The organism is Devosia sp., from assembly GCF_035944845.1.
Lineage (GTDB): Bacteria > Pseudomonadota > Alphaproteobacteria > Rhizobiales > Devosiaceae > Devosia_A.
Genome location: NZ_DASZAW010000083.1, coordinates 1 through 48,449, shown reverse-complemented (window position 1 = coordinate 48,449; position 48,449 = coordinate 1). Strand labels below are relative to the sequence as shown.

The 48,449-nt window shown below is 64.6% G+C and carries 53 protein-coding genes, 1 tRNA gene and 1 riboswitch; of the genes, 18 read left to right on the top strand and 36 right to left on the bottom strand.

Annotated features, from left to right (window positions below; translation table 11 throughout):
* Both VGV07_RS16645 and VGV07_RS16640 read right to left on the bottom strand, forming a co-directional pair.
* A partial coding sequence (locus VGV07_RS16645; protein ID WP_326869843.1) for an uL13 family ribosomal protein occupies positions 1 to 141 on the bottom strand: 141 nt, incomplete at its 3' end.
* Between the two features lie 309 nt (positions 142 to 450).
* Complete coding sequence (locus VGV07_RS16640; RefSeq protein ID WP_326869842.1) at positions 451 to 1,506, bottom strand: COX15/CtaA family protein; 1,056 nt, start codon at positions 1,504 to 1,506, stop codon at positions 451 to 453.
* Between the two features lie 140 nt (positions 1,507 to 1,646).
* Here VGV07_RS16640 and VGV07_RS16635 point away from each other — a divergent pair, with 140 nt between their 5' ends.
* Positions 1,647 to 1,856: a DUF2842 domain-containing protein gene (locus VGV07_RS16635; protein ID WP_326869841.1), complete on the top strand. Its 210-nt coding sequence runs from the start codon at positions 1,647 to 1,649 to the stop codon at positions 1,854 to 1,856.
* Positions 1,857 to 1,988: 132 nt separating this feature from the next.
* On the opposite strand, the gene VGV07_RS16630 is transcribed toward VGV07_RS16635, so the two are convergent.
* From VGV07_RS16630 to VGV07_RS16620, 3 genes are read right to left on the bottom strand one after another with little or no spacing between them, the layout of a single operon-like run.
* The gene (locus VGV07_RS16630; protein WP_326869840.1) at positions 1,989 to 3,275 is read right to left on the bottom strand and encodes a UDP-N-acetylglucosamine 1-carboxyvinyltransferase; all 1,287 of its coding nucleotides are present in this window, start codon (positions 3,273 to 3,275) and stop codon (positions 1,989 to 1,991) included.
* Positions 3,276 to 3,323: 48 nt separating this feature from the next.
* A complete protein-coding gene (locus VGV07_RS16625) occupies positions 3,324 to 4,358 on the bottom strand; it encodes a polysaccharide deacetylase family protein (RefSeq protein ID WP_326869839.1) in 1,035 nt (344 codons plus the stop codon).
* Between the two features lie 3 nt (positions 4,359 to 4,361).
* Entirely contained in the window at positions 4,362 to 6,452 is a 2,091-nt protein-coding gene (locus tag VGV07_RS16620) for an exopolysaccharide transport family protein (RefSeq protein WP_326869838.1), read from the bottom strand.
* A gap of 159 nt (positions 6,453 to 6,611) precedes the next feature.
* Between VGV07_RS16620 and VGV07_RS16615 the strand changes: the two genes are divergently transcribed.
* The 5 genes from VGV07_RS16615 (at position 6,612) to VGV07_RS16595 (ending at position 11,907) form a co-directional block, all read left to right on the top strand.
* A complete protein-coding gene (locus VGV07_RS16615) occupies positions 6,612 to 7,166 on the top strand; it encodes a polysaccharide biosynthesis/export family protein (RefSeq protein ID WP_326869837.1) in 555 nt (184 codons plus the stop codon).
* Positions 7,167 to 7,202: 36 nt separating this feature from the next.
* A complete protein-coding gene (locus tag VGV07_RS16610) occupies positions 7,203 to 8,378 on the top strand; it encodes a glycosyltransferase family 4 protein (RefSeq protein ID WP_326869836.1) in 1,176 nt (391 codons plus the stop codon).
* Between the two features lie 37 nt (positions 8,379 to 8,415).
* Complete coding sequence (locus VGV07_RS16605; protein ID WP_326869835.1) at positions 8,416 to 9,933, top strand: undecaprenyl-phosphate glucose phosphotransferase; 1,518 nt, start codon at positions 8,416 to 8,418, stop codon at positions 9,931 to 9,933.
* Between the two features lie 166 nt (positions 9,934 to 10,099).
* Positions 10,100 to 11,353, top strand: coding sequence for an O-antigen ligase family protein (locus VGV07_RS16600; RefSeq protein WP_326869834.1), 1,254 nt, complete (start codon positions 10,100 to 10,102; stop codon positions 11,351 to 11,353).
* A gap of 38 nt (positions 11,354 to 11,391) precedes the next feature.
* A complete protein-coding gene (locus VGV07_RS16595) occupies positions 11,392 to 11,907 on the top strand; it encodes a cyclic nucleotide-binding domain-containing protein (protein ID WP_326869833.1) in 516 nt (171 codons plus the stop codon).
* Here VGV07_RS16595 and VGV07_RS16590 read toward each other — a convergent pair.
* From VGV07_RS16590 to VGV07_RS16570, 5 genes are all read right to left on the bottom strand, one after another.
* Positions 11,904 to 12,689 (bottom strand): metallophosphoesterase family protein, encoded by a 786-nt coding sequence (locus VGV07_RS16590; RefSeq protein WP_326869832.1) that lies wholly within the window; start codon positions 12,687 to 12,689, stop codon positions 11,904 to 11,906. The two genes, VGV07_RS16595 and VGV07_RS16590, sit on opposite strands and share 4 nt — an antisense overlap.
* Positions 12,690 to 12,708: 19 nt before the next feature.
* A complete protein-coding gene (locus VGV07_RS16585; protein WP_326869831.1) occupies positions 12,709 to 13,683 on the bottom strand; it encodes a phosphotransferase enzyme family protein in 975 nt (324 codons plus the stop codon).
* A gap of 28 nt (positions 13,684 to 13,711) precedes the next feature.
* Positions 13,712 to 13,788, bottom strand: a tRNA-Pro gene (locus VGV07_RS16580).
* A gap of 87 nt (positions 13,789 to 13,875) precedes the next feature.
* Positions 13,876 to 15,630, bottom strand: coding sequence for a penicillin-binding protein 2 (locus tag VGV07_RS16575; RefSeq protein ID WP_326869830.1), 1,755 nt, complete (start codon positions 15,628 to 15,630; stop codon positions 13,876 to 13,878).
* 137 nt (positions 15,631 to 15,767) lie between these two features.
* The gene (locus tag VGV07_RS16570) at positions 15,768 to 16,406 is read right to left on the bottom strand and encodes an isochorismatase family cysteine hydrolase (RefSeq protein WP_326869829.1); all 639 of its coding nucleotides are present in this window, start codon (positions 16,404 to 16,406) and stop codon (positions 15,768 to 15,770) included.
* Positions 16,407 to 16,548: 142 nt separating this feature from the next.
* On the opposite strand from VGV07_RS16570, the gene VGV07_RS16565 reads away from it, so the two are divergent.
* Positions 16,549 to 16,710, top strand: coding sequence for a Thivi_2564 family membrane protein (locus VGV07_RS16565; protein ID WP_141728495.1), 162 nt, complete (start codon positions 16,549 to 16,551; stop codon positions 16,708 to 16,710).
* 12 nt (positions 16,711 to 16,722) lie between these two features.
* On the opposite strand, the gene ybaK is transcribed toward VGV07_RS16565, so the two are convergent.
* Both ybaK and VGV07_RS16555 read right to left on the bottom strand, forming a co-directional pair.
* Entirely contained in the window at positions 16,723 to 17,196 is a 474-nt protein-coding gene (gene ybaK / locus VGV07_RS16560; protein WP_326869828.1) for a Cys-tRNA(Pro) deacylase, read from the bottom strand.
* A gap of 39 nt (positions 17,197 to 17,235) precedes the next feature.
* Positions 17,236 to 17,892, bottom strand: a complete 657-nt coding sequence (locus VGV07_RS16555; RefSeq protein WP_326869827.1) for a MarR family winged helix-turn-helix transcriptional regulator — start codon at positions 17,890 to 17,892, stop codon at positions 17,236 to 17,238.
* A 116-nt stretch (positions 17,893 to 18,008) separates the two neighbouring features.
* On the opposite strand from VGV07_RS16555, the gene VGV07_RS16550 reads away from it, so the two are divergent.
* Positions 18,009 to 19,544: an MDR family MFS transporter gene (locus VGV07_RS16550; protein WP_326869826.1), complete on the top strand. Its 1,536-nt coding sequence runs from the start codon at positions 18,009 to 18,011 to the stop codon at positions 19,542 to 19,544.
* A gap of 80 nt (positions 19,545 to 19,624) precedes the next feature.
* On the opposite strand, the gene VGV07_RS16545 is transcribed toward VGV07_RS16550, so the two are convergent.
* Complete coding sequence (locus VGV07_RS16545) at positions 19,625 to 19,978, bottom strand: response regulator (protein ID WP_326869825.1); 354 nt, start codon at positions 19,976 to 19,978, stop codon at positions 19,625 to 19,627.
* Positions 19,979 to 20,162: 184 nt separating this feature from the next.
* On the opposite strand from VGV07_RS16545, the gene VGV07_RS16540 reads away from it, so the two are divergent.
* Positions 20,163 to 20,444 (top strand): hypothetical protein, encoded by a 282-nt coding sequence (locus VGV07_RS16540; protein ID WP_326869824.1) that lies wholly within the window; start codon positions 20,163 to 20,165, stop codon positions 20,442 to 20,444.
* 84 nt (positions 20,445 to 20,528) lie between these two features.
* Here VGV07_RS16540 and VGV07_RS16535 read toward each other — a convergent pair whose 3' ends face one another.
* The 6 genes from VGV07_RS16535 to VGV07_RS16510 all read right to left on the bottom strand — a co-directional run bounded on the left by VGV07_RS16535 (position 20,529) and on the right by VGV07_RS16510 (position 24,810).
* On the bottom strand, positions 20,529 to 21,044 hold the full coding sequence (locus tag VGV07_RS16535) for a MerR family transcriptional regulator (RefSeq protein ID WP_326869823.1): 516 nt from the start codon (positions 21,042 to 21,044) through the stop codon (positions 20,529 to 20,531).
* 26 nt (positions 21,045 to 21,070) lie between these two features.
* On the bottom strand, positions 21,071 to 21,382 hold the full coding sequence (locus tag VGV07_RS16530; RefSeq protein ID WP_055048678.1) for an integration host factor subunit alpha: 312 nt from the start codon (positions 21,380 to 21,382) through the stop codon (positions 21,071 to 21,073).
* 215 nt (positions 21,383 to 21,597) lie between these two features.
* Positions 21,598 to 22,566 (bottom strand): beta-ketoacyl-ACP synthase III, encoded by a 969-nt coding sequence (locus VGV07_RS16525; protein ID WP_326869822.1) that lies wholly within the window; start codon positions 22,564 to 22,566, stop codon positions 21,598 to 21,600.
* Positions 22,563 to 23,645 (bottom strand): phosphate acyltransferase PlsX, encoded by a 1,083-nt coding sequence (gene plsX, locus VGV07_RS16520; protein ID WP_326869821.1) that lies wholly within the window; start codon positions 23,643 to 23,645, stop codon positions 22,563 to 22,565. The genes VGV07_RS16525 and plsX overlap by 4 nt, the downstream gene beginning before the upstream one ends.
* A gap of 92 nt (positions 23,646 to 23,737) precedes the next feature.
* Positions 23,738 to 24,286, bottom strand: coding sequence for a DUF177 domain-containing protein (locus VGV07_RS16515; protein ID WP_326869820.1), 549 nt, complete (start codon positions 24,284 to 24,286; stop codon positions 23,738 to 23,740).
* Positions 24,283 to 24,810: a ubiquinol-cytochrome C chaperone family protein gene (locus VGV07_RS16510; protein WP_326869819.1), complete on the bottom strand. Its 528-nt coding sequence runs from the start codon at positions 24,808 to 24,810 to the stop codon at positions 24,283 to 24,285. Before VGV07_RS16510 ends, VGV07_RS16515 begins: the two co-directional genes overlap by 4 nt.
* Before the next feature lie 160 nt (positions 24,811 to 24,970).
* Between VGV07_RS16510 and VGV07_RS16505 the strand changes: the two genes are divergently transcribed.
* Positions 24,971 to 25,420, top strand: coding sequence for an outer membrane protein assembly factor BamE (locus VGV07_RS16505; RefSeq protein ID WP_326869818.1), 450 nt, complete (start codon positions 24,971 to 24,973; stop codon positions 25,418 to 25,420).
* 181 nt (positions 25,421 to 25,601) lie between these two features.
* On the opposite strand, the gene VGV07_RS16500 is transcribed toward VGV07_RS16505, so the two are convergent.
* The 4 genes from VGV07_RS16500 to glyA all read right to left on the bottom strand — a co-directional run bounded on the left by VGV07_RS16500 (position 25,602) and on the right by glyA (position 29,231).
* Positions 25,602 to 26,816: an MFS transporter gene (locus VGV07_RS16500; protein WP_326869817.1), complete on the bottom strand. Its 1,215-nt coding sequence runs from the start codon at positions 26,814 to 26,816 to the stop codon at positions 25,602 to 25,604.
* Between the two features lie 5 nt (positions 26,817 to 26,821).
* Positions 26,822 to 27,322, bottom strand: a complete 501-nt coding sequence (gene nusB, locus VGV07_RS16495) for a transcription antitermination factor NusB (RefSeq protein ID WP_326869816.1) — start codon at positions 27,320 to 27,322, stop codon at positions 26,822 to 26,824.
* A gap of 84 nt (positions 27,323 to 27,406) precedes the next feature.
* Positions 27,407 to 27,886 (bottom strand): transcriptional regulator NrdR, encoded by a 480-nt coding sequence (nrdR, locus tag VGV07_RS16490; protein ID WP_326869815.1) that lies wholly within the window; start codon positions 27,884 to 27,886, stop codon positions 27,407 to 27,409.
* Between the two features lie 40 nt (positions 27,887 to 27,926).
* Complete coding sequence (gene glyA, locus VGV07_RS16485; RefSeq protein WP_326869814.1) at positions 27,927 to 29,231, bottom strand: serine hydroxymethyltransferase; 1,305 nt, start codon at positions 29,229 to 29,231, stop codon at positions 27,927 to 27,929.
* Between the two features lie 136 nt (positions 29,232 to 29,367).
* Positions 29,368 to 29,450, bottom strand: a riboswitch (ZMP/ZTP riboswitch).
* 119 nt (positions 29,451 to 29,569) lie between these two features.
* Between glyA and VGV07_RS16480 the strand changes: the two genes are divergently transcribed.
* Positions 29,570 to 29,995, top strand: coding sequence for a BA14K family protein (locus VGV07_RS16480; RefSeq protein ID WP_326869813.1), 426 nt, complete (start codon positions 29,570 to 29,572; stop codon positions 29,993 to 29,995).
* Positions 29,996 to 30,031: 36 nt separating this feature from the next.
* On the opposite strand, the gene VGV07_RS16475 is transcribed toward VGV07_RS16480, so the two are convergent.
* A complete protein-coding gene (locus tag VGV07_RS16475) occupies positions 30,032 to 30,535 on the bottom strand; it encodes a histidine phosphatase family protein (RefSeq protein WP_326869812.1) in 504 nt (167 codons plus the stop codon).
* A gap of 149 nt (positions 30,536 to 30,684) precedes the next feature.
* Here VGV07_RS16475 and parC point away from each other — a divergent pair, with 149 nt between their 5' ends.
* Positions 30,685 to 32,961, top strand: coding sequence for a DNA topoisomerase IV subunit A (parC, locus tag VGV07_RS16470; protein WP_326869811.1), 2,277 nt, complete (start codon positions 30,685 to 30,687; stop codon positions 32,959 to 32,961).
* 50 nt (positions 32,962 to 33,011) lie between these two features.
* Complete coding sequence (locus tag VGV07_RS16465; protein ID WP_326869810.1) at positions 33,012 to 33,932, top strand: hypothetical protein; 921 nt, start codon at positions 33,012 to 33,014, stop codon at positions 33,930 to 33,932.
* Between the two features lie 4 nt (positions 33,933 to 33,936).
* On the opposite strand, the gene VGV07_RS16460 is transcribed toward VGV07_RS16465, so the two are convergent.
* Together VGV07_RS16460 and VGV07_RS16455 are read right to left on the bottom strand one after the other, a co-directional pair.
* A complete protein-coding gene (locus VGV07_RS16460; RefSeq protein WP_326869809.1) occupies positions 33,937 to 34,665 on the bottom strand; it encodes an arginyltransferase in 729 nt (242 codons plus the stop codon).
* Between the two features lie 110 nt (positions 34,666 to 34,775).
* The gene (locus tag VGV07_RS16455) at positions 34,776 to 35,267 is read right to left on the bottom strand and encodes an RDD family protein (protein ID WP_326869808.1); all 492 of its coding nucleotides are present in this window, start codon (positions 35,265 to 35,267) and stop codon (positions 34,776 to 34,778) included.
* A gap of 147 nt (positions 35,268 to 35,414) precedes the next feature.
* Here VGV07_RS16455 and VGV07_RS16450 point away from each other — a divergent pair, with 147 nt between their 5' ends.
* Positions 35,415 to 35,855, top strand: coding sequence for a hypothetical protein (locus VGV07_RS16450; protein ID WP_326869807.1), 441 nt, complete (start codon positions 35,415 to 35,417; stop codon positions 35,853 to 35,855).
* Here VGV07_RS16450 and hemB read toward each other — a convergent pair.
* On the bottom strand, positions 35,852 to 36,865 hold the full coding sequence (gene hemB, locus VGV07_RS16445; RefSeq protein WP_326869806.1) for a porphobilinogen synthase: 1,014 nt from the start codon (positions 36,863 to 36,865) through the stop codon (positions 35,852 to 35,854). The genes VGV07_RS16450 and hemB overlap by 4 nt on opposite strands.
* Positions 36,866 to 36,963: 98 nt before the next feature.
* Between hemB and VGV07_RS16440 the strand changes: the two genes are divergently transcribed.
* The 4 genes from VGV07_RS16440 to VGV07_RS16425 all read left to right on the top strand — a co-directional run bounded on the left by VGV07_RS16440 (position 36,964) and on the right by VGV07_RS16425 (position 39,928).
* Positions 36,964 to 37,347: a hypothetical protein gene (locus VGV07_RS16440; RefSeq protein WP_326869805.1), complete on the top strand. Its 384-nt coding sequence runs from the start codon at positions 36,964 to 36,966 to the stop codon at positions 37,345 to 37,347.
* A gap of 293 nt (positions 37,348 to 37,640) precedes the next feature.
* A complete protein-coding gene (gene ldtR / locus VGV07_RS16435; RefSeq protein WP_055048659.1) occupies positions 37,641 to 38,150 on the top strand; it encodes a transcriptional regulator LdtR in 510 nt (169 codons plus the stop codon).
* A gap of 268 nt (positions 38,151 to 38,418) precedes the next feature.
* Positions 38,419 to 39,684, top strand: coding sequence for a L,D-transpeptidase family protein (locus VGV07_RS16430; protein ID WP_326869804.1), 1,266 nt, complete (start codon positions 38,419 to 38,421; stop codon positions 39,682 to 39,684).
* A gap of 4 nt (positions 39,685 to 39,688) precedes the next feature.
* Complete coding sequence (locus VGV07_RS16425; protein WP_326869803.1) at positions 39,689 to 39,928, top strand: DUF6898 family protein; 240 nt, start codon at positions 39,689 to 39,691, stop codon at positions 39,926 to 39,928.
* A gap of 310 nt (positions 39,929 to 40,238) precedes the next feature.
* On the opposite strand, the gene VGV07_RS16420 is transcribed toward VGV07_RS16425, so the two are convergent.
* The 9 genes from VGV07_RS16420 to rpoZ form a co-directional block, all read right to left on the bottom strand.
* Positions 40,239 to 40,706, bottom strand: a complete 468-nt coding sequence (locus VGV07_RS16420; protein ID WP_326869802.1) for an SRPBCC family protein — start codon at positions 40,704 to 40,706, stop codon at positions 40,239 to 40,241.
* Positions 40,707 to 40,749: 43 nt separating this feature from the next.
* Positions 40,750 to 41,472: a DNA repair protein RecO gene (recO, locus tag VGV07_RS16415; protein ID WP_326869801.1), complete on the bottom strand. Its 723-nt coding sequence runs from the start codon at positions 41,470 to 41,472 to the stop codon at positions 40,750 to 40,752.
* Positions 41,473 to 41,631: 159 nt separating this feature from the next.
* Complete coding sequence (gene era, locus VGV07_RS16410; protein ID WP_326869800.1) at positions 41,632 to 42,582, bottom strand: GTPase Era; 951 nt, start codon at positions 42,580 to 42,582, stop codon at positions 41,632 to 41,634.
* A complete protein-coding gene (gene rnc, locus VGV07_RS16405; protein ID WP_414649969.1) occupies positions 42,579 to 43,331 on the bottom strand; it encodes a ribonuclease III in 753 nt (250 codons plus the stop codon). Before rnc ends, era begins: the two co-directional genes overlap by 4 nt.
* Entirely contained in the window at positions 43,283 to 44,047 is a 765-nt protein-coding gene (gene lepB, locus VGV07_RS16400) for a signal peptidase I (RefSeq protein ID WP_326869798.1), read from the bottom strand. Before lepB ends, rnc begins: the two co-directional genes overlap by 49 nt.
* A gap of 30 nt (positions 44,048 to 44,077) precedes the next feature.
* Positions 44,078 to 44,497, bottom strand: a complete 420-nt coding sequence (gene acpS / locus VGV07_RS16395; protein ID WP_326869797.1) for a holo-ACP synthase — start codon at positions 44,495 to 44,497, stop codon at positions 44,078 to 44,080.
* Between the two features lie 190 nt (positions 44,498 to 44,687).
* Positions 44,688 to 45,272, bottom strand: a complete 585-nt coding sequence (gene pyrE, locus VGV07_RS16390) for an orotate phosphoribosyltransferase (RefSeq protein ID WP_326869796.1) — start codon at positions 45,270 to 45,272, stop codon at positions 44,688 to 44,690.
* A complete protein-coding gene (locus tag VGV07_RS16385; protein ID WP_326869795.1) occupies positions 45,269 to 47,542 on the bottom strand; it encodes a bifunctional (p)ppGpp synthetase/guanosine-3',5'-bis(diphosphate) 3'-pyrophosphohydrolase in 2,274 nt (757 codons plus the stop codon). Before VGV07_RS16385 ends, pyrE begins: the two co-directional genes overlap by 4 nt.
* Positions 47,543 to 47,749: 207 nt before the next feature.
* Positions 47,750 to 48,118 (bottom strand): DNA-directed RNA polymerase subunit omega, encoded by a 369-nt coding sequence (gene rpoZ / locus VGV07_RS16380; RefSeq protein WP_055878973.1) that lies wholly within the window; start codon positions 48,116 to 48,118, stop codon positions 47,750 to 47,752.
* Between the last annotated feature and the right edge of the window lie 331 nt (positions 48,119 to 48,449).

Genomic DNA, 48,449 nt, shown 5'->3' with positions numbered 1-48,449 from the left:
GTGCGGGGTGTAGGTCGGCAGGTGCTTGCCGCGCAGACGCATGGCGATGATGGAGGCGACACGGCCAACCACCAGATCCTTGGCGTCGATCAGGATCCACTTCTTCTGGATCTCGTCCGGCTTCGCCGTGTAGGTGCTCATTTGGTTTTCCTTGAAAGCAGGCAGAGTGTCCCCTGCCCCGTATTCGTGGCGCGGATATACGGATGGCGCGCACGAGCGTCAAGCGGAAAGATTTTCGCTTGTTATTTCAATGGCTTGCGTTGTTGGTATTATGATACCACATATTAAGTCATTGAAATCACACGACATCGCCACCTGCCAAAACGCACCCGTAACCACAGGGTCATTCCCGCGAAAGCGGGAACCTCTGTTTTCTCGCGTGAGGCACCATCGCGAACGGAGCTCCCCGCTTTCGCGGGGATGACAACGAGTGTGCGGCAGCGCCGGTGCTCAGGCCGACTTCCGCCGCGTGGTATCCGCGAGATATGCCGTCACCAGCCCGGCGAGCATGAACGCCAGGGCCTGGTGGCCCAACGCCAGCGAGATCGGCACCATGCTGAGGAGCGTGGCAATGCCGAGCCCGACCTGCAGCAGGATGAGCAGTGAGATGCGCGGCAGCCAGCCGTGCACGCCGCCGAAGCCGCCGCGCTTCGACTGCCGCCATACCAGCCAGCCGACATAGAGCACCACGGCATAGGCGATCATCCGGTGGATGAACTGCACGGTAAGGGTGTTCTCGAACAGGTTCTTCCAGAACGGCTCGATGGCGTCGAGCCCGTGCGGGATCAGCGCTCCATCCATCAGCGGCCAGGTGTTGTAGCCCATGCCGGCATCGAGCCCGGCAACGAAGGCGCCGGCGACGATCTGGATGAGGATCAGCGCCAAGAGGCCCCAGACCGGCCAGCCGGCCGGGCTTACGGACTTGGCCGGTTCAAGCCGTCGGGCCACCCAGATCAAGGCAATGAACAATAGCGACGCGGCGCCCAGATGTGCGGCCAGCCGGTATTGCGACACCGAGGTCAGCTCGGAGAGGCCGGACGAGACCATCCACCAGCCGAGAAAGCCCTGGAATCCGCCAAGCACGAATAGCCCGGCGAGCGGCGCGGCGAGGCTCCAGTTGAAGCGACGCTGGACCAGGAACACCACGAACGGGATGGCGAAGGCGAAGCCGATGACGCGGCCGAGGAAGCGGTGTGCCCATTCCCACCAGAAGATCGACTTGAAGTCCTCGATCCCCATCCAGGCGTTCTGCACGCCCTGCGGGATCTGCCTGTAGGCCTCGAACTCGGCCTGCCAGTCGGCATCGCTGAGCGGCGGGACGGCGCCGGAGATCGGCTTCCACGAGGTGATCGACAAGCCGGATTCGGTCAGTCGGGTCGCGCCCCCCACCACCACCATGATCAGCACCAGGAGCGCCATGCCGTAGAGCCAGATACGGACGGGCCGCAGCCGATCAGTAGCGGGCGTTGTCGATGTGGCGGATTGTGCTGTTGCGCTGAGGGCCAAGATGGGTTCCTTTCGGCCCCGACCTACTCCCGGCAGCGTCCCCTTACAATGGGCGCGATGCCGCATCGGAAGAGTCTTATTGTCACGCGGTCGAACCGGAAAAGTCTGCAACTTTTCCTGACCACGCTCCGGAACCAAGCATGACCCAATCCACCCGCAAGCTCCTCGGTACCGTGCTGATCCTCCTGTCCCTGGTGGTCTGGTCGGTGCTGGGGATGTGGATCTACATGAGCTTCCTCGGAGCAGCCGCCTGGTGGCTGCTCATCGGCTTCTTCGCGGTGATGGGGATGAGCTGGTTCTACCCGGCCACCTGGATCATCCGCTGGATGGCAAAGCCGGACGCGGAATAAGACTTCCCCGGTCGGCTTGCCGCCGCCTTGAGGGGAGGGATTGAGGGAGGCGGTGGTGCAGTCAGCACCGAGCGTCCCTCACCACCCCCACCCCCAACCCCTCCCCTCAAGGGGGAGGGGAGCAGAACGTCCCTACTCCCAGCGCACCTTGGCGCCGAGCTTGGTCAGCTTCTCGACGAAATGCGGATAGGCGCGGCGGATCGGGTCGGCATTCTTGATGCGCGACTCGCCGGGGATCTGGATGGCGGCCAGCAGCAGCGCCACCACGACGCGGATGATGTAGGGCGCCTCGACCGTTGCCGGGCGCAGCGGGTTGCCGCCGAACACCACGAGGCGATGCGGATCGGAGAGGTGTACGCGGGCGCCGAACTTCAGCAGTTCCGCGCTCCATCCGAGCGCCCCTTCATAGACCTTGTTCCAGAACAGGATGTCGCCGGTGCAGCCGACGGAAATGCCGATAGCGTGCGGCAACAGGTCCGCCGGGAAATACGGCCAGGGCGCCGCCTCGATCTTGGGCAGCATTTCGGCGGTGTAGGGCTCGGTGACCTTGCGGGTCCAGCCGGTGGCGGTGACCTTGCCGTCCTCGATCTCGAACTCCAGCCCGAGCTTGCCGAACTGGCGGAGGATCAGCGTCAGCTGCGGGCCCATGTCGGTCTCGACGGTCAGCCGGCCACCGGTGACCGCGCCGATGGCGAGGAAGGTCGCGACCTCATGGTGATCGTCCGGGACGCGGGCGGTGGTGCCTGCGAGCTTGCCCACGCCACGCACCGTCAGCCGCGAGGTGCCGATGCCGTCGATATCGGCGCCCATCGCCGCCAGCATGTCGCAAAGCGCCTGCACATGCGGCTCGGAGGCGGCGTTGTTCATGGTCGAGGTGCCGCTGGCCAGCGCCGCGATCATCACGAAGGTCTCGGTGGCGGTGACCGAGGCGTAGTCGGGCCACAGGTCGACGCCCTTGATCTGGTTGCGCCGCTCGATGCGATAGGGGTGCGTGCCGGCAATGCTGCCGCCGAAGCGCTCGAGGATTTCGAGGTGCGGGTCGATCTCGCGCACCCCGAGCGCGCAGCCCTTCGCCTCGGTGTCGAAGATCAGATAGTCGCTGCGCAGCAGCACCGGGGCGAGCAGCAGCACGGCAGCGCGGATGCCCACCGGCAACTCGGCATCGGAGGTGGCAAAGGCCTTGAAGTCGTGCTGGATGGTCAGCGTCTGCGCCTCGAGGCTGCGCTGCACGCGCGAGCCCTTGGAGCGGAAATACTCGACCAGCTTGTCGATGTCGCTGATCTCGGGGACGTTGGTGAGCGTCACCTGCTCGTCGGTCAGCAAGGTGGCGCAGAGCATGGGCAGCACCGCGTTCTTGTTGCCCGAGGGGCGGATGGTGCCGGACACCGGGTTAGCGCCATCGACGATGAGGTCAGCCATGAATGCTCCGGGAGAATCTGTAAACGAAGGACATGAGGTAAGAGCCGATCAACCGGGCAGCATTGAGAACACCGCCGGGGTGGCGAAAACGTCGACATAGCGTTTGGACTGGAACAGCCCGTTGAGCGAAACCCGCGGCAGCGAATGCAGACTGTGCCGGTGGCCGGCATAGAGCCCGCCGGGCCTCGTGGTCACCGCCGTACGCAACCCGAGTTCACGCGCCAAGCTATACTCCCGCGGGCCGGCGGACGCATTGCCGCCGATCGGATAGCTGAGATGCAACGGCGTCTTGCCGAACTGCGCCTTGAGGATGCGGACCGACTGCTCCATCTCGTTGCGCGCATCCGCCGGAGAGAGCTTGGCCAGCTCGTAGTGGTGCACCGTATGGGCGCCGATGGTGCAGAGCGGATCAGCCGCAAAGTGCCGGAGTTCGCTCCAATCCATGATCAGTTCGCGGCAATGCTGCTTGAGGTCGAAGCCGTATTGCCTGGCAAGGTCGCGGATCAGCTTGACGCGATCAGCCTCAGGCATGGTGCGCATCCGGCGGTATAGCGCGTCGTAGGCCTTCTGCTTTTCTTCAAGGCCGGCGGTCACGAAATACTCGGTTTCACCGGCGTAAGTGACCGCCAGCGCGTTCTGGCCGGCGATGATGTCCTCGAGTGCCTGCCACCACACCTCCCCCACCCCATCGACCAATGCGGTCGGCACGTAGAGCGTGAAAGGGCATTGCTGCCGGCGCAGTATCGGCAGGGCGTAGCGCAGGTTGTCGCGATAGGCGTCGTCGAAGGTGAAGACGACGAAGGGCTTGCCCGGCTGTTCGGCCTCGATGCGCCGGGCAGCCTCGTCCATATCGACGATATCGAAGCCGAGCTCGCGCATGCGGGTGATGGCGAAGGCAAGAAAGTCGGGCTTCACCTGGAGGATCGCGTTGGGCGCAAAGTCGGCCGGATCGTCCGGCAGCACCCGGTGCAGCGTGAAGATCAGGCCGCGCGCCTTGGAGCGCTTGCGGATCAGGTGCGTCACGCCGCTCGCCCATAACAGTTCGAAGGCGGCGCCGATCAGCCTGTACCTGAGCGTTGCCAAGGCCTAGGCCACGTCCGCCCTGACGGCGGGAAGACTGACGACGCGGCCGAGCTCGAAACCGAGCGCCGCGATATCGCGGCGCGCCATGCCGATCGCCACCGGGCTCGCATCCTCACTGGTCACCAGCACCACGGTGGCGCGAGCCCCCGAGAACAGCGGCAGGCTGGAGGCGACGCCGACGCGGCCGGTGTCGACGATCACCACATGATAGATGTCGGCCAGCGCCTCGATCAGCGTCGAGGGGCGTGGCGACCGGCGATCCAGCGACGGGAGGCGACCCCACGGCACTTCGGCAAGGTTGTCACCGGCGCGCTGCATGACGTCACCATAATCGGCCGCCTCGGCGGCAAGATCGGTGAGGCCGAGCAGCGGGCTGGTCTCGCCGCTACCCGCGTCCACCACGACGGCGCTGAGGTCATTCATCAGGGCATCTTCAAGCAACCGATCCATCACCATCAGCGTCTCCTGGCCGCCGTCGAGGCTGGCCAGCAGCACGGTGCGCAGTTGGTGCGCGGTAACGGCGGCGGAGAGCTGCGCCAGATCATCGTCCACCGGGCGGGCTGCAGTCGGCGGCGCAGCGATGCCGGCCTCGACAGCATGCTCCAGCTCGTCATCGATCGGATCGCTATCGGCCAGTTCGGCGGGCGCAGCGTCGTACTCCTGCTCGTCCCGCTCCTCCGGCTCCAGGTCGGCGCGCGTCCGCTCGGTCAGCGCCCTGCCCGACATCAGTTCGCCGAACAGGATCGCGCCGATCTGCAATGCCAACGCCACGAAACCGACGGCACCGAGGATTAGCGGGATCTTGGGCGAAGCCGGCTCTACCGACGGCGCCGCTTCGCTGACGATGCGAACATCCGGGAGCGCCGAATTGGACGCCGTGCGCGAGGTCGCATCGGAGTACTTGGCCAGGTAGTTCTCCAGCAGATCGCGCTGCGCCTTGGCCTCGCGCTCCAGGCTGTCGAGCGTCACGCCGCCCTTGGTCGCGTCGCCCGCTGTCAGTTTGGCGCGCGTCAGATCATCGCGCAGCCGTTGCTCGAGGTCCGCCTCGACCTTGGCCTCGGCGTCGAGCGAGTCGGCGACGCGATCGGCTTCGGCCGCGATCTGCTTGTTGAGCTCGCCGATCTGCGCCTTCAGCGCCTTGATGGTCGGATGGTTGGACAAAAGTGTCGTCGATTTCTGCGCCAGCTCGGCCTGGAGGTTGGCTTTGGTTTCGAGCAGCCCCTGGATCACCACGGAGTTGCGCACGTCGTTGATGCCATCGAGCGACTGGCCCGAGCCGAGCAGCCCGCGGATCACCTGCGAACGCGCCTGGGCATCGTTCTTGCGCTGCTGCGCTTCGGCGATCTGGGTGGCGACCACGGTCAACTGCTGGTCGGTCACCGGGATGCTGTTGGCGCCGACGAACAGGTCGTTTTCGACCTTGTAGTTGGCGACGGCGGTTTCGGCAGCGCTCACCTTGGGCCGGAGCTTGTCGATCTCCTCCTGCAGCCACACCGTCGCGTCGGCGGTATCGGTCAGCGACTGTGCGCCGCGGCGCTTTACGTGCGCGGCGGCAATGGCGTTGGCGATGCGAGCGGCGAGTTCGGCGTCAGTCGAGCGCACGTAGATCGAAATCACCGCCGAGTCGCGTTCACGAATGACCGTCATCCGGTCGGCGAGGTTGCCGAGCACCGTCTCATCGACACTGCGCTGCTCCGGTCCGCGCCCGATCAGGCGCAGTACGAAGCCCATGGGAGAAAAGCCGGCATTGGAGAACTCCGGCACCGAGCGCAGGTTCTCCGCATCCACCACTTCGAGCAGCAGGTCTCGCGACTTGATCAGCTCGATCTGGCTCGACATCAACGCTTCGGTGTTCACCGAGGTCCCAACCGAGCCCACATCCATCACCGCGCGCGTGTAGATATTGCTGCGCGGCTCGACCAAGAGGCTGGCCGACGATTCGTAGCTCTTGGGGATGAACAACAGCACGGCAGCCGTCGCGACCAGGAGCAGCACGGTGACCAGCAGAATGCGCAGCCCGCGCGACAGCACGGCAGCGACCAGCGCCCCCATATCCATCCGCACGTCACCGGCGCGCTCGAAATCCGAACTCACTCGCCCGCCCTCACTGTTACCCCTGAGCTATGCGGCCGGCGTGGTAAGCATTCAGTTAAGCCGGCTCGCAATCTGACGATGCCGCAGCAATTTTCTAAGCAGAATGTTAACCATAGCACCGCGACACTGGCGCCCTGATCAGGGTTTTTCGGGATAGCCATGCGCTGGCTGCGTTTCCTTCTCATTTTGCTGCTCGTGCCGCTTGCGGCCTGCGCCATCAACGGCAAGCCGTCGACCTATCTGGTCGAGGTGAAGGGCCCTTACACGCTCGATACCGGCGATGTGGTGCGGGTCAGCGTCTATGGCGAAACGGAGCTGTCGAAGAGCTATCAGGTCGACGATGGCGGCGCCGTGGCGCTGCCGCTGGTCGGGCCGGTGAAAGTGCGCGGCAAGACCACCCAGCTCGCCGCCGCTTCGATCACGGCGGCGCTCGCCGAGGGCTATATCCGTGAGCCGAGTGTGGCTGTCGAAATCGAGACGTACCGGCCGTTCTTCATCCAGGGCGCGGTCAAGAGTGGCGGCCAGTTCCCATATGTCTACGGCATGACGGTACGCGCCGCGATCAGCACCGCGGGCGGATTCTCCGATACGGCGGACCGCGGCAAGGCGGTGATCTACCGCCGGCAGGGCAACCAGATGGTGAAGGGATCGGTCAACCTCGACTTCCCCATTTACCCTGGGGATACCATCGTCGTAGCGGAGCGCTGGCTCTAAAGGGTTCGGAAACCCCGGCCCTTCTAACGCTGGGCCATGTCCAGCGCATCTCGCCCGCTCCGCATCCTCCAGATCCTTCGTGCCCCGGTTGGTGGGCTGTTCCGGCACGTCTACGACCTGACGCACGAACTGGCGGCGCGCGGCCACGAAATCGGCATCGTCGCCGACAGTCTGCACACCGATGCGCTCACCGAGGAACGGCTCGGAAGACTCCGCCCGCTGGCGCCGCTGGGCATCCACTCGCTGCCGATTCCTCGCACCTTCGGCACAGCCGACCTGACGACGCCGCTCCAGGTTCGTCGCCTTGCCGATGCCTTGCAGATCGACGTGCTGCACGGCCATGGCGCCAAGGGAGGGCTCAATGCCCGGCTGGCGCGCATCGGGGCGCGGCAGCGGGTATCGCTCTATACGCCGCATGGTGGTGTGCTGAACTACCAGCCGGGCTCGGCCGCCGGGCGGTTGTTCCGCCTGATCGAGCGCGCGCTGATCGGCGCCACCGACGCCATCGTGTTTGAAAGCGGCTTCGCGCAGGCTGCCTATATCGAGCAGATCGGCCGCCCCTCCTGCCCCGGCCCGGTGATTCACAACGGCCTGATGCCGGCGGAGTTCGAGCCGATACTGCCCGGCCCGGAAGCCGCGGATTTCGTGTTCATCGGCGAGTTCCGCGCGGTCAAGGGCATCAGTTATCTGCTCGAGGCGCTCGTCGGGGCGCGCACACCCGGAGGTCGTCCGGCCAGCCTGGTGATGGCCGGCGGCGGCCCTGACCTCGAGGCAATCAAGGCTCAGATCACGCAGCTCGGCCTTGACGATCGCGTCACCCTCGTCGGGGTGAAACCGGCGCGCCCGACGCTCCATCTTGGTCGCATCGCGGTGGTGCCATCGCTCGCCGAGTCGCTGCCCTATGTCATTCTCGAGGCGGCTGCCGCCGGCCGGCCGGTCATTGCCACCGATGTCGGCGGGGTGAGGGAAATCTACGGCCCCACCGCCGCGAGCCTGCTTCCAGCGGCCGACGCCGGGGCGTTGCGGCGAGCCATGCAGGCGGCGCTCGACAATCCAGTTGCCGCAGCGCGCGAAGCCAACCTCCGGCTGGCCCATATTCGCGCCGGTTTCTCCATTTCGCACATGACCGACCAGATTGAGGCGCTCTACCGGCAGGCGCTTGCCGCCAGGGTGCCAAACGGTTTCGCCACGTCCTCAGCGCTCTCTTCCTAGCGCCCCGCACAACAAGAGCCCAGCAAGAGCCCCACCGATGTTTCATCTCGATCCGCAGCAGGCCGTCCTCGAACACGTTGCCCAGCCCCCAAAGGCCCAGGCCGCACCGCCTCGGCTGAGCGACCTCGCCGCCGCACTCGCCGACCAGCCGATCGCCCCGACCTACTCGACCGCGGTCGTCGCCGGCGTGGCGCAGGCGGCCGAGATCGTGCTGATCATCGCTACCGGGGTGGCCCTGTTCGGGCTCAATGGCGGCGACACGCTGCTCAGTGTCGTCACGACGCTCGGCGTCGTGGCAGTGGCTGAAGTGTTCATCGGCTTGCTGCGGCTGCACGGCATCGCGGCTTACCGGCTCGGCATCTCGCAGCTGTGGAAGTCCGCCCTCGGCTGGACCGCTGCCTTTGCCCTGCTGGGCGGGCTGGTGCTGCTCTATGACAGTGGCCATGCGTTGTCGCGCCCGTGGATCCTCACGTTCTGGGCCGCCGGGCTCGGCGTGCTCGCGATCTATCGCATGGTGCTGCACCAGGTGGTGATGCACTGGACGCGGCAGGGCAAGCTCAAGCGCCGAACCGTGATCGTCGGCGGCGGCAAGGATGCGGAAGCATTGATCGAGTCAATCCAGAGCACCGGCCGCGACGACATCGACCTGCTGGGGCTGTTCGACGACCGCAACGATGATCGCTCGCCCGAATCCGTTGCCAGCCTCGCCAAGCTCGGTCGGGTTGCCGAACTTATCGAGTTCGCCCGGCAGACCCGGATCGACCTGGTGATCGTGTCGATGCCGCTGTTCGCTGAGCACCGGGTGCTCGACATGCTGAAGCAGCTCTGGGTGCTGCCGGTCGACATCCGGCTTTCCGCCCACATGAGCAAGCTGCGTTTCACCTCGAAGGCCTATTCCTATGTCGGCGGCGTGCCGGTGTTCGATATGGCGGACCGGCCGATCTCGGACTGGAATCTCGTGTTCAAGTGGCTGTTCGACAAGCTGGTCGCGGTCACCGCCCTGATCCTGCTCTCCCCGGTGATGATCGCCACGGCGATCGCCATCAAGCTCGAGAGCAAGGGGCCGGTGTTCTTCCGCCAGAAACGCCATGGCTTCAACAACCAGCTGATCGACATGTGGAAGTTCCGCTCGATGCGGACTGACATGCTCGACGCCAACGCGACCAGGCTCGTCACCAAGGATGATCCGCGGGTCACCAAGGTGGGCAGGTTCATTCGCAAGACCTCGATCGACGAGCTGCCGCAGCTGTTCAACGTGCTGCTGGGCGAACTGTCGATCGTCGGGCCCCGTCCTCACGCGCTCGCGGCCAAGGCCGACAACCAGCTGTACTACGATGCCGTCGAGGGCTACTTCGCCCGTCACCGGGTGAAGCCGGGGATGACCGGCTGGGCCCAGATTCACGGCTGGCGTGGCGAGACCGACACGGTCGACAAGATCATGCAACGAGTCAAATGCGACCTCTACTACATTGAAAACTGGTCGCTCTGGCTCGACGTGAAGATCGTCGCGATGACCCCGATCTCGCTGTTCACCCAGCGCAACAACGCGTTCTGAGGCTGAGCATGCGCTGCGGTAAAGGCCCCCTCACCCGGCCTTCGGCCGACCTCTCCCCCCAGGGAGAGGTGCGATGGGGCGCGATCTTGCCGCAGCACCACCTCTCCCTGGGGGGAGAGGTCGGAAGGCGCAGCCTTCCGGGTGAGGGGGCCTTGCGGCCCGCACGATGACCACAGCAACGCTCCCCTCCCCCGCCCTCGCCGCCGCCTGGCTGCGCGCCCGCGCCACGACGCTGCTCGACGCGCTCGTCGTCGGCTGGATCTTTGCCGGGGGCATGGTGATCACCGAGCCCTCGCCCTATGAACTGGCGTTCCTCGCCGTGCTCGGCGTCTCCCTGTTCGCCGGCTTCACGCTCCGCCGCTCGACGCTGGGGCTGCTGGTGCTGTTCGCGAGCTTCGTGCCGTTCGCCGTCATTGCGGCGTTCCAGGTCCGCTTCAGCACGATCCCGGACGCGCTCATCTATCAGGCGGTGACGATCTTTCTGTTCTTCACTTCGTACTGGGTGGCGAACTACGTCGCCGACGCGCCGCAGGCCCGCATGCGGCTGATCATCGGCGCCTACCTCGCCACGGCCCTGCTCTCGGCGGTGCTCGGCAGCCTGGGCTATCTGGGCATCGGACACGAGCTGTTCACCCGCTATGACCGGGCCAAGGCCTTCTTCAACGATCCCAACGTCTTCGGGCCGTTCCTGGTGTTGCCGGCGATGTATGTGTTGCAGCGCGTGCTGCTCGGTACGCCACGCCGGGCCATCTGGGCAGCGTTGGCTTATGGCGTGCTCGTCGTCGGGGTTTTCGCCAGCTTTTCGCGCGCCGCCTGGGGGCACATCGTCATTTCCAGCGCCATCGTCTACGTTCTAGTGTTCGTCCTCGAAGCACATGCCCGCCAGAAGGTGCGGATGCTGCTGTTGGCGATGACGGGGCTCATGATGCTGGCGGTCGCCGCTGTCGGCATCCTTTCGATCCCGCAGTTCCGCTCGTTCATCGAACTGAGGACCCAGTCACAGACCTACGATACCGGCGAGAGCGGCCGCTTCGGCCGGCAGGGCTATGCCTTCGACCTGGCGCTGCAACACCCGCTCGGGCTGGGGCCGCTGGAGTTCCGCAACCTCAGGGTCAAGGAAGAGCCGCACAATACCTACGTCAACGTACTGCATGCCTATGGCTGGGGCGGCGGGTTCGTCTTTATCCTGTTCATCGGCGTCACGCTCTGGCGCTGCGCCACCTTCATCGCGCGGCCCGATCCCAACCGGCTACTGCTGATCCCGCTGGTCGCGGTGTTCGTGCCGCTCGCCGGCGAAGCCGCGATTATCGATATCGACCATTGGCGGCACTTTTTCCTCGTTGCCGGCCTGATCTGGGGCGTCACCGCCGCCTATGGGCGGGTCGACAAGCGATTTGGCTTGGCGGCGCCGCTTCCCTGAGAGCATGATCAGGCCCGGCGCGACAGCCGGGGGCCAGCGTGGAACCACAGAACAGCTCGATGCAGGCGGTGCTCACCACCACTGACGACCTCGCCAAGGTTCGCTACGACACCGGCGACGTGCTGATCAGCGAGGGCCCGAGCACCGGGGTACTCTACATTCTGGTGGAGGGCGCGGTCGAAGTGCTGCGCGGCGACGTGCGTGTCTCGCTGGTCGACGAGCCGGGCGCCGTGTTTGGCGAGATCTCCGCCCTGCTCGGCCGCCCGCATAGCGCCACGGTGCGCGCCATCGAACCGGTGATCGTCCACCGCATCGAAGACGCCGAAAGTTTCCTGCAGATGCGGCCGGAGATCGTCTTCCATGTCGCCCGCATCCTCGCCAGCCGACTGATCGATGCCACGACTTACCTTGCCGACCTCAAGCACCAGTTCGCCGACCGCAACGACCACCTCGGCATGGTCGATGAGGTGCTGGAGGCGCTGGTGAACCAGCAGTTGCCGGCCCAGACAGCGGCTCCGGTCGCTGCCACCAGCAAGCCCGACCCGCGGCTCTAGGCCGCCAGCGGCGCTCGTGGCAGCCAGGCCGGCCATTCGAGCATTTCCTCCGGCGTGCCGCCGCCGCCCCAATCGAGCGTTCCGGCGCCCTCGAAGGAAAACCAGGCTGCCTGCCTCACCTCGGTATCGACCACGATGTGGGTCGGCACGTCGCCAACCTGCCGACCAGGGTTGAAGATCCAGGTGTCGCCGAGCCGCGAGGCCCATGAGCCGCCGCGCGCAAACGGCGCTTCGTGCACATGGCCGCTGAACACCAGTTGCGGCTGGTATTGAGCGATCCAACCCCCGAGCTCGACATCGCCGTAAGAGCGCGAACCCGACCAGCTCACCGCCGCCCCGGCCGGCGGCGCGTGGTAGACCCAGAACCAGTTGCGCCCGCGCGTCGCCGCCGCCTCCGCCAGTTGCCGGCCGATGGCGTGCTTGGCGATATCGCCATCCCACCAGGGGCAGACGGTGATGCTGTCCTCACCGACGGCAAAGCTCTCATTGTCGGCATGCGCGCCCTTGCCGCGCGCGTAGGGCACCCAGCGCGCATAGCGCTCGCCGGTCGAATAGCTGTGGTTGAGGTCGTGATTGCCCGAGCAGACCACCAGCGGCACGATGGCGCGGAGCCGCTCGAGATACTTCAACACCACCACCATCTGCGCGCTGGTGGTGACGAAGGAGCTGCCGTCCAGTAAATCTCCGGCGATGATCAGCAAGTCATAGCGGTTGGCGACCGAGACGAGCCAATCGAACTGCGGCAGGTTGTAGTGTAAATCGGCGACGGCGAGGATGCGCATGGCGCCCTCCCCCCGGTCGTCAGCGGCTCAGATACTTTCGCGCCATTGTCGCCGTGTCCAGTGCAAAGCGTTCAGCATGCGATTTGGCCAGGTCGGTTTCGCCGTGCGAGCCGATCCACGCCAAGAGCGCCATGCGCCGCAGCAGGATCAGCGTATCGATCATCCGGAGATCCTCCGGCTTCAGCGGCCGGATTTCCATGTAGGCGCCGAGCCAGGCGCGGATCAGTGCCGGCACCTGCGGCGAGGTCTCGATGAACGACAGGCTGGCGGCGAGATCGTAGAGAAACCAGCCGAAGCCGGAGTCATCGAAGTCGAGCAGCACGGTGTGCTCACCATCGACCAAGAGGTTTGCGAGCCGCATGTCTGCATGGATCAGCCCGAAGCGGTCGATGTCGGTGCCATAGGCCCTGAGATCGGCGCGCAGCGCCGCATCGAGCTCGGTCAGTGTCGCCAGCGTCTCGCCCTCGACATGTGGCGCCTTGCGCCAGTCGCCCCACAGCCCCGAGGCCTCGAGAATGCCGACGGCGTCCCAGATCGGTCGGACGAACTTCTCCGGCTGCTGCCAGCCGGCGATGTGGTTGTGCAGCGTCGCCGCATAGCGCCCGAGCGTTGCGAACAGCGGCACCAGATCGGCGTCAGGCTGCGGCTCGGTACCGTTCTCGAAGGCGAACAACGCTGCGAAGCGGTCGGGCGCGACCTCCTGCACGATCTCGCCATCGGCGCCGGGGACCGGCCGGGGCACCGGGATCTCGGTATCGTCGGTGATCGCCTCGAGCCAGGCCAGTTCGCTGCCGATCGCCGTCCTCGATTGGTAGCGCGGCCGGTGCAGCCGCAGCACATGGCGCGCGCCAGCGGCGCCATCGACGCGGAAGGTGTGATTCTCGGAGAGGTTGATCAGAACCGGCGTACCGCCTGCGGCGGCCGGCCAGCGCTCGAGGCTGCCGGCAACCAGCGACAGTTCCTCCGGGAGCGGATCGCTGGGGGCAATATCCAATCCGCTATCCTTTAGGCTTTGGAAGAAATGGTCGGAGTGGCCGGATTTGAACCGACGACCCTTTGTCCCCCAGACAAATGCGCTACCAGGCTGCGCTACACCCCGACTGCGGATGCCCTACCCAAACCAGCGTTTTGAGGCAAGCGGCTTTTTCGCGGCAAGCTGAACGAAGCACCTCAAACCCCCAATCCACTACAGCGCCGGCGCTGGGGCGGTGGGGGCGCCGATCCGCATCAACGGGCCGTCGATACCGGCGGCCGTGCTCGGCAGAATCCCCAGCATGGGCGCGATGCGCTGGATGATCCGGCCGCTGACTACGGCAACGTTCCAGCCGGCCTCGCGGGTCGAGCGGGCGTTTTCGGCCTGGGCCTCATCCAGCATCACCAGCATGGCGTAGCGCGGATCTTCCATCGGGAAGGCGGAGGTGAATACGGTGACGTTCTTGGTCTTCGAGTAACGCCCATCGATGGTCTTCTCGGCTGTGCCGGTCTTGCCGCCGGTTCGGTACCCGATGGCCTCGGCATCCATGTTGCGGCCCGAGCCCAGCAGCGCGTTCATCCGGAACAGGTACCGCATCTCCTCGCTGGTCTTTTCGCTGACGATCGGGCGGGCGAGTTGCTCGGCCTCGACCTCACTGCGGCGAAACAGCGTGGGCGGCACCAGCCTGCCTTTGTTCATCAGCGCGGCAACCGCCGTAAGCATGTGCATGGGAGTGGCGGCAAAGCCATAGCCATAGGAGGCGGTGGCGGCGCCGACATCGGAGAAGCTCTCGGGCACGCGCGGGGCGGCGCGCTCAGGCAGCTCGATGGCCGAACGCTGGTCGAACCCGGCGGTGCCGAGGAACGCCCGCAGCCGGTCCTTACCCATCCGCTCCATGATGCGGATGGTGCCGATATTGTCGGAGTAGCGGAACACATCGGAGACCGACATGATCTCATGCCGGCCGTGATCGAGCAGGAAGCGGCCGAAACGCACTCCTTCGCGCGCATCGATCATATCGTCGATGGCGACGGCACCGCTGTCCAGCGCGGCGGCGATCGTAATGGTCTTGAAGGTCGAGCCGAGCTCGAACGTGCCGTTGGTGATGCGGTTGAAGCGATCTGGCCGCAATGCCGTTGCAGGCTCGTTGGGGTCGAAATCGGGCAGCGAGACCATGCTGATCACCTCCCCAGTGCGGATGTCGAGGATCGCCCCGGCGGCAGCAATGGCGCGGAAGCGGGCGAGCGCGGCGAGCAACTCGCTGCGCATCACGTACTGCACCCGGCTGTCGATCGACAGCATTCGGGGCTTGAGTTCGGCACCGCGCGCCAGGCCCACATCCTGCAGCACGGCGAGGTCGTCGCGGTCGATCGCCAGCTCGGTTCCGGCGATGCCCTGGTTGTCGATGTTGACGCTGCCGATGACGTGCGCGAGCTCCGATCCTGCGGGGTAAAAGCGCTTGCTCTCCTCGATGAAATCGATTCCCGGCAGCCCGAGCGCCATCACTGCGTTCTCGATGGCTGGCGTCAGTTCTCGCTTGAGCCAGACGAAGCCCTTGTCCCCGGAGAGGCGCGCGCGCAGCCAGCTCTCATCGAGGTCGGGTAGCACGGTGCGCAGCTGGGCGACCGTGTTCGCCACATCGACAATGCGGCGCGGCTCGGCATAGAGCGAGGGCACGCGGATATCGATGGCGATGGCGATGCCGTTGCGATCGACGATCGGCGGACGGGATGCCTGAATGACGTCGCGCGTCACCCCCTCGATGGCGTCGTCGACCCGCTCCTGCCCCAGTTGCACAAGGCGCGCACCGATCAGCAGGAACCCCGCCACCAGCAGCGCCGCGACGATGGCGATGCGGCCGCGGGTGATGCGGTTATGGGTGCGGGCCGTACCATGAACAATGATCTCAGGATGCGGTTGGACAGGACGCAAAGGCCCTGCCCCGTCGAGGCGGTCGGCGGTGGTCATGATGGGTCAACGATGAGAGCAGCGGCTGCGCAAGTGCAGCGCGCTGAGCTTCACCACCCGGCAGCGCCGATCAATGGCATTTGACCCAACGGCTTAACGAGTGGTTAGCGACGCAATGACCAGCGTGGAAAACCATCCTATGGCCTCCCTGCCTCCACAATCTCGCCCACCTCTGCCGTCTCGACCTGCATGCCGAAGCGGCTGTCATAGACATGCTCCATGGCGTCGTGGGTCGAATCGGCTGACGAGCAGATGGCATCGGTCGCGATGATCACCCGGTACCCCAGGTCGATGGCGCCGATGACGGCGGCCATGACGCAGACCTCGGTTTCGGCGCCGGAGATCACCACCGTGTCGACGCCGGCCGCCAGCAGTTCGCCGTGCAGCCGGCTGCCGAGCCAGGGGCTATAGATCGGCTTGTCGAGCACCCGGGCGGGCGGCACGTGGCGTGCCAGCGCCGGAACGAGTTCGAGCAGCCCCGGATCGAGCCGCTCGCGGGTCATTGAGACCCAGCGCTGGTAGTAGCGGTGCCAGGTGCCGCCGACCTCATCTGCCGAACGAGGAGGGATAAAGCGGGTGAACACCGTGCGCTCCGGCCGCATTTCCACGAGGCGCACCACGTGAGGCATCACCTGCTCCATCCAGGGTGCATGCCATTCGGTCTTCTCGGCGAACATGCGCTGCATGTCGATGCACAGGTGTACCCAGTTGGCTCCCAGCGGTCCGAAGTTGAGGCCACGCGGCGCAATGAGGTCGGCGGGATTGGTCATCGCCATGCAACTGACGGCACCGCGCGCGGGTTCCGCGGGACCGACCAACATTCGGATTTGACGCGAAGTTTTCGTGCCTTGTGCCACGAATCCCCGATCTGCGCGTTGAACAGGCACCTGCATTTCCGCAGCGTCACGGAGACTTCAGATGTCCGTCCTCATCGGAATCCTCATTACCTTCCTCGTCGTCGTACTGATCCTCTGGCTGGTGCAGCGCCTGCCGGTCGATGCACGAGTCAAGCAGATCATCCAGATCGTGGTGATCATCATCGGCATCGTTTCGCTGCTGAAGTACCTGGCGGTGTTCTAGAGCGCCGCGCGGCTAGGCGGCGAGATCAACCAGCTTCGCCTCTGTCGCCTTGGCAGCATCGGCCGGCCTGAGGCCGACCAACAGGCCGCGCTGGCCGCCATTGATCAGCACTTCATCGAACAGCTCGGCGGTTTCGTCGATGGCGGTCGGAACCTTTTTCCGCTGCCCGAACGGGCTGATGCCGCCGACCTTGAAGCCGGTAAGACGCTCGGCGTCTGCCGGCTTCATCATATTTGCCGATTTGCCGCCGAAAGCGGCGGCGAGCTTCTTCATGCTCACTTCGGAATCGGACGGCACGACGACGCAGACCGGCTTGCCGTCGACCTCCGCCATCAGGGTCTTGAACACCTGCTCGGGGGCCTTGCCGAGGGCCTGGGCCGCCTGCAGCCCAGTGCGCGGCGCATCCGGATCATAGTCGTAGGGGAAGTGGTTGAACGCGACGCCGGCCTTGGTCAGCGCGAGCGTGGCTGCGGTGGTCTTGGACATGGGGAAGGGTTACGGCGGCGCGGGGCGCACGTCCAGCCGCTACTTGGCGTCCGCGACTTCCTTCGGGGTCGCCTCTGCCTCGTCGAGCAGGCGACGGATGTTCTCGGCCGAACGCGCCGCGCCGTTCTCGTCGGTCGCCCAGTTGGAGAAGCGCTCGAACAGCGATGCAAACACCATCAGCTCATGCTCGTTCCACTGCGCCAGCGCCCGCGTAAAGATCTGCACTTTGTTGCGCCGCACCGCTTCGACGAAACTGTTGCCCTTGCCGGTTAGTTCGAGACAGATCCGCCGCGCATCCTGCTGCGAGGCAACGCGACGGGCATAACCGCGCTCCACCAGGTCCGAGGTTACGCGGCTGGCGCGCGAAGGATCGATGGCCAGTCGCTCGGCCACGAGGCCGACGGTTACCTCGGTAATCTCTTCCCCCTTATGGGCGATGGCGCTGATTGCATCGAGATGGCTGACATCGAGGCTGGGGTCCATCTGGGCCATCACCTGGCGGCCGAAATCCCGCCGCTGGATGGAGCGGCGAACCTTGTGCATCACTGCATCGATGCTGGCGACGGCCTCCGCTGCATTGGGCGACAACCCGGCCTGCTCCGCCAATTCCACCATCTCGCGATCGCCGCGCGTCTGGCAGATGGTCGGAAGATCGGGAAAGGGTCCGCGGCCGGTGCCGCTCTTGCTGCTGCTCATGGAAGTCGCGGTAGCATGAATGCATGCCCTGGTCAATTATATGCGCCTGTCACATAATTGTCGTTGACATGCTTTTGCCCGAGGCACATAACCCGCTCCGAGTTTCGGAGGCATTCATGACTGTTGACTCATCCCCCATTTCCGGCTCCGCGCCGGTCGCCGAGGCGCCGTCGCGCCCCGACCGGGCGACGCTGCTCGTTTATTTCGGCGCATTGATCGCGATGTTCATGGCGACGCTCGACATGCAGATCGTCGTCACCGCACTCCCCACCATTGCGGGCGAGCTCGGTAACCTGCACCTGTTCGGCTGGGTCGGCTCGGCCTACCTGCTCTCGACCGCCGCGGTGGCGCCGTTCTACGGCAAGCTCGGCGACATGTATGGCCGCAAGAACGTGGTGATGACAGCGATCGTGCTGTTCCTCATCGGCTCGGCCGCCTGCGGCCTCGCGTGGTCGATGGAATCGCTGATCGCGGCCCGCGTGCTGCAGGGCATTGGCGGCGGCGGGCTGATGGTGTCGGCCTTCGCCATGATCGGCGAACTGTTCGGCCCGCGCGATCGCGCCAAGTACCAAGGCTACTCGTCGGCGGTGTTCGCGCTGAGCTCGATCCTCGGTCCGGTCGCCGGCGGCTACATCACCAGCCTGTTCGGCTGGCGTTGGGTGTTCCTCGTCAACCTGCCGGTCGGCATCGTCGTCCTCGCATTGATCTTCGTCGCCATGCGCTCGAAGTTCGTCGAGAAGCAGCACAAGGTCGACTATATGGGCGGCGTGCTCCTTGCCGTCGCAACCACCGCCATCGTCTATTGGGGCGACCATGTGATCGACCCGACCGGCCCGGATCTGCTTACCTTCGCCCTGCCCGTCATCGGCATCGGCGCGGCCATCTGGTTCGTCGTGACCGAGCGTCGCGCCGCCGAGCCAATCGTACCGTTACGGCTGTTCCAGAACCACACGATCACCATCGTGACGCTGGTCTCGCTGCTCGCGGGCGTCGTAACCCTGGGCCAGTTCTTCTACTTTGCGCTCTACTTCCAGGTGATCACCGGGTTCGGCCCAGCCGAAGTCGGCTTCCTGTTCCTGCCGGCTTCGGCGACCTCGATGATCGTTTCGATGCTGGCCGGCCGAATCATTGCAGCTACTGGCCGCTACAAGTGGATGCCGGTGGCCGCGATGGCGGTCGGCGCCCTGCTGATGGTGGGCTACACCTTCGTCGATGCGCACACGCCCGTGTGGATCATGGCGCTGCTGATGGCGGTGTTCGGCATCTCGATGGGCCTGCAGTTCCAGGTGCTGATGGTCGCCATCCAGGCAGCCGCACCGCTGCAGGATATCGGCGCCGCCACCGGCCTCATCACCCAGGCTCGCACCATCGGCGCCTCGTTGGGGCTGGCCGTAAACGGCGCCGTGATGACCTGGGCGCTGACACAGCAGAACGCACTGCTCCCGGCCGATGTCGCGGCGGCTGTGCCCGGCGGGCTCACCGCCCTCAGCCCGCACATCGCAGCCGGCCTGCCGGAGGCGACGCGCGAGGTGGTGCTCAGCCACTACACCGCCGGGTTCAACACGCTGTTCCTGTTCTTGGCCGCAGTATATGTGCTGGCGATGATCTTCACCATCATGCTCAAGGACGTGCAGATCCCGAAGCGGGGCTGACGGCCGAGTTGGCAAAACTGAAGGGGGCCATCCGGCCCCCTTTTTTGTTCGAGTTCTCGTGGTTCGCGGCGGACAGCGCGCTAGCAATCCCTGCCCTGCCCCGACATCGTCGCGTGCAGAAATTCCAGCAGTTGTGCGTTCGAGAACGGCTTTGCGAGAATCGGCCGATGGCGGTGTCGTTCCGCTATGGCCTCGGGCCCGGAAGCTGTCGCAAAGAAGAACGGCACATCCCGATGGGTCAGCGCGTCGGCCAACCCGAAGCTGTCGGCGCCACCGATTTTGACATCGAGAATGGCGCAATTGATCGCACGTTTGCCGATCGTGGCTTCGGCCTCGTTTGGGCTGGTGCAGGTGATGACTTCGGATGCGCCGAGGTCGAGCAGGAAATCCTCGATCATGATCGAGACCATGACCTCGTCTTCGACGATCAGCACCGTTCCAAAACTCGAACCATCCGATTGCGTGTTCAATAGCACTCGCTGTCTCCTTCCCTTTTCACATGCGCCCCCGGGGCCGGCAAATCGAGGAAAAAGGGAGTTAGCGCGTTGCCGCTTTGCAGCGGCTTATTGCGAATGAGTACCCCGCTTGCGTGCAACCATTTTGCGTTTAATGAGTTGAATGAGTAACGCAACCATTTCATGCTTCGCGATGTCAGAGAAAACCTACAAGGGCAACGACTTAGTCCGCGGTGAGCGGCTGCAGATCATGCTTGAAGCCGACGAGCTACGCGCTCTCGACGACTTCCGCTTTGCCAACCGCATGCCGAGCCGGGCTGCGGCAGTCCGCGAACTGCTGCGGCGTGGACTTGCCGTCGATGGAGCGGTGCCAAGCAGCGGCAATGGGTCGTCGCAGTCGTTCGGCGTGCTCGATCCGGGCCAAACGGAAGGGACTGAGTCGTAGGCCGAACACGGCAAAGCCGTCCTGACTGCCGAATGCGAACCGGGCACTAGGTGCCCTTCATGTCCGATCCCGGAAGTAAGGTCCTCAGCCCTCGCGCGCCCGCTCCAGCAGCCGCTTGCAGTCGAGCAGTTCACGCAACACGTCCGACAGCTTGTCGCGATCGGCGGAGGTGAGACCGGCCGGCTTGGGCTTGAAGCTCGGCAGCTTCAGACGAGAGGGCGCCGGCGGAGCGTCGGTCATATCCTCGTCGGGGAGCACGGCCGACTCGGCGGCGAGATCTTCCTCCGGCTCAGTGTCGGCAGGCAGGCGCTCGAGCGCCTCGACCGGCCGGCCTTCGCCGATGCCGATGACATAGCGAATACCCTGATCCTTGAGGATCCGCTGCACACCCTTGATGGTGAAGCCCTGGTCGTAGAGCAGGTGCCGGATGCCCTTGAGCAACAGCACGTCTTCGGGCCGGTAATAGCGTCGGCCGCCGCCCCGCTTCAGCGGCTTGATGGTGGAAAAGCGCGTTTCCCAAAAGCGCAGCACATGCTGCGGCAGGTCCAGCTCGTCGGCTGCCTCGGATATGGTGCGAAACGCGTCTGGAGACTTGTCCAAAAGGACTCACCCGCCCGGAAAGAGTCTTATTTTCCAGACCGGACCATAGATTTGTTGATCTTGGATTTCAACACGTTGCTGGGTTTGAACACCAGAACCTGCCGCGGCAGGATCGGCACTTCCTCGCCGGTCTTGGGATTGCGGCCGATGCGCTCGTTCTTGGAGCGCACCTGGAACGAGCCAAATGAGGAGAGTTTTACGTTGTGGCCCTCCACCAGCGCGTCGCCGATGAGGTCGAGCACTCGCTCCACCAGTTCGGCCGACTCGGTGCGGGACAAGCCCACCGCTTCGTAGACTGCCTCCGCCAAGTCGGCTCGCGTGACCGTTCTCTGCGTCATATGCCGCCCCTCCGTTCTTTACCCAGCTGGATACAGGTGCCCGTCAGGCGCCCCCACCCACGGATTTGTGGGAAAGATTAACGCGCTGTCACGCCACTGGCAATCTGGCTTACCAATCAAAGGCATTAGGCCAGCGAACCGTCCCGTTTACCGCACCCGACGGCATCCGGGCGGCCGGCCTCCGAGCTCGGCGGCCGGGGTCTGGTTCTGCCGCTCTACCAGCGGATCAGTGAAGCGCCCCAGGTGAAACCGCCACCCATGGCTTCGATCATCACCAGATCGCCGCGCTTGATGCGGCCATCAGCAACGGCGGTGTGCAGCGCCAGCGGCACGGAAGCGGCTGAGGTGTTGGCGTGGCGGTCGACGGTCACCACCACCTTTTCGGGCGGCAGGCCAAGCTTTACGCCAGCGCCGTCGATGATGCGCTTATTGGCCTGGTGCGGCACGAACCAGTCGAGATCGTCGATGGTGTGGCCGGTGTCCTCAAGCACCTTGTAGACCACGTCGGTGATCATGCCGACGGCGTGTTTGAAGACTTCCTTGCCCTCCATTCGGATGTGGCCCATCGACTGCGTCGAACTGGGGCCGCCATCGGTGTAGAGCTTGTTCCAGTGGTGGCCGTCGGAGCGCAGCGAGGTGGCGAGCACGCCCCGTTCTTCGCCAGCCTTGCCCAGTTCCATCACCACCGCCCCTGCCCCATCGCCAAACAGCACGCAGGTGGTGCGGTCGTTCCAGTCGAGGATGCGCGAAGCGGTCTCGGCGCCGATCACCAGCGCGCGCTTTGCCAGCCCGTTCTTCAGATATGAGTCGGCCGTGGCGACGGCATAGACGAAGCCCGAGCAGACCGCCTGGATATCGAAGGCCGCACCATGGTGCATGCCGAGCTTCTGCTGCACCACCGCCGCCGTCGCCGGAAAGGTCATGTCCGGCGTCGTCGTCGCGACGACGATCAGGTCGATATCATCGATGGTGAGGCCAGCGTTCTCCATCGCCTTGCGGCCGGCGGCAGCGGCCAGATCGGAAGTGTTCTCGCCCTCGGCGGCAATGTAGCGCTGCTTGATGCCGGTGCGCTGCTGGATCCACTCGTCAGACGTATCGACGGTCTTGGCCAGCTCGTCATTGGTCACCACTCGCGCCGGCAGGTACGAACCGACACTGCGGATGATGGATTTCTTGTCGGTCACGCGGATTTCGCCTCGGTTGCAGGAGCGGGCGCCGCCTCGGCAGGAGACGCCACGCTGAGGGTGGGGAAGCGGCGCATGCCTTCGCCGATCTTGTCCATGACGCGGCTGCGGGCCATTTCATAGGCCAGACTCAACGCGCCCTTGAAGCCGACCTCGTCGGTGCCGCCATGCGATTTGATGACGACGCCGTTGAGCCCGAGGAACACGCCGCCATTGATGTTGCGCGGATCGAGCTTCCTCCGCAGCGCCTGCAGCGCCTGTCCGGCAATGGCGGCGCCCAGCATCGAGATGATATCGGCCTTCAGCGCATTGCGGATATAGGCACCAACCTGACGCGCCGTGCCCTCGGCTGTCTTCAGCGCGATATTGCCGGCAAAGCCTTCGGTGACCACCACGTCGACGGTGCCCTTGCCGATGTCGTCGCCCTCGACGAAGCCGTGATAAATGAAGCCCTCGCCGCTCGCTGCCTGCAGGATGCGCGCCGCTTCCTTCACCTCGTCATGGCCCTTCATCTCCTCGGTGCCGACATTGAGCAGGCCGACGGTGGGCAGTTCCTGGTCGAACAGCGCCCGCGCCAGGGCGGCGCCGAGAATCGAAAAATCGGTCAGCTGCTTGGCGTCGCCGCCGACCGTGGCGCCGACATCGAGCACGATGATATCGGTACGCAGGGTCGGCCACAGCGCCGCAATGGCCGGGCGGGAAATGCCTTCGATCGGCCGCAAGCAGAAGGTGGCCATCGCCATCAGCGCGCCGGTATTGCCGCCGGAGATCGCCACGTCGGCCTCACCATCCTTCACCGACTGGATCGCCGCCCACATCGAGGAGGTGCCGCGCCCCTTGCGCAGCGCTTGCGACGGCTTTTCTTCCATCGAGATGACCACGTCGGCGTTGACGATGCGCGACACCTTCTTGAGGTCGGGGAACTCGTCCAGCAGCGGCTTCAGCTCAGCTTCGCGGCCGTGAAAGATGAAGCTGGAGTTCTTGCGCTCGCGCCAGAACAGACGCGCGCCTTCGACGGCCACACGCGGGCCTTTGTCGCCGCCCATGGCGTCAACGGAGATACGGATGGAATCGCTCATCGCCGCCCGGTCCAGCGTCCCCTGACGGAGACGGGTTTCAACATACTCAAACGCTTACCCCAAACAAGATATCACCCGGATGTGGCGGGGTCCTAGCTCTTGTCCTCGGGAGTCTTGAGGATTTTGAGGCCGGCGAAGGGCAAATCGCTCTCGGTATCACCGTCATCGCGCAAGGCGCCCAGGGTTTCGCCCGGCCGGCGCGGATAAGGATCGAGCGCCAGCGCCAGGGTTTCGACAATCAGCGCCGACAGGTCGGCCTCGTTGCCCTCGAAATGGTCCGGCACGTCCTCGCCGTCAAGGTCGACGAAGATTTCCGCGTCGGCCGGCCCGGCATAGGCCTTCTCGCCGCCCGGCAGGAACACCCGCTCGATCGGCTCGGCGATCTCCTGAACGACCGGCTCCAGCGATACGACACTCGGCTGCACCGTGGTGGCGACCAGCCGGCCCGTGACGCGCATGCCGCCCTTGAAGCGCACGGCGTGCAGCTTCACCTCGAGCTTTTCGACCGCGGTGATACCGAGTTGCTCGGCGATCGCCAGGCGATCGGTCGCGCCCACCGTCAGTACCAGGTCGCGTCCGGCGGTCGGCATCGAATCGAGCCGGATGCTCGCGTCGGGGATGCGGAACAATTCGGTGCTCATGCCGCGGCCGCCAGTTCGAGGCGCCCCCCGGCAATGTCGGCCAGCGACTGGCCGGCGAGCTTGTCGTACTGGGCGAAGAGGTAGGTGGCGAGTTGCGGCGCATGCCCCGACTCGGCCTCGGGATAAACGTTGCGGCGCAGCACGGCCTCGACGCCCGGACGGTCGTCACGGTCCATGGCCTCGTTGAGGCTGGTCATCAGCCCGTAGAAGATCTCGCTCATCTTGCGGACCTTCTTGGGCACGGCCATGTCCCCCGCCCCCAACTCGCGCAGCGAGCGGTCCATATCCTTGAAGAACAGGTCGAACAGCGCCTGGCTGAACTCGTGGCCCGCCTGTTTTTCGACTCTCAGGCGCCGGAACAACAGCGAAAGGTGCAGCGAGATCATGTCGAAGCGGCCGGTGACCGTGTCGGGAATGCCCCAGTCGGCATAGAAGACGGGCTGCCGGGATTGCGCCACAATGGCTGTATAGACGGCATAAACAGCGTCGGAGGACGGGTTTTTCCTGAACAAGTTCAATATCATCAGTCGCGCTCCGCGGTTTTGCGGGACAAGGTGCTGCCGGTGTGGAAGGGTTCGGGCAAGGACTCAAGCGAGCTTGCCAGCGGGCGCCTTTGACAGCTACACAGTGCCCGGCCGGCCAAGGCCGTGCTAATAGTAGACAGCGATCGGGAAAGTCAAATTGATGCCTTTGCGCACCGTCACTAACCGCCTCCTCCCGATGACCGCCGCCGTGCTCGTCAGCCTGTCGCTCGCCGCCTGCGGCAGCGGCATGAGCCTGACGCAGTCGAAAGCCCGCGGCTACGAGATTTCGGAAGATGCAGTGGCGCAGATTCGCGTTGGCCAGAGCGCCGCGCTGGTTACCGCCGTGCTGGGCTCGCCGCAGGTCACCAACTCCTTCGCTACCGAGACCGCCTGGTACTATCTGGGCGAAAAGGTGCAGCAGACCGCCTTCGGCATGGAGCTGAGCAAGGAGCGCACCCTGCTCGTCGTCTACTTCGACAAGAAGAACAAGGTGGTCGATACCGAGCGCCTGGGCGTCAAGGACGGCAAGAGCTTCTCGATCGAGAGCCGCCGCACCCCGTCCTACGGCCAGGATCGCACGTTCCTCGAGTCGATCATTTCGTCGATCTGAGGGCGATCTCAACCTAGCCAATTCCACCGGCCGTCATCCCGGCGAAAGCCGGGACCCACTGCTCGGGCGGCCAGATCAGGCATCAGCCGCGCCGGTCCATCAACTGGGCAGGCGCAGCACCTAACTTAGCGCATATGGGCGTCCGCCGGGATGACAGCCGGAGGCTGTGGCCTGTTCGACCCTAGCCCGGCTGTCCCTGCGTCCTGCCCGGCCGAAAGCTGACCCAGGCCAACGCCAGGATTGCCGCCGCTGCGACCGGAATCGCCAACAGATTGATGGCTTCCCAGCCGATCAGTTGCAGCAGCAGCCCCGAGGCGATCGAGGCGACCGCCATGACTCCGAACACCACCTGCTCATTGGCGGCCTGTACCTTGGCTGCCTCTTCCGGCCGATAGGCGGCAGAGAGCATGGCGGTTGCGGCGATGAATCCGAAGTTCCAGCCAACACCAAGCAGGACCAGCGAAATGTTGAAGTGCATGGTGGTGATGCCGTGGAGGTTTACCCCGGCCGCGAAGAGGATCAGCAGCAGCCCGATTGCCGCCGTCAGCTTCGCACCGATGCGCTGGATGACGGCGCCGGTGACGAAACTCGGGGCGAACATGGCCACGATATGCCACTGGATGGCGAAGGCCGCCTCTTCGGTGGTGTGGCCGCAGACATAGACCATGGCCAACGGTGCAGCGACCATCACCAGCACCATCAGGGAATAGCTGATGGCCGCAACCACCATCGGCACCCAGATGCTGGTGTCGCGCAGCAGCACTGCCAACGGACGACCAGCCTTACGATCTTCCGCGCGCTTTACCGTGGGCGCGAGGCGGGTACGGCTGATCACCGCGATGGCCACCAGCGCCAACAGGCCCATGACCAGGTAAGTGGCGGCGAATTCATGCCCGGGGATCCAGCCCTTGGTGTGGGCGGCGACCTGCGGACCAAGAAAGCCCGCGACCACCCCTCCGAACAGTACCCAGGAAATGGCGCGCGACTTGAGGTTGGCAGGCACGCTGTCCGCCGCCGCGAAGCGATACTGGTTGGCGAAGGCCGCCGGGATGCCGAACACCGCGAGGGCCAGACAGAACAGCCAGAACTGATCGAGCCAGGCGGCGAGCGCGGCGATGATCCCGGCCGGAATGGCGATCGCGGCGCCGAGCATCAGCCCCTCGCGCCGCCCCAGCGAATGGATCAGCAGCGCCGCGGGGCCAGTGGCAAGCGCGGTACCGATGATCATCAGGGTAACGGGGACGGTGGCAAAGCCCTTGTCCGCCACCATGGTCGCGGCAGTTAAAGAGGCGATCGACATGATGATCGCCTGGTTGGAGCCGAGGATCGCCTGGGCTACGGCCAGCAGCCCGATATTGCGGAGCGGCGAGCCGACACTGGGGGCGCGCTCATCCATGCTGACTACCTGGCCTTCACCGCATCGTCGTCGCGGCCGGCCGCGCGGGCTACACCGTCGAGCACGGCGTTGACCATCTTGGGTGCATCGTCCTCGTAGAACGCCTTGGCGACGTCGACATATTCGGTGATGACCACGCGCGCCGGGATATCCTTGCGCCGCAGCAGTTCGAACGTCGCCGCCCTGAGGATGGCGCGGAGCGTGGCGTCGATGCGCGGCATCGGCCAGTCATCCACCAGCGCGTTATCGACCGCCGGGTCGATCTGCAGTTGCGCCTTGATCACGCCGGTGACGATCTGGCGGAAGAAGTCGGCGTCGGCCGGCAGGTACTCCTCGCCTTCGACCTCGCGGCCGACATGGATGGCGCTGAACTGGCTGAGCGTGTCCTCGAGCGTCTGGCGGCCGACATCCATCTGGTAGAGAGCCTGAACGGCGGCAAGGCGGGCCGCGCCGCGCTGGTTGGCGGTTCGCGGCGTTGTGGGATCACGCGGCTTGGGCTGGGCCATATCTGGAAAGTCATTCTGTTGTGCGCGCTCAAGCGCGCAATGGTCTGGCCCTTGGCTTAGCCGGGGGGCGCACGAACCGCAATCTCAATCGTCGCGGTTCGGCTTCAGTCGCTCGTCGTCGCCCAGTTCGGTGAGGAACGAGCGAAAGTCATCCGGGGTAGAGAAGTTCTTGTAAACCGAAGCAAAGCGCACGAACGCCACATCGTCGAGGCCCTTCAGCCCTTCCATGACGAACTCGCCGATTTGATCGGAGGTCACCTCGACGTCGCCGAGGCTTTCGAGCTGGCGGACCACGCCCGAGATCATGCGCTCGACCCGCTCAGGTTCGACATCGCGCTTCCTCAGCGCCGTGCCCACCGAGCGGGCCAGCTTGTCGCGATCGAACGGCACCTTGCGTCCGGATTTCTTGACCACCAGCAACTCGCGCAGCTGCACGCGCTCGAAGGTGGTGAAACGGCCGCCGCAGGCATTGCAGATCCTGCGGCGGCGGATGGCGTTGGAGTCCTCGGTCGGCCGGCTGTCCTTGACCTGCGTATCGTCATTTCCGCAATAGGGGCAGCGCATCGGTAGGCTCCAGGAAGGCTTCGCAAAGGCGAAGCTATGCTCAGTCGGCGTAGATCGGGAAGCGCGAGGTCAACGCCATGACCTTGTCGCGCACTGCCGCTTCCACCGCGGCGTTGCCGTCGTCGGAATTGGCTTCACGCAGGCCGTCCAGTACCTCGACGATCAGCTTGCCGATCTCGCGGAACTCTGCCTCACCGAAGCCACGGCTGGTCGCCGCCGGGGTGCCGAGACGGACGCCCGAAGTGACGAACGGCTTTTCCGGATCGAACGGGATGCCGTTCTTGTTGCAGGTGATGTAGGCGCGACCGAGGCCGGCTTCCGCCCGCTTTCCGGTGGCGTTCTTCTTGCGCAGGTCGACCAGCATCAGGTGGTTGTCGGTGCCACCCGAAACCACGTCCAGCCCGTTCTCGATCAACGTCGCGGCGAGGGTGCGGGCATTGGCCACCACCTGGCGGGCATAGGCCTTGAACTCAGGCTGCAAGGCTTCCTTGAACGCGACGGCCTTGGCGGCGATGACGTGCATCAGCGGACCGCCCTGCAGGCCGGGGAACACCGCCGAGTTGATCTTCTTGGCGATCGCCTCGTCGTTCGAGAGGATCATGCCGCCACGCGGACCACGGAGCGACTTGTGCGTGGTGGTGGTCGTGACATGCGCATGCGGCACCGGCGAGGGATGCACGCCGCCGGCGACGAGACCGGCAATGTGGGCCATGTCGACCATCAGGTAAGCGCCGACTTCGTCGGCAATCTCGCGGAACCGAGCCCAGTCCCAGACGCGGGAATAGGCCGTGCCGCCGGCGAGGATCAGCTTGGGCTTGTGCTCGCGGGCCTTACGAGCCACTTCGTCCATGTCGAGCAGGTGATCGTCCTGGCGCACGCCGTAGGAGACGACCTTGAACCACTTGCCGCTCATGTTGACCGGCGAGCCATGTGTCAGATGACCGCCCGAATTGAGGTCGAGGCCCATGAAGGTGTCGCCTGGCTCGAGCAGGGCCAGGAACACCGCCTGGTTCATCTGCGAGCCGGAGTTCGGCTGGACGTTGGCAAAATTGGCGCCAAACAGTTGCTTGGCCCGCTCGATCGCCAGGTTCTCGGCGATATCGACGTACTGGCAGCCGCCATAATAGCGCTTACCCGGGTACCCCTCGGCATACTTGTTGGTCATGATCGAGCCCTGGGCCTCGAGCACGGCTTTGGACACGATGTTTTCGGATGCGATCAGCTCGATTTCGTGCTGCTGCCGACCAAGCTCCAGCTTGATGGCTTCGGCGATCTCGGGATCGGTTTCAGCCAGCGTATTGGTGAAAAAGCGCGGAAAGAGCGGAAGGGATGTGGCGGCGCTCATCTGGCGTCTCCCGAGGCAGAAGGATTGGGGTTTCGGCTGGCGTGCGTGTAGCACGCTGGCGCAAGCGATTCCAAGCTGACGACAGCCTGGCAGAGTCTGTGGATGGTCCGGGTCATGCGGGCTCCCATGCGGTTTCGAGGGGTGCCCAGGCGAGCGGCAAGTGCTCGTTCGCGTTCCCCGATGGTGCCCCATCTGATCTCGCCAGTCGCGCGAACGGCTCCTTATCGCAGAGTTGCCGGAGCTGTGAAAGCCCCTGCCCGCAGGCTGCGGCAACTATGCCGGAGCCACCGCGTTGTGTGGGCAAGCGTCGGCTTAACAAGAAGACTAGGAGTCCTTACATGCACAAGCTCGCTTCCGCCATCGTTGCCACCGGTCTCGCCGGCATCATGATGATCCCCGCACCTGCCAGTGCCGCCTCGGTCAACATCAGTATCGGTGCGCAGCAGCGCTACGTTTCCGAACGCTGCCTCGATCATCCTAACTGGCGCGGCTGCGACGACTGGCGACGCAACCACAACCGCTGGGGCAAGAACGACTACCGCAACTGGTATCGCTGGAACCAGCCGAACCTGGGCAGCGTCGCCGCGGGCATCTTCGGCTTTGCGGTAGGGGCTGCGATCGTCGGCAGCATGGACCGCAACGGCGACCGCTACGACCGTTACGACGGCCACGTCGCCGCCTGCGAGGCGCGGTATCGGTCGTACAACGCCGAAACCGACATGTTCCTCGGCTATGACGGGCGCTATCACCGCTGCAACCTTTGATTGCAGCTGCCGAGGCGCCTTTTGCGGCGCCTCGGTCTAGCCTTTGGGCGGGCGCAGGAAATGCGCCAGGCGTCCGCACCGCGGCGCCAGCTCCATCCAGCCCGAAATATCGCAGTCGATAACCGCGATGCCGCCCGTCGGGAAGTTTGCCGGAGATTCATTGCCGGCCGTCAGCAGCAGCGCCGTTTGTTCTGTCGCACTGTTGTGTCCCACCACCATCATTGCCTTGGCGTCACCGCCCTGCTCGGCGATCAGCTTGAGATAGTCGTGGTCGCGACGGTCGTAGACCGCATCGGACCAGATCAGATCGAGGCTCGGCGGGTTGGCCTGCAGCCGGGCCAGCGCCAGTTCCAGTGTTTCCCGAGTGCGGCGCGAGGTGGAACAGACGATGCGATCCGGCAGCCAGCCCTGCGTGGCCAGGGTCTCACCGATCCATGCCGCAGCAGCAATGCCACGAAGCGCCAGCGGTCGCTCGAAATCGCTGAGCCCGGGATCATCCCAGGCGGATTTGGCGTGGCGAACGAGGATCAGCCGTAGCATGGACGGATCGTAGCGCAAGTCGAGACGGGCGCAACCTCGCCGCTGCCTCTTCCCGAAAGCCGAACTCAGGGGATGCGGCCACGCTGCACGCCCGGTTCTCGGCGCAATCGTTATAGTGCGAAAATGATTCGCATGAGCCTGACCAATCGATGAGCGACGACAAAACCCTGCCGCCCGGCGGCGAAAACACCGAAGTCGTCGACCTTCGCCACGCGCTCGAAGAGCGCTACCTCTCCTATGCGCTTTCGACCATCACCCAGCGCGCCCTGCCCGACGCGCGCGATGGGCTGAAACCGGTGCACCGTCGCATCCTGCATGCGATGCGACTGCTCCGGCTCGATCCCGGTGGCGCCTACAAGAAGTCCGCCAAGGTGGTCGGCGACGTGATCGGTAGCTTCCACCCGCACGGCGACCAGTCGATCTACGACGCCATGGTCCGCCTGGCGCAGGATTTTGCCATGCGCTACCCGCTGGTCGACGGCCAGGGGAACTTCGGCAATATCGACGGCGACGGCGCAGCGGCCTACCGCTATACCGAAGCGCGGATGACCGAAGTGGCCTCGCGGCTGCTCGAGGGCATCGGCGAGAATGCGGTCGACTTCAAGCCGACCTATGATGGCGCCACCGAAGAACCCTCGGTGCTTCCTGCGAACTTCCCGAATCTCCTCGCCAACGGCTCGACCGGCATCGCCGTGGGCATGGCGACCTCGATCCCGCCGCACAACGTCGACGAGATCTGCGACGCAGCGCTGCACCTGATCAACAATGGGCGCGACGCCACGACCACTGCCGACCTGATGCACTACATCCCCGGCCCTGACTTCCCGACCGGCGGTATCCTGGTCGAGAGCCAGGCTTCGATTCTCAACTCTTACGAGACCGGCCGTGGGTCGTTCCGCCTGCGGGCCCGCTGGGAACGCGAGGACAAGGGGCGCGGCGTCTACCAGATCGTCGTCACCGAAATCCCCTATGGGGTGCAGAAGTCCAAACTGGTCGAAAAGATCGCCGAGCTGCTGCTCAACAAGAAGCTGCCGCTGCTCAAGGATATCCGCGACGAAAGCGCCGACGACGTGCGGCTGGTGATCGAACCACGCGCCGGCACGGTCGATCCGGCGATCCTGATGGAGCAGTTGTTCAAGCTCAGCGACCTCGAGCAGCGTATCTCGCTCAACATGAACGTCCTCGACCGCGGGATCGTGCCGCGGGTGATGAGCCTCAAGGAGGCGATCGTCGCCTGGCTCGAGCATCGCAAGGACGTGTTGGTGCGCCGCACCAATAACCGCTTGGCCGACATCGCCCGCCGGCTCGAAGTGCTCGACGGCTACATCGTCGCCTACCTCAATCTCGATGAGGTGATCCGCATCATCCGCGAGGAGGATGACGCCAAGGCGTCGCTGATGGCGACGTTCAAGCTCAGCGACGTGCAGGCCGAAGCGATCCTCAATATGCGGCTGCGCTCGTTGCGCAAGCTCGAGGAAATCGAGCTGCGCACCGAACACAAGACGCTCACCGAGGAGCAGGCGCACCTCAACGCCCTCATCGCTTCGGACAAGAAGCAGTGGGGCGAGATCGCCAAGCAGATCGCCGACCTCAAGAAGGCCTACCCCAAGTTCGAGAAAGACGGCGTCACCCGCCACCCGCTCTGGGGCCGCAAGACCGATTTCGCCGAGGCCATCGACATCGACCACGAGGAAGTGGCGACGCAGATGATCGAGCGCGAGCCGATCACGGTAATCCTCTCCGAAAAGGGCTGGATCCGCTCGATGCGTGGCCATACCACCGAAATCGACGAGAAAGGCTTCAAGACCGGCGACCGGCTGAAGCTGTTCATCCACGCCCAGACCACCGACAAGCTGCTGCTGCTCTCCACCGGCGGCAAGGTGTTCACGCTCTCGGGCGATCGGCTGCCGGGCGGCCGCAGCCAGGGCGAACCGGTGCGGCTGATGGTTGATATTGAGGAAGGCCAGGACCTGGTCGATCTGTTCGTCTATCGGCCGGGCCGCAAGCGCGTCATCGCCTCGCGCAAGGGCGACGGCTTCGTCGTCGCCGAGGACGAACTGATTGCCAATACCCGCAAGGGCAAGCAGGTGCTCAACCTGTCGGGCACCGAGGAAGCGCGGCTGATCGCTCCCGTCGAAGGCGACATGCTCGCGGTGATCGGCGAGAACCGCAAGATGGTGGTGTTCCCGCTCGAGCAACTGCCTGAAATGGGCCGCGGCAAAGGCGTGCGGTTGCAGAAGTACAAGGATGGCGGACTGTCGGACCTCAAGACTTTCCCATCCGGCGTCGGCCTTACCTGGACCGACTCTTCAGGGCGCACCTATAGCAAGTCGATGGGTGAGCTGACCGAGTGGGTGGGCGAGCGCGCCACCGCGGGTCGCCAGCCGCCGACCGGCTTCCCAAGAAACAACAAGTTCGTCGGCTAGTCTGCTCGCCGGCCGTCAGTGTGTACGAGTGAGTATTAGGGCGTAGCGACTTGATCGAGACCTTATCCGGCGCGGAGCGGAAGCCCCGCGATTGCGTGGTATTCACCACTCACGTGTGGACGCCCGAAGTGGCCGAGCATTACACGCGGCTGAAGCGCGAGGCCGGTACAGTCCTCGATGTGTTTCTCGCCTACCAGCAGAGTGGCGACGAGGTTCCCGACGACATCCGTGCTGATTTCGTGATCAGCATGGCCGACAGCGCCAAGCACTTCCCGGCCCGGTATGAGGAGTTTCTCGGACGCCCTACGCCCTGGGGCTATGTCGACCTGGTCTGGATGACCGCCTTCTTCGACACCAAGCTCGGCGCCTACGACCGGTTCTGGCTGGTGGAGTACGACGTCGATTATTCCGGCAACTGGGCTGACTTCTTCAAGTCGACGGAAAGCTACGAAGGCGACCTGCTGACGACCCGCATCCACCCGCTGAGCGCCGAGCCGAACTACTTCTTCGCCCCGATCTACCGCCAGCCCGACTATGCGATCGCCGATCCGCTGATCGTGTTCATGCCGATCTCGCGCATATCGCGCCCCTTGCTGCAGCACTATCGCCAAACTCTGCTGCAGCCGGGCTGGCATGGTCATTTCGAAATGCTGCTGCCGTCGATGGCGCGGGCCGATGGGTTCTCGATCGCCGAGATCGGCGGCCATGATGCGCACACGCCCAGCGAACGCTGGGGCCAGCACTACGACGGCACCCATGTGGACATTCACACGATGGGCACCACCCACGCCTATCGGCCGCCGCGGGGTTTCCGCTACTTCGTCCGGGCGCCGCAGCAGTTCCGCCAGAAGAACCGCATCTATCACCCGATCAAGGTGGGGCTGACGCTGCGCCGACGCCTGCATATGCGCTACCTGCCGCAGCTGCAGAAGCTTCGGGCGTTCTCGCGATGGCTCCGCGGCAAATCCTGAGGCGCTACTCGAGCCGCCGCCACCCCAGTGGGCCGCGCTGGACCTCCAGCGGGCGGAACTGGCCCTTGTAGGCCATCTTGGGCGAATCCTTCACCCAATAGCCCAGGTAGACATAAGTCAGCGCCGCGAGCTTCACCTGCTCGATGTGGTCGAGTATCAGCAGGTTCCCCAGTCCGCGCTTGTCGAGCAGCGGATCATAGAAGCTGTAGACCATCGACAACCCGTCGGGCATCACGTCGGTGAGCGCTACCGCGATGAGCGGGCGCTGCGGGTGCGAAGTCAGCCGGTACTCGACCACCACGGTTTGCACCGGGGTATCCTCGACCATGTACTCGTAATCGACAAAGCTCATCTGCGTCATGCCGCCACCGGCATGACGCGCGTCGAGATAGCGCTTGAACAGCGAAAACTGCTCCGCGGTGGCGCGCGGCTGGCAGACCTCGACCGCGATATCGGCATTGGCCTTGCGGATGCGCCGGTAGCGCGCCGACGGCACGAATTCCTGCGCTACGATGCGGACAGACTGACAGGCCGAGCAACCGTCGCAGGCCGGGCGGTAGATCAGGTTCTGGCTGCGGCGAAAGCCGTTATCGCTCAACAGGTGATGGAGCGAGGCGGCCCGGCGACCGGTCAGGTGCGTGAAGAGCTTGCGCTCCTGACGCCCCGGCAGATACGGGCACGGCATGGCCGCAGTCAGGAAGAGCTGGGTGTTCTCGGGCGTCTGATCGGTCATCGTCGTCCTTCGAGCGATGCCCTGAAGATAGACGCGACCCGATGGGCCGGCAATGGCCCATCATGGCTCAGCGCACCGCGATCGGCGCCCCCCCGATCAGCGCAGCTGGATCAGACGGAGTGCATGCCGCCCGAGCGCCAGAAGCGCTGCATCGGCGAACGGCGCAGCATCAGGGTGCCGACCACGAGATCGTGCAGCATCTGCTGGCGCGGCGTGAACAGCGCGATGAGGATCGAGACCGGCCACGAGATCCAGACCGTCACCCAGAACAGGATGGGATGGATGAGGATGCTCCAACCATTGAGCGGCGTGCCGCGCACCGGGGTCAGCACGATATCCATCATCTGCATGCCGACAGTGGCGCGCATCGGCGAGCCGAGTGTCGCGGCATAGTAGCCGAGGATGGCAACCGGGATGATGATCGGCAGGGCCAGCAGGCCCAACCCCAGCGTCACGATGCCGAAGATGCCACCGACCAGCAAAGCGGCGATGGTGATGAAGGTGATGATCACGCAATCGATCAGCCACGCCGCGGCTCGGCGCAGCAACACGCCATCGAACAGTTCCGGCGCGTTGGACGGGTCGGGAAGATGATCGTTCATGGTGTTGCCCTGGTTCATGAGGGGAAAGATGGGGACCATGAGTTCCCACACAAGTGGCGACACGAAAAATCCCCTTCCCAACGGCCGAACGCGACGCCAGTCTGATCAGCCGCCCGTCCTCCTGAGCAAACGATCCTGGGCATCGACATGCTTGATCTGAGCCGTTCTTCCATCGCCATTCCCATCCATCTCAGAGATGTGCGCTACAATGCCGACCACTTCCCGGGCGCCCCCAACCTGCTGGGGGTCGAGGGCGGCGCGAACTGCCAGCAATATGTCTACGCCGTGCTCCGCCATCACGGGTTCGTTCTGCCCGACCTGCGGTCGAAGGAACTGTGGCTAGACAGCGAGTACACCGCGGTGGCTGATCGCCTGGCGCCCTTCGACCTGGTGCTCGTTCACGACAATGCCGACAGTTGGGGCGCGCATGTCGGACTGTGCGTCGGGGCGGACCGAGTGCTGCACCTCTCGAAGACGATCGGTGTCCCCGCGATCGAGACACTCGCAGAATTGCAGCAGCGGGACGCCTACCGACACCTGATCGGCTTCAAGCGTCCGCTGCGCCGTGTGGCTGCCGAAGCGAGCTAGGCGTTGAGCAGCCGGGCCGTTTCGAGGGCGAAATAGGTCAGCACGCCATCGCACCCTGCCCGCTTGAAGGCCACGAGGCTCTCCAGCATGGCGCCCTCGCCGTTGATGGCCCCTGCTTCGGCCGCGAAGCGGATCATCGCGTACTCGCCTGACACCTGGTAGGCGAACAGCGGCACGTCGAAGGCGTCGCTGACGCGCTGCACGATGTCCAGATATGGCAGCCCCGGTTTCACCATCACCATGTCGGCGCCTTCGGCGATGTCCTGCGCCACTTCGCGCATCGCCTCGTCGGAATTGGCATAGTCGAGCTGGTAGGTGCGCTTGTCGCCGACCAGCCGGCTGCCCGAGCCGACCGCTTCGCGGAACGGCCCGTAGTAGACCGAGGCGAACTTGGCCGAATAGGCCATGATGGCGACCTGATCGAAGCCTTCCGCATCGAGCGCGCGGCGAATGGCAGCGACGCGGCCATCCATCATGTCGGAGGGGGCGATGATGTCGGCCCCTGCCCTCGCCTGCATCAAGGCGGCTTTGACCATTGCCTCGACGGTCTCGTCGTTGAGGATCTCGCCGCCGCGCACCAGCCCGTCCTGGCCGTCCGAGGAATACTCGTCGAGCGCCACGTCGGTGATCAACCCGATATCGACACCGGCATCACGAATGGCGCGCACGGCCTGGCCGGTCAGATTGTCCGGGTTCCAGGCCTCGCTGCCGTCGGCGTTGCGACGATCATCCTGGGTATTGGGGAACAGTGCCAGTGCCGGGATGCCCTCGGCGGCTGCAGCCCTGGCCGCTTCGACCACCAGATCCACACTCAAACGCTCGACGCCCGGCAGCGTGCGGATGGCCGTGCGTTCGTTCGTGCCCTCGATGACGAACAGCGGCCAGATCAGATCATGCGGGGTCAGCACGGTTTCGCGCACCATGTCGCGCATCCAGCCGGTACGGCGCAGCCGGCGTTGCCGGCGTCCACCGAGAAAGCTCATGTCGTGCCTGGGCCAGTTCGTCGTCATGGGGCGCTCCGATAAGTCTTCGGGCTTCTATCAGGCGGTGCGCGCTCGCGCCAAGGCTTGCGCTTGTCGCACCATCCCATCCGCGCTATCCACGCCGGATGGATTTCAAGAGCGAACTCGCCGGGCGTTACCTGAGGATCATCGCGATCATCGCGCTGCTGCTCGGCCTCGCCGATGCATCCCGGCTGCTCGGGGTATCCTCGGGGGCCGTAAGCCCGATCGCCCAGCTCGGCCCCACCGGCTTCGCCTTCCTAACCGTGTTCTGCCTCGCCCGGCTGTTCGCTGCGGTGGGCCTGTGGATCCGCGCCAGTTGGGGCGCGGTGCTGCTGGTCGGCGCGACCCTGGTCGAGCTTGCACTCTATCTCGCAGGAGTTCCCGGCGCCGAGATGGGAGCGTTCGGCTTTGCCCTCAGGCTGCTGCTGGTCGGCGGCATAGCGGTGCTGTTCTTCCTCAGCTTCCGGCTGCGCCGCGCGCACGACTGAACCTGAAGCACGTCGCGATCATTCAGGTTCGCTCCGTGCGTTTCAGGTACCTTCTCGCGCATGCCTTTTGTCCCGAAACCGATGCCCACTTTCGGGGGACATGCCGTAGGTAACGGACGATTCAGGTTACAATTTTCTGACCTGCGGTTACCTCTCGTAAAGCCAAATTCCTGAACTTTTTCCGTAAGATAGTTTTAAGTCTACGGCTTAAGGCGATCTTATTTGGGCCCCCGTAGTTTGGGGCCTATGAGACGCGAAGAAATCGCGCAAGACGACAGGACAGTGAGGCAACAATGGCAATCAAATCCAACGCCGCAGAGGCAATGGTTCCGGAAGAAGCCCAGGGGCTGAAGCCGCTCTACCTAGAAGCCGTCAGCCGTGTCGAACGGCTCCACCGCCGGCTGCTCGACCTGATCAAGGACGAGTTCGACCGGATGGGCTGGGACGATATCAACCCCGTCCAGGCGCTGCTGATGTTCAACATCGGCGATGCCGAGATGACCGCAGGTGAGTTGCGCTCGCGTGGCTACTATCTCGGCTCAAACGTCTCGTACAATCTCAAGAAGCTGGTCGAGACCGGGTACATCTTCCAGGAGCGCTCGCGTTCCGATCGCCGCTCGGTCCGTATCCGCCTCACTCCCAAGGGCGAGGAAGTGGCCGAGGTGATCGACGAGCTCTACGATCGTCACCTCAAGTCGATCGAGAAGGTCGGCGGCCTCAACGGCGAAACCTTCGAGGGCCTCAACAAGGCACTCGGCCGCCTGGAGCGTTTCTGGGTCGATCAGATCCTCTACAAGCTCTAAGGCCCCGGCGACGTCGCCGGTCCAACCACTGTGGCATCCTTGCCACAGCAGGTTCAGCAAACGCCGGTCTTAAGCCGGCGTTTCTTATTTATGCCCAGAATGAAGCTATGCATCGCACCAATTGCAGGCTGATCCCTCGTCACTGCAAGTCCCTTGGCTTTGTGCGTTCAAACGGCCGGCAGTTCAAACCTGCTTGACCGCGTTGGAGCCATACCGGGGCCGATGCTATGAGGGACAACCTCTCGGAATGGCGACTTTGGGTGACTTGATGCGGCTGAATCGACGGAACCTCCTGACCTCCATGGCAGCGCTGAGCGCCGGACTTGCGATGCCGGCCATCGTCAGGGCTGAGGAAGACAACTTCTGGGACTCGCTCAACAAGGAAAAGCGGATCAAGAGCGTCGACCAGGAAGGTAACACCGCGACTGCCAAGAGCCTCGTCGATACGATCGAGCCGATCCTCAGCTACGACACCTCGTACAACCTGCAGCTGGCGATCCAGAACTACGAAGCGTTCGTTGCCGCGAATGGCAGCTGGGAAGCGCCGACCCGCGAGACTTTCGGTCTGAAGCTCGGCGAGTCGCGGCGCGCCGCAGCGCTCCTGAAGCGCCGCCTGATGATCAATGGCGACATGCCGCTGGAGAAGCGCGTCAACGACGAATTCGATGCCGGCCTCGATGCTGCGGTCCGCCTGTTCCAGGCGCGCCATGGCCTCGTCATCAACGGCGCGGTCGACGAAGCGACGTTCTACGCCCTGTCGGTGCCGGCCGATTACCGGCTCAACCAGCTCCGGCTCAATGCGCAGCGCATCGAGCAGTGGGCCTCGGCGCTTTCGGACCGCTATGTCGTGGTGAACATTCCTGCCGCCATGGTCGAGGCGGTCGAGGGCGCACAGGTGGTGCAGCGCCACAATTCGGTGGTCGGCAAGGTCGACCGCGCCACACCGATCCTCAACTCCAAGATCTTCCAGGTGAAGTTCAATCCTTACTGGACGGTGCCCAAGAGCATCATCGAGAAGGACATGATCAAGTACATGAACGAGGATCCGGAATACCTGACCAAGTTCCGCATCCGCATCTTCGACGGCAAGGGCAACGAGATTCCGCCGACGGCCATCAACTGGCAGACCACCGAGGCGGTGAAATACACCTTCCGGCAGGACCCGGGCGGCGAGAACTCGATGGGTCACTGCAAGATCGACTTCTACAACAAGTACGATGTCTACATGCACGACACGCCGCAGAAGGCGCTGTTCGGCGAAAATGCCCGGTTCCACTCCTCGGGCTGCATGCGCTGTGAGAACATCGAGGAACTGGTGGCCTGGCTGCTGCGCGACAATGGTGGCGGCTGGACCCCGGAAAGCGTCATGGCCGCCTGGGAACAGGGGATGCGTGAAGACATCAAGCTCGATGTGCAGATCCCGATCCACACCACCTACATCACGGCCTGGGCCAATCGGCAGGGCACGGTGAGCTTCCGCGACGACGTTTATCAGTTCGACGCGCAGGGCATCGTCAGCTTCGGTGAAGGCTGACGCCATGGCCGGTCGCGACGACAAAAGTCCGGCCGGCCGCGTTTTCTTCGAGTTCACCCAGCTCGGCCAGCAGATGCGGGTTGCCGCGATCGACGAGGCGACCGGAACCGAAGTGGTGGTCATTACGCCGCTGACCGCCACCCGCTTTCAGATGCAATCGCTGGCGCTCGCCAAGCTGCGCCGCAAGCTCGGAGCGGACGAGCCACCCCCACCGCCGGGGCCGAAACCGGCCAAGTACGCTTAGTACCTGAGTTCTGCGTAGCTCTGGCCCCACCCGCGGTGTCACACCGGCGAAGGCCGGGGCCCATCCTGAGGTTTCTCGGCGGATCACAGCTCTCCCGTCAACTCTTGATTGAGATCGTTTTGCTCAAGCATGCCCTGGGTGATCCGGTCAGCGCACTTTGCGGATCAGGTGGATCGTCTCGGCATCTCAGGATGGGCCCCGGCCTTCGCCGGGGTGACACCGTGTTGGTGGGACGCTTGGTGGCAGGCGTCCAACCCGCCGTGATGGCGGTCCCTAACCGGTCCCGATTCGTGGCCTCATCCCCTCTCGGCTACTTCCCCACCACATACCTCGCCAGATTCTGCAGCGACGAGCGCAACCCCTTGTCGTGATCCTCCTTGCTGACACCGGGCGGCACGTCTTCGGCGAGGAAGATGACGCGGGTGCCGCCATCGGCGGGTTCGAGATCCCAGACCATCCGCATGATGCCGGCGAAGGCCGGATCGTCGCTCCTGAAGCGCACCAGTTGCACCACCCGCTGGTTGGGGACGAGTTCGGCGAACTCGGATTCCACGATGTCGGTGTCCTCGGTGGTCTTGCCGTGGCCGGGAACGCTGTAATGCAGCGCCATGCGGAAGGCGCCGCCAGGGCGCGGCTCGAACTCCAGCATCTCGCCGGTCATGCCGTCGGGCGGCAGCCAGGTCAGCAGCGCGTTGGGGTCGATGAAGGCCCGGTAGATCGCCGCGGGCGGTGCGTCGATGATCAGCGATGCGGTGTCGATACGCAGGGGTTCGGCCATGGCGTTCTCCTTGCACCAGCAACGCGCGAGAGGCGCCGATGGATCAGTCAGTCGGTTTCGACACCAGTTCGATGAAGGTCTCGCGGATCGCCGGCGGTTCAAGCTGGCGCGCCAGCCAGACATGCATATCGAGGAAATGCCCGGTCAGCGCGAAGGCGTTGCCGACATCCTCGAAGGTCGGATCGGCCGGACCGATCAGGAACTGCGGCAGCCGCAGCAGCCGCGACAGGTAAGGCTCGGCCGCCGCGCGGCTTACCGCCCGTCCAGATTTGGGCGAGACGTGCGTCAGGTCGCGTGTCACGCCGGTGGCGGCGCAGCTCGAGAGGTCGAGACCGAAGCCCAATTCGTCAAGCAGGATCAGCTCGAACCGGGCCACCGAAGCACCGAGCTCCAGCCTCGAACCCGCCTGGTCGAGGATGCGGATGGCGAGGCCAAGCAGCCGATCATGCGGATCGCGCTCCGGCAGCAGGCGCAGGTGCTCGCAGACGATCTGGCTGGCATAGAGTTTGGCCCGATCGGCGATCAGCCCGGCGGCGCGCGCCTCGAGCAGTTCCAGCGTGAAGGTGCCCAGGTGCTCTTCCAACCGCGCCCGCCAGCTCACCTGCACCGAATTGCCGGGCTGCAGCGTCGCGGCAAGTTTCGACGAGCGGCCACCGCGGATCAGCCCGAGATGCCGCCCCCTGCCCTCGACCATCACCTCGGCGATGACGCTCGACTCGCCATGGCGGCGCACGCCGACGATGAGGCCTTCACCGTCCCATTGCATGACGCGTGGCCTGCAGGAGGAAGGCCCCCTCACCCGCCGCTACGCGGCGACCCCTCCCCCCAGGGAGAGGTGAGCGAAGGCACGATCTCGCCCAGCCACCACCTCTCCCTCTGGGGGAGAGGTCGGCCGAAGGCCGGGTGGAGGGGCCTTTTGTCACGCTCACTTCTGGTGCGGGTACTCCAGCCCCATCTCGCGATAGCGCTCGGGGTCATCGCCCCATTTCTCGCGGACCTTGACGAAGATGAACAGGTGCACCGGCACCTCGAAGATCTCCATCAACTCCTTCCGCGCCTCGGCGCCGATGGCCTTGATGGTCTGGCCGCCGGCGCCCAGGACGATCTTCTTGTGGGTGTCGCGGGTGACGTAGATCACCTGGTCGATGCGGTATGAACCATCCTTGTTGATGGTGAACTTCTCGCCTTCGACCGTGGCATTGTAGGGGATTTCGTCGTGGACGCGCAGGAACAGCTTCTCGCGTGTCACCTCGGCGGCGGTAATCTGCAGCGTCAGGTCGGTGAGTTGATCCTCGGGGAAGTGCCAGGGGCCCAGCGGGATGCGCTCCAGCGCCCAGTTGAGGAAGTCCTGCACGCCGCTGCCAGTCAGCGCCGAGATCATGAAGGTCTTGTCGAACTTCAGCCGGGCATTGAGTCCCTCTGCCAGCGCGAACAGCTTCTCGGGCTTGATCAGGTCGACCTTGTTGAGCACCAGCACCTTGGGATGCGGCACTTTGTCGAGGCCCTCGATCAACGCCTCGATCTCCGGCGTTACCCCGCGCTCGGCGTCGACGATGAAGGCGACGAGGTCTGCGTCGCCGGCTCCGGTCCAGGCGGCTTCCACCATGGCGCGGTCGAGCCGGCGCTTCGGCGCGAAGATGCCGGGCGTGTCGATGAAGACGATCTGGCCCTCGCCCTCGGTCACCACGCCGCGAACCATCGAGCGCGTGGTCTGCGCCTTGTGGGTGACGATGGAGACCTTGGTGCCGACCAGCGCATTCAGCAGCGTCGACTTGCCGGCGTTCGGGGCTCCCACGAGCGCGACGAAGCCACAACGGGTGTTCTCGCCCGCTTCAGGCAGCTCGGCAGCCTCGGGCATCTCATTCTTGTCAGTCATATCGTGTCGCGCCAGACCTTCTCTCGGATGAGGAAGGCTTCGGCGGCCTTGTGCTCGGCGAGCTTCTTGGAGGGGCCGGTGGCGGTGATGGCGGGGAAATCGCCAAGCCGCACGGCAATGGTGAATTCCGGCGCATGGTCGGGGCCGGTGCGCTCGATTTCGGCGTAGAGCGGCGGCTCGAGCCCCCTGCCCTGTGCCCATTCCTGCAATGTGGTCTTGGGGTCGGCGCGGACATGGCCGGCATGGTCGAGCTGTTCGCCGAACAGTCGCTCGACGATCTCGTAGGCCTGGCCCAGCCCGCCATCGCAGAAGATGGCGCCGATCACCGCCTCGGCAATGTCGCCGAGAATGGCGTCCTTGTTGGCGCCGCCGGTGCGCGCCTCGCTGTCGCCGAGGTTCATCTCGGAGCCGAGGTCGAGCTGCCGGGCGATCGCCGCGCAGGTTTCCTTGCGCACCAAGGTGTTGAGCGAGCGCGACAACTCGCCCTCGTTGGCCTTGGGCATACGGCGATAGAGCATATCGGCGACGACGAGACCAAGCACGCGGTCGCCGAGGAACTCGAGCCGCTGGTAGGAGCGCTCGATGCGCTTGCCGGGTGAAACGGCGCTGGAATGGGTCAGCGCCCGATCGAGCAGGTCCGGGTCGGCGAACCGATATCCCAGACGCGCCTCGAGCTTTTCGTGCGAGCGCCCCTTCGCCATCAGTTCACGGACTGGAACATCCGGTCCCAACGGACGTTGGCCGGCCATTCCCAGAGCTGCCACGGCGGCAGGTTGTTCTTGATCGAGAAGAACCGCGCCTCGGCCTTGCCGATCAGGTTGTCGAGCGGCACGTAACCGACCTGGCTCAGCACGCGACTGTCGGCGGAGCGGTCTCGGTTGTCGCCCATCATGAAGAAGTGGCCCGCGGGAACGACGTACTCGGCGGTGTTGTCGAGCTGCTCGCTGTCGGAGATTTCCTGGATGGTGTGCTTGACGCCGTTCGGCAGCGTTTCGGTGTAGACGGTCACCGGCACGGTAGTCATGTAGCTGTCGGTATCGGTCGCCGTCCCGGTCTGCTCGCGCTCCACCATGGTGCCGTTGATGAAGAGCCGCCCCTCTTTCATCTGGATGCGGTCGCCCGGCATGCCGATGACGCGCTTGATATAATCCTCGTTGGTGATCTCGTTGCGGAACACCGCAACGTCGCCACGCTTCGGCTCGCTGCCGAAGATGCGGCCGTTGAACGGCAACGCGATCGGGAACGAGTACTTGCCGAAGCCCCAGGTCCACTTGTTGGCGATGAAATAGTCGCCGATCATCAGCGTCTGCTGCATCGAAGCGGTGGGGATCGAGAAGGGCTGGTAGAGGAAAGTGCGAAAGATCAGGGCGATCGCCAGCGCCTCGATGATCACGACGATCGTCTCGAGCAGCTCGTTCTTCTTTTTGCCGGCCTTGGCTTCGGCTTTCGACATGGACTGGCTCATTTCTCGCCTCTACCCCTGGGGGTCAAGTGGTTACGGGAGGGCCGCCGCCTGGTCAATCGGCAGCGCCTCGATAATGACGAATGCCTGGGCCATGCCGCCGTCGTCGGTAATGGTCAGGTGGATATGTGGCTTGTGACCGGCAGGGACAAGCCGCTCCAGCATGCGGGCAGCACCATTGGTCAACTTCATGGTCGGCTTGCCCGAGGGGAGGTTCACGACGCCCATGTCGCGCCAATAAACGCCGAAACTAAGGCCGGTTCCCAGCGCCTTCGAGCAGGCTTCCTTGGCGGCGAAGCGCTTGGCGTAGGAGGCGGCGCGCTGTGCCCGCCGGTCCGACTTCTGCCGCTCGAGCTCAGTGAAGATCCGATGCGTGAAGCGGTCGCCGTAGCGTTCGAGCGTCTTCTCGACCCGCTTGATGTCGCACAGGTCGTTGCCGAGACCGATGATCATGTGAGGCCCCGCTCGCACCGTTCTTCCTTCTCCCCTTGAGGGAGAAGGTGGCGCGCAGCGACGGATGAGGGGTATCGCAACCGCGGGTTGCGCGATCCGAACGGAGTGAGGAGCGACGGCCCCTCACCCGCCCTGCTCCGCAGGGCACCCTCTCCCTCAAGGGGAGAGGGAAGAAAGTGGGGCGCCCCCATCACGAAAGCCCCCTCGACCCCGGCTTGATCGCCGGGATGGCCGCCAGCTCAGGCGGCAGCGCGTCGGCGGGGTAAGCCGGCACCTTGTACTGGACCAGCGAGATCAACGGCACACCGACATCCGCTTCGCCAGCCGAGCGGTCGATCAGGCATGCCGCGGCGACCACGTTGGCGCCGGTCTTCCTGATCGCCTCGATGCACTCGCGGATCGAAATGCCGGTCGAAACGATGTCCTCGACGATGATCACCTTCTCGCCGGGCTGGAGCTCGAAGCCGCGGCGCAGCTCGAACTTGCCCTCGACCCGCTCGGTGTAGATCGCCGGCACGCCCAGGTGCCGCGCCGTCTCGTAGCCGGGAATAATGCCGCCGACGGCGGGGGAAACGATCTGGCTGACGTCGCCATAGCCTTCGGCGCGAATTTTCTCCGCCAGGGCGCGGCAGAGCTTTTCCGCCTTCTGCGGGTGCATGAACACCTTGGCCTTCTGCAGGAAGATCGGCGAGCGCAGGCCCGAGGAGAGGATGAAATGCCCTTCGAGCAGCGCGCCGCTCTCACGGAACAGGTCGAGTACTTGGTCGGTGGTCACGCGGGCTCCTCTTGCCGTTCGGGCGCAGTCCATTCCAGTCGATCGAGCGCCCGGGCCTCGGCGACCGTGGCGCGCTGCACATCCGAGATCCCGGCCGCCAGCTTCAGCGAGTTCAGCACATCGGTGAGCTGGGCGAGGTCGCGGACTTCGATCTGGAAGATGAACCGATGAAAATCGGGCGATTCCATGCGCATCACCAGATTATGGATGTTGGCCTCGCAGGCGGCAATCACCGTGGAGATCTGCGCCAGCGAACCGGGCTTGTTCTGCGCCTGCATCGAGATGACGCACGGGTGGTCGCGATCCTCTCGACCGGCCAGATCCCAGCGTACATCGATCCAGGCGACGTCGCTGTCGTAGAGCTCGGAGAGCGCGTCCGAATGGATCGGATAGATGATGATCGGGGTGTCCGGCGTCATGATGCCGACCAGCCGGTCGCCCGGCACGACTCCCTCCGGCGAGACCTCGACACGCGTGTTGAAATCGAGCTGGGTCAACGCCGCCTTGGCGCGTGGGCCGGAGCGCGGGTTGCCCGGCACGCGGAAGCGGAACTCGTCGGTCGCCTTGAGCGCGAACCAGCCCTCGGCCTTGTCGGGCACCGGCAGGTCGATCTTCTTCCGCCGCCGCTTGATCCCCTTGACCTCCATGACCTGGGTGTCGAGGTCTTCGCCCGTGATCTTGCCTTCGCCGAGCGCGATCAGCAATTCGCGCTTGCCGGGCTGGCCCAGGGCCTCTGCCAGCACCTTGAATTCGCCGTCGTCCAGCCCGCTCCCCTCGCGTTCGAGCAGGATCGAGACCATGTGTTCGCCCAGCGCATAGGCGCGGGCCTGCGCCTGCAGCCGCACGGCGCGGCGGATGGCGGCACGCGCCTTGCCGGTGGCGGCGATGGTCTCCCAGTTCGAGGGCGGCAGGTGGTTCTGGTCGCGGATGATCTCGACTTCGTCGCCCGACCGCAGTTGGGTGACCAGCGGCACGATCTGCCCGTTGATCTTGGCGCCGACACAGGTGTCGCCGATGTCGGTATGCAGCGCATAGGCGAAGTCGATCGGCGTGGCGCCGCGCGGCAGGGCGATCAGCCGGCCGCGCGGGGTGAAGCAGAACACCTGGTCCTGGAACAACTCGAGCTTGGTGTACTCGAGAAAATCCTCGGTCGAGGAACCGGCCGTCAGGTGGCTGATGGTCGAGCGCAGCCAGACAAAGGCCTTGCTCTCGTTCTCGATCTTGTGGATGTCGGTGGCGCCCTCCTTGTAGAGGGCATGCGCGGCAATGCCGAGCTCGGCAATGCGATGCATCTCTTCGGTGCGGATCTGCAGTTCGGCGCGCTGCCGCCCTACCCCGACTATGGTGGTGTGGATCGAACGGTAGTCGTTGTGCTTGGGGACCGAGATATAGTCCTTGAACCGGCCGGGCACGACCTTCCAGTTGGTATGGACGATCCCCAGCGCCCGATAGCAATCTGCCACCGTCGGCACGATCACGCGGAAGCCGATCATGTCGGAGAGCTGTTCCAGGGCAATCTGCTTGCGCTCGATCTTGGTGAAGATCGACCAGGGCGATTTCACCCGCGCCGAAACCAGCGCATCGATGCCGTCACCCTTCAGCTTCTCGCTGAGCTCGGTCTTGATGGTCTTGATGGTGTCGGCGAACTCCGACTTCATCTCGTCGAGGCGGTCGGTGATGGCCTTGTAGTGGTCAGGCTGCAGTACCCGGAACGCCAGATCCTCAAGCTCCTGGCGCATGTCCTGCATACCCATGCGGCCGGCCAGCGGCGCATAGATATCCATGGTCTCGGTGGCGATGCGCTTGCGCTTGTTCTCGGGCATGAAGTCGAGCGTGCGCATGTTGTGCAGGCGGTCGGCGAGCTTGACCAGCAGCACCCGGACATCGGCGGAGATGGCGAGGAGGAGCTTGCGGAGGTTTTCCGCCTGCGCTTCCTCGCGGGTCACCAACTGCAGCCGTTCGATCTTGGTCAGCCCATCGACGATGGCGCCGATCTCCGGCCCGAACAGCTGGTCGATCTCGGCGCGCGTCGCGTCGGTGTCCTCGATGGTGTCGTGCAGCAAAGCCACGGCGATCGAGGCATCATCGAGCTTCAGGTCGGTGAGGATGGCGGCGACTTCGAGCGGGTGGGCGAAATACGGATCGCCCGAGGCGCGCTTCTGCGTGCCGTGCTTCTGCATGGCATAGACGTAGGCCTTGTTGAGCAGTGCCTCGTCGGTATTGGGGTTGTAGGCCTGCACCCGTTCGACGAGTTCGTACTGACGCATCATAGGGTTACCGCACTCTCCTACGCGGCCCCGCCTCGGCGGCTCACGTCTTTCCGGCGCGAGATTGGCCGGACGTCCCACGCCCCTTCCTGACCTCGCTCCAGCGACGATGTAAACAAGAAACGCTTGGGCAAACAAAAAAAGCGCCGGGCGGAAACGCCCGACGCCTCAAGACTATATATGCGAGATCAGCCGCCGATCAATCGCAGCTTAGTCGTCGCGGCGCTCCGGCGGCGCCAGCGATTCGATGCCGCGCAGCAGCTCGTCTTCGCTGATGGTGTCGAAGGTGTCGCTGTCCTCGTCGGCATTGGCGTCGAGCAGCGGCGCGGCGTGCTTTTCGGGCTCATCGACTTCGACGTACTTCTGCAGCGAATGGATCAGGTCCTCGCGCAGGTCTTCGGGGGAAATAGTGCCGTCGCCGATTTCACGCAGCGCCACGACCGGGTTCTTGTCGTTGTCGCGATCGACGGTGATCGACGAGCCGGCCGAGATCATGCGAGCGCGGTGCGCGGACATCAGCACGAGGTCGAACCGGTTCTCAACCTTCTCAATGCAGTCTTCGACGGTGACGCGGGCCACGTACGTCTCCAGGATGTTGTGGGATCAAGCGGCCCTCATACACGAGGTGGCGGGTGGGCACAAGGATTTCGCTCCCGGTACACGACGGCGTGTTTTTACCACAGGGACGTGATGGCTACGCAGTTTTTGTTTCGCATGGCGGAACAACGGGTTGGCCCGCCATGCCGAATCCGGACCGGGTGGCTCCGATTTTATGGGGATTGCAAATTCCCGGGATTAAGCGCGTATTCCGAACTTAGGGAGCGGACCACGCCTTAAATGGGCTACCCTTCGATCCTAGCGGTAAGCCAATGATAGTTTATGCCGGGCAGCCTGAGAGGCCGGCCGCCCC

What these genes read in the sequence shown, in the direction of transcription:
- VGV07_RS16530 (WP_055048678.1), bottom strand. Translation starts at nt 21,382, where the DNA reads ATGACGCAGAGAACGGTCACGCGAGCCGACTTGGCGGAGGCAGTCTAC.
- VGV07_RS16615 (WP_326869837.1), top strand. Translation starts at nt 6,612, where the DNA reads ATGCGCTGGCTGCGTTTCCTTCTCATTTTGCTGCTCGTGCCGCTTGCG.
- VGV07_RS16590 (WP_326869832.1), bottom strand. Translation starts at nt 12,689, where the DNA reads ATGCGCATCCTCGCCGTCGCCGATTTACACTACAACCTGCCGCAGTTC.
- VGV07_RS16515 (WP_326869820.1), bottom strand. Translation starts at nt 24,286, where the DNA reads ATGAGCACCGAATTGTTCCGCATCCCCGACGCGAGCATCCGGCTCGAT.
- VGV07_RS16455 (WP_326869808.1), bottom strand. Translation starts at nt 35,267, where the DNA reads ATGAACGATCATCTTCCCGACCCGTCCAACGCGCCGGAACTGTTCGAT.
- VGV07_RS16430 (WP_326869804.1), top strand. Translation starts at nt 38,419, where the DNA reads ATGCGGCTGAATCGACGGAACCTCCTGACCTCCATGGCAGCGCTGAGC.
- lepB (WP_326869798.1), bottom strand. Translation starts at nt 44,047, where the DNA reads ATGAGCCAGTCCATGTCGAAAGCCGAAGCCAAGGCCGGCAAAAAGAAG.
- VGV07_RS16505 (WP_326869818.1), top strand. Translation starts at nt 24,971, where the DNA reads ATGCCTTTGCGCACCGTCACTAACCGCCTCCTCCCGATGACCGCCGCC.
- VGV07_RS16450 (WP_326869807.1), top strand. Translation starts at nt 35,415, where the DNA reads ATGCTTGATCTGAGCCGTTCTTCCATCGCCATTCCCATCCATCTCAGA.
- plsX (WP_326869821.1), bottom strand. Translation starts at nt 23,645, where the DNA reads ATGAGCGATTCCATCCGTATCTCCGTTGACGCCATGGGCGGCGACAAA.
- VGV07_RS16600 (WP_326869834.1), top strand. Translation starts at nt 10,100, where the DNA reads ATGACCACAGCAACGCTCCCCTCCCCCGCCCTCGCCGCCGCCTGGCTG.
- VGV07_RS16550 (WP_326869826.1), top strand. Translation starts at nt 18,009, where the DNA reads ATGACTGTTGACTCATCCCCCATTTCCGGCTCCGCGCCGGTCGCCGAG.
- VGV07_RS16475 (WP_326869812.1), bottom strand. Translation starts at nt 30,535, where the DNA reads ATGCTACGGCTGATCCTCGTTCGCCACGCCAAATCCGCCTGGGATGAT.
- acpS (WP_326869797.1), bottom strand. Translation starts at nt 44,497, where the DNA reads ATGATCATCGGTCTCGGCAACGACCTGTGCGACATCAAGCGGGTCGAG.
- parC (WP_326869811.1), top strand. Translation starts at nt 30,685, where the DNA reads ATGAGCGACGACAAAACCCTGCCGCCCGGCGGCGAAAACACCGAAGTC.
- VGV07_RS16610 (WP_326869836.1), top strand. Translation starts at nt 7,203, where the DNA reads ATGTCCAGCGCATCTCGCCCGCTCCGCATCCTCCAGATCCTTCGTGCC.
- VGV07_RS16385 (WP_326869795.1), bottom strand. Translation starts at nt 47,542, where the DNA reads ATGATGCGTCAGTACGAACTCGTCGAACGGGTGCAGGCCTACAACCCC.
- glyA (WP_326869814.1), bottom strand. Translation starts at nt 29,231, where the DNA reads ATGAGCGCCGCCACATCCCTTCCGCTCTTTCCGCGCTTTTTCACCAAT.
- nrdR (WP_326869815.1), bottom strand. Translation starts at nt 27,886, where the DNA reads ATGCGCTGCCCCTATTGCGGAAATGACGATACGCAGGTCAAGGACAGC.
- VGV07_RS16500 (WP_326869817.1), bottom strand. Translation starts at nt 26,816, where the DNA reads ATGGATGAGCGCGCCCCCAGTGTCGGCTCGCCGCTCCGCAATATCGGG.
- VGV07_RS16555 (WP_326869827.1), bottom strand. Translation starts at nt 17,892, where the DNA reads ATGAGCAGCAGCAAGAGCGGCACCGGCCGCGGACCCTTTCCCGATCTT.
- VGV07_RS16575 (WP_326869830.1), bottom strand. Translation starts at nt 15,630, where the DNA reads ATGACCACCGCCGACCGCCTCGACGGGGCAGGGCCTTTGCGTCCTGTC.
- VGV07_RS16635 (WP_326869841.1), top strand. Translation starts at nt 1,647, where the DNA reads ATGACCCAATCCACCCGCAAGCTCCTCGGTACCGTGCTGATCCTCCTG.
- ldtR (WP_055048659.1), top strand. Translation starts at nt 37,641, where the DNA reads ATGGCAATCAAATCCAACGCCGCAGAGGCAATGGTTCCGGAAGAAGCC.
- VGV07_RS16510 (WP_326869819.1), bottom strand. Translation starts at nt 24,810, where the DNA reads ATGATATTGAACTTGTTCAGGAAAAACCCGTCCTCCGACGCTGTTTAT.
- VGV07_RS16425 (WP_326869803.1), top strand. Translation starts at nt 39,689, where the DNA reads ATGGCCGGTCGCGACGACAAAAGTCCGGCCGGCCGCGTTTTCTTCGAG.
- rnc (WP_414649969.1), bottom strand. Translation starts at nt 43,331, where the DNA reads ATGGCCGGCCAACGTCCGTTGGGACCGGATGTTCCAGTCCGTGAACTG.
- VGV07_RS16565 (WP_141728495.1), top strand. Translation starts at nt 16,549, where the DNA reads ATGTCCGTCCTCATCGGAATCCTCATTACCTTCCTCGTCGTCGTACTG.
- VGV07_RS16630 (WP_326869840.1), bottom strand. Translation starts at nt 3,275, where the DNA reads ATGGCTGACCTCATCGTCGATGGCGCTAACCCGGTGTCCGGCACCATC.
- VGV07_RS16420 (WP_326869802.1), bottom strand. Translation starts at nt 40,706, where the DNA reads ATGGCCGAACCCCTGCGTATCGACACCGCATCGCTGATCATCGACGCA.
- recO (WP_326869801.1), bottom strand. Translation starts at nt 41,472, where the DNA reads ATGCAATGGGACGGTGAAGGCCTCATCGTCGGCGTGCGCCGCCATGGC.
- VGV07_RS16540 (WP_326869824.1), top strand. Translation starts at nt 20,163, where the DNA reads ATGAGTAACGCAACCATTTCATGCTTCGCGATGTCAGAGAAAACCTAC.
- VGV07_RS16480 (WP_326869813.1), top strand. Translation starts at nt 29,570, where the DNA reads ATGCACAAGCTCGCTTCCGCCATCGTTGCCACCGGTCTCGCCGGCATC.
- ybaK (WP_326869828.1), bottom strand. Translation starts at nt 17,196, where the DNA reads ATGTCCAAGACCACCGCAGCCACGCTCGCGCTGACCAAGGCCGGCGTC.
- VGV07_RS16605 (WP_326869835.1), top strand. Translation starts at nt 8,416, where the DNA reads ATGTTTCATCTCGATCCGCAGCAGGCCGTCCTCGAACACGTTGCCCAG.
- VGV07_RS16440 (WP_326869805.1), top strand. Translation starts at nt 36,964, where the DNA reads ATGGATTTCAAGAGCGAACTCGCCGGGCGTTACCTGAGGATCATCGCG.
- VGV07_RS16570 (WP_326869829.1), bottom strand. Translation starts at nt 16,406, where the DNA reads ATGGCGATGACCAATCCCGCCGACCTCATTGCGCCGCGTGGCCTCAAC.
- VGV07_RS16460 (WP_326869809.1), bottom strand. Translation starts at nt 34,665, where the DNA reads ATGACCGATCAGACGCCCGAGAACACCCAGCTCTTCCTGACTGCGGCC.
- era (WP_326869800.1), bottom strand. Translation starts at nt 42,582, where the DNA reads ATGACTGACAAGAATGAGATGCCCGAGGCTGCCGAGCTGCCTGAAGCG.
- nusB (WP_326869816.1), bottom strand. Translation starts at nt 27,322, where the DNA reads ATGGCCCAGCCCAAGCCGCGTGATCCCACAACGCCGCGAACCGCCAAC.
- hemB (WP_326869806.1), bottom strand. Translation starts at nt 36,865, where the DNA reads ATGACGACGAACTGGCCCAGGCACGACATGAGCTTTCTCGGTGGACGC.